Raw genomic sequence first — 55330 nt, forward strand, 5'->3', positions numbered from 1 at the left:
GGGCCGCTGGGTGATTCTGGATGTAGTTCGCCAGATTGCGAAATGGCGCGATAAGGGGATTAACTTGCGCGTAGCCGTTAACTTTTCGGCGCGACAACTGGCCGACCAGACGCTTTTTACTGCGCTTAAACAGGCTTTGTACGATCTGAATTTTGAGTATTGCCCAATCGATGTCGAGCTAACGGAAAGCTGCCTGATCGAAAACGACACGCTGGCGCTATCGGTTATCCAGCAATTTAGTCAGCTCGGCGCCCAGATTCATCTGGATGATTTTGGCACAGGGTATTCTTCGCTTTCTCAACTCGCCCGGTTCCCTATTGATGCCGTTAAACTGGATCAGGCTTTCGTCAGAGATATCCATAAGCAACCGCTGTCGCAATCTCTGGTTAGGGCGATTGTCGCGGTGGCTCAGGCGCTAAATTTACAAGTGATTGCCGAAGGTGTAGAAAATGCTAAAGAAGATGCCTTCCTGACAAAAAACGGCGTCAATGAACGACAGGGCTTTTTATTCGCCAAACCTATGCCCGCCGTTTCTTTTGAACGCTGGTACAAACGTTATCAGACGAAAAAAATGCGTTAATGGCGACGATAATAGGGAGAACAGCCTGTGCAGACAGGCATAGCCCTATTTTTCCCTTCTCTTTTCAGATTAATTTCTGCATCATGAATTGAAACCTTTTCTGACATTAAGGATGACAAACATGTCTGATATCGAAGCACAACGAATTGCCGCACGCATTGATACCGTGCTGGATATCCTTGTTGCTGGCGATTACCACTCGGCCATCAATAACCTTGAAATATTGAGAGCAGAGCTGTTAGATCAGGTTAAAGACGGTATCTCGCCATCCCAGGCTCCCGGGTCGCCCTGGGAAATCTGATAGCGATTATTTGTCCGGGATGGCCGTTAGCCCTTCCCGGCTCTCTGACTGTCTGTTGACTCCTCTTAACGTATAAAATTAATACTATGAACTCCCGACAACAATCAATTTTGCAAATGGTGGTTGATAAAGGCCAGATGAGCGTTGCTGAACTGGCGAAAATTACCGGCGTATCTGAAGTCACGATTCGTCAGGATCTGAATACCCTGGAAAAACAGAGCTATTTACGCCGTGCGCACGGTTTCGCCGTTTCGCTTGAGAGCGATGACGTAGAGACTCGCATGATGACGAACTACACGCTAAAACGCCGACTGGCGGAGTTCGCCGCCTCGCTGGTCAGTCCAGGGGAATCCGTTTTTATTGAAAATGGCAGCAGCAATGCGCTATTGGCCCGGACGCTGGCGGAACAAAAAGATGTCACGATCATCACCGTGAGCAGTTATATCGCGCATCTGCTCAAAGAAACCCCTTGCGAAGTCATTCTCCTCGGTGGAATCTATCAGAAAAAAAGTGAAAGCATGGTAGGGCCGTTGACGCGACAGTTTATCCATCAAGTGCATTTCAGCAAAGCATTTATCGGTATTGATGGCTGGCAGGCTGATACCGGCTTTACCGGACGCGATATGATGCGATCGGATGTGGTTAACGCTGTTCTGGAAAAAGGCTCAGAAGCGATTGTCCTCACCGACAGCTCCAAATTTGGCTATGTGCACCCCTATCCCCTGGGCCCGCTCTCTCGCTTCCATCGTGTCATTACGGATTCCAGAATTTCCGCCAGCGATCAAATGCAGTTAGAGCATGCAGGGCTGCTAGTCAATGTTATTGGCTCATCCGTTTAAAATATTTCCCGATGGTTTGCCCTATGGCAAATCATCCTCTCTCTAAGACTTTTCTGACATCCCAATTAAGACTATTTACCTGTTGTAACGAGCGTAACGTCGTAAAATTAATATTAGCGAAATAACAGGAAGTGACTATCACCTGCGTGATATACCCCTGCGCAATCAGGTTTTACGGAAAATCTCTTAACAGGTTTTATTTTAACTATAGTTATAGTGAGCTTAATTCCGTGAATCGTTAATTCAGGAGAGAGTATTATGTTTATGACGAGCAAAAAAATGGCCGCTGCAGTGCTGGCAATCACCGTAGCAATGTCTCTGAGCGCCTGCTCAAACTGGTCCAAGCGCGATCGCAACACGGCTATTGGCGCAGGTGCGGGGGCGTTAGGCGGCGCAGTGTTAACGGACGGCAGTACATTAGGCACCCTGGGCGGCGCGGCGGTCGGCGGCGTGATTGGTCACCAGGTTGGAAAATAATCCAGACGTTTAAATATTGAACGGCTCAAAATAATACGTTTATTCTTTTCAGGTCTGGATTACAAAAATAGACAAAGTTGACTTTTACGCCACGGTAATTTACAACCGTGGCGTTTTCATTAGCCGCCAGCTAATTTTACTTTCATTCCTTTAGCTTCCAGCAATGATTTTATCAAGTCGCGTTTATCACCCTGAATTTCAATAATCCCTTCTTTTACTGCCCCGCCACAGCCGCATTTTTTCTTCAGTTCAGCCGCCAGTTTGGTTAATTCCGCATCATTCATCTCGATACCGGTAATCAAACATACGCCTTTACCCTTACGGCCACTGGTTTGACGCTGAATGCGAACGATACCATCCCCTTTGGGACGAACCGGCGCCGTTTTAGGTTCTTCAATGCGCCCCGTCTGTGTTGAATAAACCAGACGACTATTGGAATCGCTCATTATGCCTCCCGTTTCAGTGACGCGTTAATATCCTTCAGCGTTTGCGCCGGATCTACCGATTGCGTAACCGGGCGGCCAATCACCATATAGTCGACGCCGGCGGATAATGCCTGTTCGGGCGTCATAATGCGTCGCTGGTCGCCTGCCTCGCTGCCTGCGGGCCGAATGCCCGGCGTCACCAGCTTAAATGCAGCGCCAAAGGCCTGTTTAAATCTGACAGCTTCCTGAGCGGAACAGACCACGCCATCCAGCCCGCATTGCTGCGTCAGGCGCGCCAGCCGCTCCGCATGTTCCGCCGGTGACAACGTCACGCCCAGATCGCGCAGATCGCTGGTTTCCATACTGGTCAACACGGTCACGGCAATGAGCAACGGCGCATCTTTACCGAATGGCGCCAGCGCGTCGCGCGCTGCGGCCATCATTCTCGCCCCGCCAGACGCGTGAACGTTTACCATCCAGACGCCCAGGTCTGCCGCTGCGGCGACTGCCCGGGCCGTGGTGTTGGGAATATCATGAAATTTTAGATCAAGAAAGACATCAAACCCACGTTGCTGGAGATCCCGAACGAGCTGTGGACCAAACAGCGTGAACATCTCTTTGCCCACTTTTAAGCGACAATCGCGAGGATCGATTTTATCGACAAACGCCAGGGCTTTATCGCGTTCATGGTAATCCAACGCCACAACGACAGGCGATTCAGTAATAGCGCAGGAAGAAGATGAAGCAGTAAACGTCATGACCAGACCTTCTTGATGATGGGCACCGGAAGTGGCGCAAATTGGATAAACGGCGTGCATTCTACCTGCGGCGCAGGGAAATTAACAGGTTCGATTGACAACCTGATAAGCCCTGGCCGCCGATGCCAGCGTCGTTTCTAGCTTTACGTCATCAAGTATGTTGTAACTAAATTGAAGCTTTTTTTATATACTACTGCCCATCAAGTCCGCGAATAGGTTTAATGGTCGACCATGCCCGGCAGGACGGACAGTGCCAGTACAAGGTATAGGCGGTAAAACCGCATTTCTGACAACGATACCGCGGTTTACTGCGCACCTGCTCGCCAACCATATCACGCAGTACCATCAGGCTTTCTTTCGCTCGCCCTTCTTCCGCCTCGTTGAGATGGTAATCCATCAGCTTATGGAACACCCGCATGGTAGGATGTCGCTGTAGCTGACGCGTGATATAGACTTGAGCTGCGTCACTACCTTCACGTGCTTCCAGAATATCGGCAAGCATTAACTCAGCGCCAGCACCGGTATTCTCCTCAACGGCGCGACGTAAAAACTCCGCCCACTCGGCATTTTTACCGAGCTGTTGATAACAGGTTTGCAGCATCTCCAGCGTTTCGCTGACCAGCTCTTTATCCTGAACGATCACACGTTGCAGGCTTTCGACCGCTTTGGCGTAATCCCCTCTCGCCATATAAACGCGCCCCATCATGATAGACACCCGGGCGCTATTTTTATCTGCGGCGGCACCTTTTTTCAGCAACGCCATCGCGCGATCCATGTCGTCGTTGCCCATCTGCTGTAACGCTAACTCACAGTAAAAATGGGCGATTTCGATACGCTGTTTATCTTTGCCCAGTTTCACCAGCCGTTCTGCTACTTCGATCGCCTTTTGCCAGTCGCTGGTTAGCTGATAGATTTGCAAGAGCTGCTGTAACGCGCCTACGCGAAATTCCGTTTCGTCGGTAAGTTGGTTAAACATATCTTCCGCGCGGTCATATAAACCGGCGGCCATATAGTCGCGCCCCAGTTGCTGAACAGCCAGTAAACGCTGTTCATAGGTCAATGAAGCGCTTTCCATGAGCGTTTGATGAATACGAATGGCGCGATCGACTTCGCCGCGAGAGCGAAACAAATTACCGAGAGTGAGATGAGCCTCAACGGTGCCGGTATCCTCTTTAAGCATATCGAGGAACAGATCCACCGCTTTATCTTGTTGGTTACTCAGCAGGAAGTTAACCCCTGCGACATAATCGCGCGACAGGCGGTTAGCTTCATCCTGTTTTGTTTGTTGCGCACTTCTGCGACCCATATACCACCCATAGGCAGCGGCTACAGGCAACAGCAGAAATAACAACTCCAACATAAATGATTATTCCTTTACAACCGACGAATCGGCAGGGACCGCAACGTCGGTTGCTGGCGAGAGCTTGTTTTCCAGTCGTTTAATTTTACGTTCAGCGCGGGCAAGGGAAACGCGGACCCGCAGCCAGAACAGGCCGCAAATCAGCCAGCCAATCGCAAAACCGACGGCGAACAGCACAGCAAGCAACGTGGAGATACGATACTCCCCTTGCGCCAGCAGGTAGTTAAACGTCACCTGTTGATCATTCTGCGCGCCCAGCGTCACCGAAATAACAAAAATCGCCAATACCAGTAAGAAAATGAGTAAATATTTCACATTACTTCCCGTTATGTGGTTTGCGCGAATAAATCGTGTCCAACTTACCGCATCCAGCTTTCTAAATTACCATTTTCCCGCCTCGCGCGAAATGGAAATGCGCCCACCATCAGATGATTTAAGGGCAATAGTCAGAAAATCAACCGTTGTCAGCTTTCCTGCTCGCGTTCAGCAATTTCTTGCGCTTCTTCGCGAGGCGGCATAAGCGGCCCGCAAATTCGCTGCGCCAGCCAGGTCGCCAGGGTAACTAATAGCCAGGAGATGAGCGTGGCGACCACTAAATCTCGCGGCCAGTGCATTCCCAGAAGCAAACGGCTGCCCATTACACCGGTTGCCCAGACTAACAAAAACGCGATGGTGAAAGTCCGTCTGCGCGGCCATAACAGACCCACGGCCAAAAGCGCCCAGCTCGCTGCAAACATGGTGTGTCCGGAGGGAAACGCAAAGCCCGTCTCTTTTTGCCAGTGCTGACGCAGGAAAACGGGGATGTTCTGTTGCCCGGCCAACTGCTCTTTCACTAAATGTCCGCGTTCTGTACGCTTTAAAGTGTAGAACTCATCGACGGGAATATGGTGCGTTTTTTCAAGCCAGACCACAAATGGCCGCGGCTCCTGTACGCGCTCCTTTACCCATGACTTCACACCCTGCCCGACGATAATCGCCCCGCCGAGGATCGCAAACAGCATAATGGCGGCGCGCAGGCGAAATCGCAGGCACCATAAGAACCATCCACAAAGAATCACATGCGTGATAACGCCCCAGGGTTTGGTCACGGTTTCCGTTATCCAGAATAGCGTTTTTAGCCACCAGACCTGATGTCCTGGCTGCCACTGCCAGCCTGATACCCATACGGCAAGCGGCATGATAAGCAACAGGGCGGCGCCTGCCGCGGTGCGCCTCGCAATTGAAAGCATGGATGCTCCTTTTATAAGTAAGTATCACAATCATAACTGAAAATTCTCGCCGGACTGGAAAATTGACAAATTTGTGCCATTCCTGAGCAATTACGTGGTAGTGATTAGGTGATGACCGCTGCCTTATGGCAAAATAGCGGGATACAGGCCAACAGGCGACGACACCGCAGGCGTCAGCATAATCTGGAGAAATACATGCAGCTTAAACGTGTGGCAGAAGCCAAACTGCCAACCCCATTGGGTGACTTTCTGATGGTGGGATTTGAAGAACTGGCAACCGGACACGACCATGCCGCGCTGGTTTTTGGCGATATTTCAGGTAAAACGCCAGTACTGGCTCGCGTTCATTCCGAATGTCTTACCGGGGACGCGCTTTTTAGTCTGCGCTGTGACTGTGGTTTTCAACTGGAAGCCGCGCTGACGCATATTGCGGAAGAAGGACGCGGTATTCTGATTTACCACCGTCAGGAAGGCCGCAATATCGGCCTGCTTAATAAAATTCGCGCTTATGCGTTACAGGATCAAGGCTATGACACGGTGGAGGCCAATCATCAGCTCGGCTTTGCCGCCGATGAGCGTGATTTCACCCTGTGCGCGGATATGTTCAAATTACTCGGCGTGGATGAAGTTCGCCTGCTGACCAATAATCCGAAGAAAGTCGAAATACTGACCGAGGCGGGAATTAATATCGTGGAACGCGTTCCGCTCATTGTGGGTCGTAATCCAAATAATGAGCATTATCTCGATACTAAAGCGGCCAAAATGGGCCACCTGCTAAGCAAGTAAGCCACCGGTATTAAAGCGCGGGCCTGCCTGTTTACGGCAGGCCCGATAAACGGCTTTAGTTCAGCATATTTCTAATGACATAGTGCAAGATGCCGTCATTCTGGTAGTAAGTCAGCTCGGTGGCGGTATCAATGCGACAGCGGCAAGGCACCGTTTCTTTGCTGCCGTCCGATCTCGTTAACGTCACCGGAATGGTCGCGCCAGGGCGCAGGTTTTGCAGATCCGCGATATCAATCACCTCTTCCCCGGTCAGTCCCAGCGTTTTACGCGTTACGCCCTGTGGAAACTCCAGCGGCAGGATCCCCATCCCAATCAGGTTTGAGCGGTGGATACGTTCGAACGACTCGGCGATCACCACGCGAATACCTAACAGCCGCGGACCTTTTGCTGCCCAGTCACGGCTCGATCCCGACCCATACTCTTTCCCGGCAATTACCGCCAGCGGCGTTTTTTCCTGCTGGTAGAGCATCGCAGCATCATAAATCGACATCGCTTCCGTACCCGGTAAATGCCGCGTCATGCCACCTTCGACGCCGGGCAGCATTTCGTTGCGAATACGAATATTGGCGAACGTACCGCGCATCATCACTTCATGGTTGCCGCGCCGTGATCCATAGGAGTTAAAATCCTTCCGCTCAACGCCGTGGTTTTGCAGATAGCGTCCGGCGGGACTGTCCGGCTTGATACTGCCGGCCGGAGAAATATGGTCGGTCGTTACCGAATCCCCCAGCATCGCCAGGATACGCGCGCCGTGGATATCTTTGACGGGAGCAGGCTGGGCCTGCATTTCATCAAAGAAAGGCGACAGGCGGATATAGGTTGAATCCGACTGCCAGCCGTAGGTATCGGACGATTCAACCTGAATCGATTTCCATTCTTCCGTGCCCTCAAACACTTCCGCATACTCTTTACGGAACATATCTGATGATACCAGTTCAACGGCGCGAGCAATTTCCTGCGCCGAAGGCCAGATATCCTTCAGGTATACCGGATCGCCTTTACGATCGTACCCCAGAGGGTCTGTCGCGAGGTTAACATTCATGTTTCCGGCCAGCGCATACGCGACCACCAGCGGCGGCGACGCCAGCCAGTTCGTTTTCACCAGCGGATGGATACGCCCTTCAAAATTTCGGTTACCGGAAAGCACGGCCCCTACCGTCAGATCGCCTTTTTTAATCGCGGTCTCAATAGGCTCCGGCAACGGACCGGAGTTCCCGATACAGGTCGTACAGCCATAACCGACCAGGTTAAAACCGAGTTCATCCAGATAAGGCGTAAGTTTGGCCTGCGCCAGATAGTCAGATACCACTTTTGACCCCGGCGCCAGAGAAGCCTTGACCCACGGTTGACGCTTCAACCCCAGAGTTACTGCTTTTTTCGCCAGTAATCCCGCCGCCATCAGCACGCTGGGGTTCGAGGTATTCGTACAGGAGGTGATGGCGGCAATGACGACAGCGCCATCAGGAAGCTGATATGGCTGTCCGTTCATCGTATAGTCAACCGGCTGGCGATCTCTTTGCGCGGTATTCAGCTCCAGCTCGGCGCTGGCGGCAAAGGCTTTCGGCACATCGCCTAACGCCACGCGATCCTGCGGGCGTTTCGGCCCGGCCAGACTGGCTTCGACATCGCCCATATCCAGTTCCAGCGTACTGGTAAATACCGGTTCGTCTCCGGGATTGCGCCACATTCCCTGCGCCTTCGCGTAGGCTTCAACCAGCTCGACCAGATCGTCGCTACGTCCGCTTAATCGCATATATTCCAGGGTGATGGCGTCAATAGGGAAGAAACCACAGGTGGCGCCATATTCCGGCGACATATTAGCGATGGTCGCGCGATCCGCCAACGGCAGCGAATCCAGACCATCACCATAAAATTCAACAAATTTACCCACGACGCCATGCTTACGCAGCATTTGCGTGACGGTTAGCACCAGGTCAGTGGCGGTGATCCCCTCCCGAAGTTTACCGGTTAACTTAAAGCCGACGACATCCGGGATAAGCATCGACACGGGCTGACCAAGCATCGCCGCTTCCGCTTCGATACCGCCCACGCCCCACCCCAATACGCCCAGACCATTAATCATGGTCGTATGGGAGTCAGTCCCCACCAGCGAGTCCGGGTAAGCAATCCACTCCCCGTCCTGTAATTCGCTCCAGACGGCTTTACCCAGGTATTCCAGGTTAACCTGATGGCAAATGCCGGTTCCGGGCGGCACCACGCTGAAACGGCTGAATGCCTGCTTTCCCCATTTCAGGAACATATAACGCTCATGGTTACGTTCCATTTCCAGCCGCACGTTTTCTTCAAACGCATCGTCATCGCCGAAATGATCGACCGTCACAGAGTGGTCAATAACCAGATCAACCGGCGATAACGGGTTCACTTTCGACGTATCGCCGCCGAGGCGTTTAACGGCTTCACGCATCGCCGCCAGGTCGACAACGGCAGGCACGCCGGTAAAATCCTGCATCAGGACACGGGCGGGCCGCCAGGCAATTTCACGATCGGCATGGGCATTTTTAAGCCAACCGGCCAGCGCCTGAATATCTTCATCAGTCACAGATTCGCCGTCCTGCCAGCGCAACAGGTTTTCCAGTAACACTTTAAGTGATTTGGGCAAACGGGCGATATCGCCCAGGGATTTGGCAGCCAGCGGCAGACTGTAGTAATGATACGTTTTATCTTTGGCCTGCAATGTATCCTTACTGGCTTCTCGTAGGGTTGACGACATAGCTCCTCCTTAAATGACAGGGTTGCGTTACCCTGATTCTCCACAGGGTTGTATTAAAGATAACACAAACAAAATGTAACGTTTTGATAACAACCCAAATTGCTAAAAGAGGAGAAACCTAACAGGCGAGGAGCGAAGATGAAAAAGCCCGATAAATAACGCATTATCGGGCTTTGACGAGATTAGACGGCAATCCAGATTAACTCGACCCAGAACAGTAGCGATAATATAAACGCGCCAGTCCATGACCAATACTTTATATTTAACGTTAACATAGGCGACACCAACTGTGTTTAATCAATACTGAGAGGCGCTCAGCACACGGTTGCTGCGGTGTAATAAGACAGCGTTAATAAAACAATAACGCCAATAAAAAGACGGATATTATTTTTGTGACACCTCATCAGCAAAAGCATCAATAAATGCCCGCTGCTGCGGTGTGAGCGTCCAGTGTTGCGGAACAGACCGAAAAACGGTCGTATCCGGGGTGTTATCATCGTCACCAGATTGAATCGGGGGCGCGACCACGCGCTCGCGTTCCGACGTAATGCTCACTTAGCCCCACCAATGCCAGATAACAAGCGCTACCACTACCCAGAACAACGCAGAACCCACAAAAACCGCCAGCCATGCTTTACGTTTGAGCTCAGGGTCGCGGCGCGGTTCCTGGTTTTCAGAAGGCATTACTAACCTCATGCTATCGGTATCACTTATCATTTCAGCACCAAACAATCGGTACAATTAATCATCAGATGAGACAAATCCTAAATAAACTTTAGTCAAAAATCCAGTCAATTTACGAATCGTTGCCAGTGAATAAATCAATCTTTTGACTCAAGATAACTATTTGGAAAAAGAAACTGGCGGGACGGGTAATTCAACACTATTTTGCTGATCATTACCCGTAATACTTCGAGGGATATTGCAAAAGGCGGCTTTGTCTGCCATGCCACTACGACACAAACCCACGGTGATATTACTTTTCAGGCAGCTTTATATCCTGAAACATCGCTTCAATTTCTTCATTAGAACGCAACGCCACCGCCGTATCCACCACATCACGCGTCAGATGTGGCGCAAAACGCTGGATAAAATCATACATATAGCTGCGTAAAAAAGTACTACGGCGAAAACCAATTTTTGTGGTGCTGTGGCTAAAAATATCGTGCGCGTCAATCCGCACTAAATCAGGATCGGTAAGCGGATCGACCGCCATGCTGGCAATGACGCCAACGCCCAGCCCCAACCTGACATACGTTTTAATCACATCCGCATCGGTTGCAGTAAAGACGATCCGCGGCGTTAACCCTGCGCGATTAAAAGCGGTATCCAGTTCGGAACGCCCGGTAAAGCCGAAGGTATACGTCACCAGCGGATACTGCGCCAGCGCTTCGATCGTTATGGAAGACGTTGCCGCCAATGGATGATCCGGCGTCACCACTATCGAACGGTTCCAGTGATAGCATGGCAACATCACCAGATCGTCATATAAATGCAGCGCTTCCGTGGCAATCGCGAAATCGGCGTTCCCTTTCGATACCGCTTCCGCAATCTGCGTTGGCGACCCCTGGTGCATATGCAGCGAAACGCGCGGGTAACGCTCGATGAAGCCTTTAATCACGCCTGGCAATGCGTAACGCGCCTGAGTATGGGTAGTGGCAATATAGAGCGAGCCTTTATCCGGCCAGGTGTGCTCGCCGGCGACCGACTTAATGGCATCGACTTTGGAAAGCACCTCACGCGCAATACGAATAATCTCCTGACCTGCGGGCGTCACCTGAGTCAGATGCTTACCACTGCGGGCGAAAATCTGGATGCCAAGCTCATCTTCCAGCATCCTAACCTGCTTGCTGATCCCCGGCTGGGAAGTATACAACCCCTCAGCGGTAGAGGAGACGTTAAGGTTATGATTAACCACTTCAACAATGTAACGAAGCTGCTGCAATTTCATAATACATCATCCAGATTAGCGCCATCAGGCCATCGTTTATCTGCAGACATCATTGGGCTGCTAATACGATTTAATAATAAAAAAGATGTTAACTATAACCACTATATCATTTATATCTGAACTGTATAGCCAGCGCGATAAAATAATAAGCCCGCTATACCCAAAATAATTCGAGTTGCTTAAAGGCGGCAAGGGAGTGAGTTCCCAGGAGCATAGATAACGATGTGACTGGGGTGAGCGACAAATCAGCCGGGAGCAGATTTGAACGTCGCGTGCGACGGCCCGTCAGGGCGAGGCCCATAGATGGGCCGAGTAATCCGTAGCCAACACATAAGCCACTTGAAATATGAAGGGGATATAAAAAAGGGCCGCTTACGCGGCCCGCTTGACTACAGTGGCGACAGGCCGGGGTTATTTCTTGCCTTCAACCCACTTGCCGTCGACGAAGAACGCTGACCATCCCGTCGCCTTCCCGTCTTTTTCCGCCGCAACGTACTGCTGTTTTGTTTTGCGGCTAAAGCGAACAACGGTTTTATTACCTTCCGGGTCCTGCTGCGGCGCATCCGCCAGATAACGCAGTTTTTCCGGCAGGCGATCACGGAACCGGTATAGCTCCTCGACTAATGGCGCGCGCGTTTCGCGTGATTTCGGGAACGTATTGGCCGCCAGGAATATCCCTGCGGCGCCATCGCGCAGCACAAAGTACGCGTCCGATTTTTCACACGGCAGTTCCGGTAATGGAACAGGATCTTCCTTCGGCGGCGCAACTTCGCCGTTACGCAAGATCTTACGGGTATTTTTACATTCGTCGTTAGTACAGGCCATGTACTTACCAAAACGCCCCATTTTCAGGTGCATTTCGGAACCACATTTCTCACACTCAACGATCGGGCCGTCATACCCTTTGATGCGGAACTCGCCTTCTTCAATCTCGTAGCCGTCACAGGTCGGGTTATTACCACACACATGCAATTTACGCTTCGGATCGATCAGATAGCTGTCCATCGCCGTACCGCACTTCTGACAGCGACGCTTGGCGCGCAGGGCGTTGGTTTCGGCGTCGTCGCCCTCCAGCACGTTCAGAACTTCATTTTCCGGCACCAGGTTAATGGTCGTTTTACAACGCTCTTTCGGCGAAAGCGCATAACCTGAACACCCAAGGAAAACTCCCGTACTGGCAGTACGAATTCCCATTTTACGGCCACAGGTTGGACAGTCGATGCTGGTCAGCACCATCTGGTTAGGACGCATCCCCCCTTCTTCCGGATCTTTCTCGGCTTTATCGAGCTGCTGAGTAAAATCGCTGAAGAAGTTATCCAGTACCGCTTTCCACTCGGCCTGGTGATTCGCAACCTGATCCAGACTATCTTCCATCTGCGCGGTAAAATCGTAGTTCATCAATTCGCGGAAGTTTTCTTCCAGCCGGTCGGTGACGATTTCACCCATTTTTTCCGCATAGAAGCGACGGTTTTCAACGCGAACATAGCCGCGCTCCTGAATGGTCGAGATAATCGACGCATAGGTAGACGGACGACCAATACCGCGCTTCTCAAGCTCTTTAACCAGAGAAGCCTCGCTAAACCGGGCTGGCGGTTTAGTAAAGTGCTGAGCAGGCGTCAATTCAAGTAGCGTCAGAGCATCGCCCTTATTCACGGCAGGTAATGTACGATCTTCATCGCCTTTACGCAGCGCCGGCATCACTTTTGTCCAGCCGTCAAAGCGCAAAATACGCCCACGCGCTTTCAGACGGAATTCGCCTGCGCCAACGGTAAGCGTAGTAGAGTCATATTGTGCTGGCGTCATCTGACAGGCGACAAACTGACGCCAAATTAGTTGATACAACTTCTGCGCGTCAGCCTCCATGTCTTTCAGCGATTCCGCCATGACTGCAACGTCGGAAGGACGGATCGCTTCGTGCGCTTCCTGAGAGTTTTCTTTACTGGCGTACTGGTTCGGGTTATCCGGCAGGTATTTCTTGCCGAAATTATCGCCAATATAACCGCGCACCATGTTGACCGCATCCTGACTCAGGTTGGTGGAGTCTGTACGCATATAGGTGATGTAGCCCGCCTCATACAGACGCTGCGCCATCATCATGGTTTTCTTCACGCCAAAGCCCAGCCGGGTGCTGGCCGCCTGTTGTAGCGTGGAAGTGATAAACGGCGCGCCAGGTTTGCTGCTGGTCGGTTTATCTTCACGCTCCAGTACGCTATAGCGCGCTTTTTCCAACAAGCTGACGGCGGCAAGCGTCTGCTCGCGATTTACCGGACGGAATGGCTTGTCGTTCTGATGCGTGACCTGTAGCGGTAGCGCCTCGCCAGACGGCGTCGTCGTATTGGCGTCAATTTCCCAGAACTCTTCCGGAACAAACGCTTTAATCTCGCGCTCGCGTTCAACGACCAGACGGACCGCGACAGACTGAACGCGACCTGCCGACAAACCACGGGCGATCTTTTTCCACAGCAGCGGCGAGACCATATAGCCTACCACGCGGTCCATAAAGCGGCGCGCTTGCTGGGCGTTGACCCTGTTAATGTTCAGCTCGCCCGGCTGTTCAAACGCCTGGCGAATGGCATTTTTGGTTATTTCGTTAAAGACTACGCGGCTGTAGCGCGCGTCATCGCCGCCGATCACTTCCCGCAGGTGCCATGCAATGGCTTCCCCTTCGCGGTCAAGGTCGGTTGCGAGATAGATGTGGTCGGCTTTTTCCGCCAACTGTTTCAGTTCAGAGACGACCTTCTCTTTACCGGGCAGCACTTCATAGTGCGCATCCCAGTTGTGCCACGGGTCAACCCCCATACGGTTGACGAGAGCGCCACGTTCATCCTTTTTGGGCTTTTTAGCCGTTTTGGTGGAGGTAGAGTCGGCGCTCTTTTTAGCTGCTGAGCCACTGGTCGGCAAATCACGGATATGACCCACGCTGGATTTCACCACGTAGTCATTACCCAGATACTTGTTGATCGTTTTGGCTTTTGCCGGGGACTCAACGATGACAAGAGCTTTACCCATATTCACCTTTACCTAAGTTGATTCTTCCAGGAATGCGTCGCACGTTGATTCACCTTCCACTGGCGACGAGACAACGATATATGGTCTCTGCGTCTGCGGATATCAACCCCTTGTACTGGCTTTGTGTACGAAATGTAACCCTCAGGTGACTGAGTTAACAGGCTTTTTTGCACACACGCGCTATAGCACGACGGAATTTTGGTCGAATGTCAAGCAATTCTGTTGCCAGATTGACGAAAGCGTCACACTGTACCTGATAAAATTCGATACGCAACTTTATTAGCATGCAAAAACAAATCTTGCCAGTGAACGCAACATGACAAATCCATCAATTTCCTGTGAGAATATTTGCCCATCAGAAGTGCTCAGCGTAGACTAATCTCCTTGTTTAAGGAGTAAAAAATGCATAAAGAGACGCAACCTATCGATCGCGAAACACTGTTGCTTGAAGCCAACAAAATTATTCGGGAACATGAAGACACGATGGCAGGTATTGTCGCCACCGGCGTAACGCAGAGAAATGGCGTGCTGGTTTTCAGCGGCGATTACTTTTTAGACGAGCAAGGGTTACCGACCCCTAAAAGCACCGCGGTGTTTAACATGTTTAAACACCTGGCGCATGTGCTGTCTGAGAAGTATCACCTGGTTGATTAATCCATGCCGGATGGCGCTGAATGCCATCCGGCAATAGCGGTTTACATCAACGGCTTTTGTCCACGCTGCCACCAGCGCAGCAGCAGCCGATCCGCGCTTTCCGCCGCGCTGCCGGTAACACGATCGATCAGTTTTTTACGCTGCATATAGCGCACATTCAGCACCTCGCGCCCTTCCATCAGGCCGAGGATAACCTCATCGCTGGTGTTAATCTCATCAACCAGTCCCTTCTCCAGCGCCTGCTGACCGTACCAGTGTTCGCCCGTGGCGACCTGTTCAATGTCCAGAGCCGGACGCATCCGCTGCACAAACTCTTTGAACAGATGGTGCGTTTCGTTGAGATCTTCACGAAACTTCTGCCGCCCTTCTTCCGTATTCTCGCCTAACAAAGTCAGGGTACGTTTGTACTGCCCTGCGGTATGCAGTTCAATATCAATGTCTTTACTTTTGAGAAAGCGGTTAAAGTTCGGGATTTGCGCGACAACACCAATTGACCCCACAATAGCAAACGGCGCCGCGATAATTTTTTCCGCCACGCAGGCCATCATGTAGCCTCCGCTTGCCGCGACTTTATCCACCGTCACGGTCAGCGGAATATTTTTATCGCGCAGGCGCTGCAATTGCGATGCCGCCAGGCCATAGCCGTGCACAACGCCACCGGGGCTTTCCAGACGCACAACCGCCCGATCGCCGGGTTTCGCCACTGCCAGCACCGCCGTGACCTCTTCGCGTAACGCATTAACTTCGTGAGCGTCCATACTGCCTTTGAAATCTATCACCCATACGCGCGGTTTGTCCGATGTCGCAATGTCCCCCAGCTTCGCTTTTGCTTTGGCGGCTTTCGCCTCCTGCTTATGCTTTTTTTTCTGCGCTTTATGCCACAGTTTTTGCTGATGGCCATCCATCAACGCCGCAGCAAGGTCATCCTTCATCTCCTGATACTGCTCGCTCAAATTGGTCACGCGCAGCTCGCCGCGCTGACGTTTGCGTTGCGTAGCATTCACGATCAGCAGCACAATGACGGCAATGGCCACCACAACGGTGACGATTTTTGCCAAAAATAAGCCATATTCAGACAACAATTCCACGACTCCCACCTTGATTAAATAACGCGACTTGCGCTCAGTGTACAACAGGCATCGAAGTCAGTCTCTCTTCATCCGTATGCCTGTTGAGGAAGAAAAAGTATGACAAGACGTTCATTTTACGGCGTTATCGCCCCTGTCTGATTGAAAAAAAAGGCGCTTTCAGGCATAAACCCGAAAAGTTAACGCGAAGATAAGACAACCTGGCAGGACGGTGCACCACACCGTTGAGGAGTAGCCATGCATTACCAACCGAAACAAGATCTATTGCAAAACCGCATTATTCTGGTCACTGGCGCCAGCGATGGCATTGGGCGGGAAGCCGCGCTTACGTATGCGCGTTACGGCGCAACGGTGATTCTGCTGGGACGCAACGAAGAGAAACTGCGTCGGGTCGCGCAGCACATTGCTGACGAGCAACATGTTCAACCACAGTGGTTTACGCTCGATCTGCTGACCTGCACCGCTGAAGAGTGCCGGCAAGTGGCCGACCGCATCGCCGCGCAATATCCCCGCCTGGATGGCGTCCTGCACAATGCCGGGTTACTGGGGGAAATCGGCCCAATGAGCGAACAAGATCCGCAGATCTGGCAGGATGTCATGCAGGTAAACGTTAACGCCACCTTTATGCTCACCCAGGCGCTGTTACCGTTATTATTGAAGTCCGATGCCGGCTCGCTGGTCTTTACGTCATCAAGCGTTGGCCGCCAGGGACGCGCCAACTGGGGCGCCTATGCCACCTCGAAGTTTGCTACTGAAGGAATGATGCAGGTGCTGGCGGACGAATACCAGAACCGTTCTCTGCGTGTTAACTGCATTAACCCGGGCGGCACGCGCACCAGTATGCGCGCCAGCGCCTTTCCGACGGAAGATCCACAGAAATTAAAAACGCCTGCCGATATTATGCCGCTTTACCTGTGGCTTATGGGCGACGACAGTCGCCGTAAAACCGGTATGACCTTTGACGCCCAACCGGGCCGTAAACCAGGAATCGCCCAATGAGTGATGAACGTTATCAGCAGCGCCAGCAGAAGGTAAAAGATCGGGTTGACGCCCGTGTCGCCCAGGCACAGGAAGAGCGCGGTATTATTATCGTGTTTACTGGCAATGGTAAGGGCAAAACCACGGCGGCTTTCGGGACTGCCGCCCGCGCCGTAGGACACGGTAAAAACGTAGGCGTGGTGCAATTTATTAAGGGCACCTGGCCCAACGGCGAGCGTAATCTGCTGGAACCGCATGGCGTCGAATTTCAGGTGATGGCAACGGGATTTACCTGGGAGACGCAAAATCGCGAGGCAGACACTGCAGCATGTATGGCCGTTTGGCAGCATGGGAAACGGATGCTGGCCGATCCGCTGCTTGATATGGTGGTACTGGATGAGCTGACCTATATGGTGGCGTATGACTATTTGCCGCTGGAAGAGGTCATAAGCGCGCTAAACGCGCGCCCTGGTCACCAGACGGTGATTATTACAGGTCGCGGCTGTCACCGGGATATTCTTGATCTTGCGGATACCGTCAGCGAACTGCGTCCGGTTAAACATGCTTTCGACGCGGGCGTAAAAGCCCAGATGGGAATTGATTATTAACCGTAGGCCGGATTAAGGCGTTTGCGCCGCCATCCGGCACAAACCCTCTTGTCTGATGATTCTCGGCCTATAGACCGCGGTAGAGATTACCCGTTGTTATTACGCCCACCGGAGCGGCGTCCGCCAGCTATCTGGCTGTGGCGTTTTACCGCCCGACGGATCTGGTTCGCTTTCATACGACGACGGTCTTTTTCGACGGCAACCTTCGACGAGGTTTCCGGCGGGAGCTCTACCAGACCACGCAGATAGTTCGTTTGCGCGAGGTCGAGCTCAGTCCAGCCGCCGCGCGGCAGGCCTTTCGGCAGCGGGATATCGCCGTAACGAACGCGGATCAGACGGCTGACCTGAACGCCTACCGCTTCCCACAGTCGGCGAACTTCGCGGTTGCGCCCTTCCGTCAGCGTCACGTTGTACCACTGGTTAATGCCTTCGCCGCCGCTGAATTTAATGGTCTTAAATGCCGCCGGGCCATCTTCCAACTGTACGCCACGGCTTAAATCACGCAGTTTCGATTCATCCACCTGACCGAACACGCGCACGGCATATTCACGTTCAACTTCACGACTAGGGTGCATCAGGCGGTTCGCCAGTTCACCGTCGGTGGTAAATAACAATAGCCCGCAGGTGTTGACATCCAGACGTCCTACCGCAATCCACCGCGCGCCGCGCAGTTTCGGTAAGCGATCAAAAACGGTTGGTCGCCCTTCAGGGTCATTGCGGGTACACAGTTCACCTTCTGGTTTGTAATAGGCCAGAACGCGGCAAATTTGTTCCGCCGACTCTTTCACCGAAATCAGGTGACCGTCAATACGGATTTTCAAACCGGGAGTGACTTCAACACGATCGCCAAGCGTGGCGATTTTACCGTCAACGCTGACACGTCCCGCTTCAATAATGGATTCGATTTCACGGCGAGAGCCGTGGCCAGCGCGCGCCAGCACTTTTTGTAACTTTTCGCTCATAGAGCTTCCTTCAGGTGTCGCCTTCACAGGCGTCGAACAGGAGAATGAACGGCGCGTTGCCGCGCCATTTTAAGGCCGCGTAGTATACAGGCTAACGCCCTTATAAGAAAGGTGTAACGTCGCCGACGCCTTCGCGCAGCACCACCGGGGAGTCATTGGTCAAATCAATTACCGTGGTAGGCTGTTGACCGAGGTAACCGCCGTGGATGATCAGATCCACCTGCTTCTCCAGCCGATCTTTAATCTCTTCCGGGTCCGACTCGGTAAAGTCGCTGCCAGGCAGCATCAACGACGTCGAGAGCATCGGTTCGCCCAGCGTATCCAATAACGCCAGCGCAATCGGGTTTGACGGTACGCGCAGGCCGATAGTTTTACGCTTTTCCTGCAACAGACGGCGCGGCACCTCTTTTGTCCCCTTCAGGATAAAGGTGTAATTACCCGGCGTATTGTTTTTCATCAGACGAAATGCCACGTTGTCGACGTAGGAGTAGGTCGACAACTCGGACAAATCGCGGCACATCAGCGTGAAGTTGTGGCCGTCCGGCAGATGACGGATGCGGCAAATGCGCTCCATTGCGCCTTTGTCTTCAATTTTACAACCAAGGGCATAGCCGGAATCGGTTGGATAAACAATAACACCGCCTTTACGCACAATGTCGACGGCCTGATTAATCAGCCGTTGCTGTGGGTTATCCGGATGGATATAAAAAAACTGGCTCATACTTCCCTCACTGTGATATTTGCGGCTGTTCCCATGCCTGCCATACGCCTTCAACGCCAGCGGGCAGCCAGAGTTTACGCCCCAACTCAATCCACGGGCAGGGCTGATGGAAATCAGATCCAAGCGATGCCCATAAATGATGCTGACGCGCAAGCGTCGCCAGTTGGGTGCGTTCATTGGGTGATTGTTGGCACTGCGCCACTTCCATCGCGTCGCCGTGATGGTCGGCAAAATGCGCCACTAATCTTTTCAGCCACTTAGCGCTAAGGTCGTAGCGTCCCGGGTGGGCCAACACCGCCTTACCGCCAGAATGATGAATGACATCAATAGCTTGTTCTATTGTACACCACTGCGGCGGAACGTAACCGGTTTTCCCACGCGCGAGATATTTTTTAAAAACATCCGCCATGGTCGCGGCTTTGCCGCACTCCACCAGAAAGCGGGCGAAGTGGCCGCGCGTCACCGCGCCGCCATTGGCCAGTCTCAATGCCCCTTCCCACGCGCCGGGAATGTGGGCTTTTTCCAGACGCTCCGCAATGAGCTGACCGCGCGCCTGACGCCGCTGTGTCTGCTGCGCCAGAAAATCGCGCATTGCCGGGTGCGCAATATCAATATTCAGACCCACAATGTGAATCTCATGATTCTCCCAGACCGTTGAAATCTCCACGCCGGGAATAAGATTCAGGGCCAGCCCGCAACGTGAAATTTCTTCTCTTGCCGCAGGAATCGCGGCTGTGGTGTCATGATCGGTAATCGCCAGCGTGCCGACTCGCATCTCTACCGCACGGTGTACTAATGTTTCTGGCGTCAACAGTCCATCGGACGCCGTGGTATGACTGTGCAGATCGTAAATCACTGCGTAATTCGTGTCGCTCAAGGCGGCTCCCATAGAGATAAAGGTATGTCATGTACATCATAACGGTTCCGGCAAATATACTGAAATAGGTGTTGACATTATTCCATCGAACTAGTTAACTAGTACGAAAGTTCACATGAAGAGGGTATCTAAAATGGCAGCGACATTTGCATTACACGGTTGGTGGCGCACTTCCTGATAGCGGGCGGTGTATGAACAGCTGTAATCAGCCAAACGATACCCGGCCCGCCTGTCAAGCGGGCTTTTTTTTGAACAAAATAATGAGAATAACCATGCAAACACCAAAACCCACGCTCGAACTGTTGACCTGCGATGCCGCCTACCGGGAAAACCCAACGGCGCTTTTTCATCAGGTCTGCGGCGATCGCCCGGCAACGCTGCTGCTGGAATCCGCGGATATCGACAGTAAAGACGATTTAAAAAGCCTGCTGCTGGTAGATAGCGCGCTGCGCATTACCGCTTTAGGTGACACTGTCACTATTCAGGCGTTATCTGATAATGGCGCCTCGTTATTGCCGCTACTGGATACCGCCCTGCCCGCTGGCGTGGAGAACGAGGTCCTGCCTGCCGGTCGCATTCTACGCTTTCCGCCCGTCAGCCCATTATTAGATGAAGACGCCCGTTTATGCTCTCTGTCGGTATTTGATGCGTTCCGCCTGTTACAGGGAGTGGTGAACATACCGACGCAAGAGCGGGAGGCTATGTTTTTCGGCGGTCTGTTTGCCTACGACCTGGTCGCTGGCTTTGAAGCACTGCCACACCTTGAGGCTGGCAATAACTGCCCGGACTACTGCTTTTATTTAGCGGAAACGCTGATGGTGATAGATCATCAGAAAAAAAGCACCCGTATTCAGGCCAGTCTGTTCACCGCCAGCGACCGGGAAAAACAGCGCCTCAACGCCCGCCTGGCGTACCTTAGCCAACAGTTAACCCAGCCTGCGCCGCCGTTGCCGGTGACGCCGGTGCCGGACATGCGCTGTGAATGCAATCAGAGCGATGACGCGTTCGGCGCGGTGGTACGCCAGTTGCAAAAAGCCATCCGCGCGGGCGAGATATTTCAGGTGGTGCCGTCGCGCCGCTTTTCACTGCCCTGCCCGTCGCCGTTGGCTGCCTACTACGTGCTGAAAAAGAGCAACCCCAGCCCGTATATGTTCTTTATGCAGGATAATGATTTCACGCTTTTCGGCGCGTCGCCGGAAAGCTCGCTGAAATATGACGCCGCCAGCCGTCAGATTGAGATTTACCCCATCGCGGGTACCCGTCCACGCGGTCGCCGCGCCGATGGTACGCTGGACAGAGATCTCGACAGCCGTATTGAGCTGGACATGCGTACCGACCATAAAGAGCTTTCCGAACATCTGATGCTGGTCGATCTGGCGCGCAATGACCTGGCGCGCATCTGTACGCCGGGCAGTCGCTACGTTGCCGATCTGACCAAAGTTGACCGCTATTCGTACGTGATGCATCTGGTTTCCCGGGTAGTGGGCGAACTGCGTCACGATCTCGACGCGCTGCACGCCTATCGCGCCTGCATGAACATGGGCACCCTGAGCGGCGCGCCGAAAGTACGCGCCATGCAGTTGATTGCCGATGCGGAAGGACAGCGCCGCGGCAGCTATGGCGGCGCGGTCGGTTACTTCACCGCCCACGGCGATCTGGACACCTGTATTGTTATCCGCTCCGCGCTGGTGGAGAACGGTATCGCCACCGTACAGGCGGGCGCCGGAATTGTGCTGGACTCGGTTCCGCAGTCTGAAGCCGATGAAACCCGTAATAAAGCGCGCGCCGTATTGCGTGCTATCGCCACCGCGCATCATGCACAGGAGACCTTCTGATGGCTGATATTCTGCTGCTCGATAACATCGACTCGTTTACCTGGAACCTGGCAGATCAGCTACGGACCAACGGTCATAACGTGGTGATTTACCGTAACCATATTCCGGCGCAGACGCTTATCGATCGCCTGGCGACAATGAAAAACCCGGTGCTAATGCTCTCCCCCGGTCCGGGCGTTCCCAGCGAGGCAGGCTGTATGCCGGAGCTGCTGACCCGACTACGCGGCAAGTTACCGATCATCGGCATTTGTTTGGGGCATCAGGCGATTGTCGAAGCTTACGGCGGTTATGTCGGTCAGGCGGGAGAAATCCTGCATGGCAAAGCCTCCAGCATTGAGCATGACGGTCAGGCGATGTTCGCCGGGCTGGCGAATCCGCTACCGGTCGCGCGTTATCATTCGCTGGTCGGCAGTAATGTTCCTGCCGGGCTAACCATTAACGCCCATTTCAACGGCATGGTGATGGCGGTACGTCATGATGCGGATCGCGTTTGCGGTTTTCAATTTCATCCTGAGTCCATCCTGACGACACAGGGTGCGCGTCTACTGGAGCAAACATTAGCCTGGGCTCAGCAAAAGCTGGAACCGACCAACACCCTACAGCCAATTCTGGAGAAACTCTATCAGGCGCAAACTCTGACGCAACAAGAGAGCCATCAGTTGTTTTCGGCGGTCGTCCGCGGCGAACTTAAACCTGAACAGCTCGCCGCCGCGCTGGTGAGCATGAAAATTCGCGGCGAGCATCCCAATGAAATTGCCGGCGCCGCCACTGCGTTGCTGGAAAATGCCGCCCCGTTCCCGCGCCCGGAGTATCTGTTTGCGGATATCGTTGGTACCGGCGGCGATGGCAGCAACAGTATCAATATCTCTACCGCCAGCGCCTTTGTCGCGGCGGCCTGTGGACTGAAAGTGGCGAAACACGGCAACCGTAGCGTGTCCAGCAAATCGGGGTCATCCGATCTGCTGGCGGCGTTCGGTATTAATCTGGATATGAACGCCGATAAATCACGTCAGGCGTTAGATGAACTGGGCGTCTGTTTCCTGTTCGCGCCGAAATATCACACCGGATTCCGTCACGCGATGCCGGTTCGCCAACAGTTAAAAACGCGAACCCTGTTCAACGTACTCGGCCCGCTGATCAACCCGGCGCATCCGCCGCTGGCGTTGATTGGCGTCTATAGCCCGGAACTGGTGCTGCCGATTGCGGAAACCTTACGGGTACTGGGCTATCAGCGCGCGGCGGTGGTACATAGCGGCGGCATGGATGAGGTTTCGCTCCATGCGCCGACGATTGTCGCGGAGCTGCATGACGGCGAAATTAAAAGCTATCAACTTACGGCGGAGGATTTTGGCCTGACGCCTTACCATCAGGATCAGTTGGCTGGCGGCACGCCGGAAGAAAACCGTGACATTCTGACGCGGTTATTACAAGGTAAAGGCGATGCCGCGCATGAGGCCGCCGTCGCCGCCAACGTGGCGATGCTGATGCGTCTGCATGGTCAGGAAGATCTCAAGGCCAACGCGCAAACCGTGCTTGATGTTCTGCGCAACGGCACCGCATATGACAGAGTCACCGCACTGGCGGCAAGAGGGTAAATAATGCAAACCGTTTTAGCGAAAATCGTCGCAGACAAGGCGATTTGGGTAGAAGCCCGCAAACAGCAACAGCCGCTGGCCAGTTTTCAAAATGAGATCCAGCCAAGTACACGCCATTTTTATGATGCGCTCCAGGGCGCGCGTACCGCCTTTATTCTGGAGTGTAAGAAAGCATCGCCATCAAAAGGCGTGATTCGCGATGATTTCGATCCGGCGCGTATTGCCAGTATTTATCAACATTACGCCTCGGCAATCTCGGTGCTCACCGACGAAAAATATTTTCAGGGGAGCTTCGATTTTCTGCCGGTCGTTAGCCAAAGCGCGCCGCAGCCGATTCTGTGTAAGGATTTTATTATCGATCCCTATCAGATCTACCTTGCCCGTTACTATCAGGCCGATGCCTGTTTACTGATGCTCTCGGTTCTGGATGACGAACAGTATCGCCAACTCTCCGCCGTCGCGCACAGTCTGAAAATGGGCGTGCTCACGGAGATCAGTAATGACGAAGAACGGGAGCGCGCGATAGCGTTAGGCGCAAAAGTGGTAGGTATCAACAATCGCGATCTGCGCGATCTGTCGATTGATTTGAATCGCACCCGCCAGCTGGCGCCAAAACTGGGCCACGGCGTGACTGTCATCAGCGAGTCCGGGATTAACACCTATGGTCAGGTACGCGAACTGAGCCACTTCGCCAACGGTTTTTTAATTGGCTCGGCGTTAATGGCGCATGACGATCTTAACGCCGCCGTCCGTCGCGTGCTGCTTGGCGAAAATAAAGTCTGCGGCCTGACCCGCGCCCAGGACGCTAAAGCGGCCTGTGACGCTGGCGCAATATATGGCGGGTTGATTTTTGTGCCCTCATCTCCACGCGCGGTGAGCGTTGAGCAGGCGCGAGAAGTGATAAGCGGCGCGCCATTGCAGTATGTCGGCGTTTTCCAGAACGCTGATATCGCCGATGTTTGCCAGAAAGCCGCCGTCCTGTCGCTTTCTGCCGTACAGCTACATGGCAGCGAAGACCAGGCGTATGTCAACGCGCTGCGCGAGGCGTTGCCGCGCAATGTGCAAATCTGGAAGGCGCTGAGCGTTAGCAATGCCCTTCCCGCACGCGATTATCACCATGTCGATAAATACATTTTCGACAATGGGCAAGGCGGCAGCGGGCAGCGCTTCGACTGGTCACTGTTACAGGGGCAACCGCTGGATGATGTGTTACTGGCGGGCGGGCTGGCGGCCGATAACTGCGTCCAGGCGGCGCAAGTCGGCTGTGCCGGTCTCGATTTTAATTCAGGTGTGGAGTCACAGCCGGGCATCAAAGATGCTCGTCTTCTGGCCTCGGTTTTTCAGACACTGCGCGCATATTAAGGAAAAAACATGACAACACTTCTCAACCCCTACTTTGGTGAATTCGGCGGCATGTATGTGCCGCAGATCCTGATGCCTGCGCTGAACCAGCTTGAAGAGGCCTTCGTCAGCGCGCAAAAAGATCCTGAATTTCAGGCGCAATTCGCCGATCTGCTAAAAAACTACGCGGGACGCCCCACCGCGCTGACGAAATGCCAGAACATTACCGCCGGTACGCGTACCACGTTGTATTTAAAGCGCGAAGATTTACTGCACGGCGGCGCGCACAAAACCAATCAGGTACTGGGTCAGGCGCTGCTGGCCAAACGGATGGGTAAAAGCGAGATTATCGCTGAAACCGGCGCCGGTCAGCACGGCGTCGCCTCTGCGCTCGCCAGCGCCCTGCTGGGTCTGAAATGCCGTATCTATATGGGCGCCAAAGACGTTGAGCGCCAGTCGCCGAACGTCTTCCGTATGCGTCTGATGGGCGCTGAGGTCATCCCGGTTCATAGCGGCTCCGCTACGCTAAAAGATGCCTGTAACGAGGCGCTGCGCGACTGGTCCGGTAGTTACGAAACCGCGCACTATATGCTCGGCACGGCGGCAGGACCGCATCCCTATCCCACCATCGTTCGCGAGTTCCAGCGCATGATTGGCGAAGAGACGAAAGCGCAAATCCTCGACAAAGAGGGCCGTCTGCCAGATGCCGTTATCGCTTGCGTCGGTGGCGGCTCAAACGCTATCGGGATGTTTGCCGATTTTATTAATGATACCAGCGTCGGGCTAATAGGCGTTGAACCTGGCGGTCACGGTATTGAAACCGGCGAGCATGGCGCGCCGCTTAAACATGGTCGCGTTGGCATCTATTTCGGGATGAAAGCGCCGATGATGCAAACAGCGGACGGGCAAATTGAAGAGTCATATTCCATTTCCGCCGGGCTCGATTTCCCGTCCGTTGGGCCGCAACATGCGTACCTGAACAGCATCGGACGCGCGGATTATGTCTCCATTACCGATGATGAGGCGCTGGAAGCCTTCAAAACGTTGTGCCGCCATGAGGGAATTATCCCGGCGCTGGAATCCTCCCACGCGTTGGCGCACGCTCTGAAAATGATGCGCGAGCAGCCGGAAAAAGAGCAACTGCTGGTGGTCAATCTCTCTGGCCGCGGAGATAAAGACATCTTTACCGTACACGATATCCTGAAAGCGCGAGGGGAAATCTGATGGAACGCTACGAAAATTTATTTGCACAGCTCAACGATCGCCGGGAAGGCGCTTTTGTCCCCTTCGTGACTCTGGGCGACCCTGGCATTGAACAGTCACTGAAAATTATCGACACACTGATTGACGCTGGCGCCGACGCTCTGGAGCTGGGGGTTCCCTTCTCCGATCCGCTGGCCGATGGCCCTACCATCCAGAATGCGAACTTACGCGCCTTCGCCGCTGGCGTCACGCCGGCTCAGTGTTTTGAAATGCTGGCGCTGATTCGTGAAAAACACCCGACCATTCCGATTGGCCTGCTAATGTACGCGAATCTGGTATTCAATAACGGCATAGATGCGTTCTATGCCCGTTGTGAACAGGTTGGCGTAGATTCCGTGCTGGTCGCAGATGTCCCGGTTGAAGAGTCGGCCCCCTTCCGCCAGGCGGCGTTACGGCATAATATCGCGCCGATCTTCATCTGCCCGCCAAATGCGGATGACGATCTTCTGCGCCAGGTCGCATCTTACGGCCGCGGTTACACCTACCTGCTTTCGCGTTCGGGCGTCACCGGCGCAGAAAACCGTGGCGCATTGCCGTTGCATCATCTCATTGAGAAGCTTAAAGAGTACCATGCCGCGCCTGCGTTACAGGGCTTCGGTATCTCCTCGCCGGAACAGGTGTCTGCGGCCGTGCGTGCCGGGGCGGCTGGCGCTATCTCCGGCTCAGCCATTGTCAAGATTATCGAGAAAAACCTCGCGTCTCCCGAACAGATGTTGGCGGAGCTCAGGTCCTTTGTCTCAGCCATGAAAGCCGCCAGCCGAGCATAACGGGTTAAGCCGTCAGCATAACGCTGGCGGCTTAATGAGTGGCTGGCGCCGAACCAGAATCACGATTCAGACGTACATCATCAATCTTTTTGGTGTTATTCCCCGTCCAGCTTTCAAAAAGTCTGAAGTCAATTTTTGCTAAGAAAACTCCTAATCACGCCGAAAAATTTAGCGTTTTCACGTCAATTTCCCCCGCCTTTATGTAAAGAAATGTCAATAAACAATGCACTAACGTTTCTATGGCCGCAGATAGTGACGCTTGTTATTAATAACAATGCAAAGCATTTTCTGTTAAATCGCTTATTCTAAAAGAAAATATAGAATATATTATCTCTAAACCATTTTTTGTGCGTTATTTACGCGGTAAATCACAACTATTTCCGTCAATTTGACTAATCGGTTTAACCAACTAATTTTAATAGGGTGTCGACACGGTTAAAACCGATTTTTTCAGCAAGCAACGAGACAGGAGAAATAATATGGCCGAACATCGTGGTGGTTCAGGAAATTTCGCCGAGAATCGTGAAAAAGCATCTGAAGCGGGCCGCAAAGGCGGTCAGCATAGCGGTGGGAATTTCAAAAACGATCCGCAACGAGCTTCTGAAGCCGGTAAAAAAGGTGGTCAGAATAGTCACGGCGGACGTAAATCCGATAATTCCTGATTTACTGTAATGTAAATACAACACATGCTTTTATCAAGCAATCTGCGAGTCTTCTGGCTCGCAGTATTTTGCCCAGGAGAATTAGATTTATGAATATCAAAACCGTTGAAGACCTTTTTATCCATCTACTTTCAGATACCTATAGTGCAGAAAAACAATTAACCAAGGCTCTTTCTAAACTAGCCAGATCCACGTCCAATGAAAAATTAAGCCAGGCCTTTCAATCTCATCTTGAAGAAACCCAGGGTCAGATTGAACGTATTGATCAGATCGTCGAATCTGAATCTGGCATTAAACTGAAAAGAATGAAATGCGTCGCTATGGAAGGGCTGATTGAAGAAGCCAATGAAGTCATCGAAAGTACGGAGAAAAACGAAGTACGCGATGCAGCGCTTATCGCCGCGGCGCAAAAAGTCGAGCATTACGAAATCGCCAGCTACGGCACGCTAGCCCCCCTGGCCGAGCAGCTCGGCTATAGCAAGGCATTAAAACTGCTCAAAGAAACCCTCGACGAGGAAAAACAAACTGATTTAAAACTTACCGATTTAGCAGTCAGCAATGTTAATAAAAGTGCTGAACGCAAATCGAAATAATATTTTTAATTATCAGCTTGCATGATTCCGATTTTATTATCGGAGCAGATTATCACGCATTGAGGAATGTAAAATGAATTATACTGAACATTATCATGACTGGCTTCGTGACGCCCATGCCATGGAAAAACAGGCAGAATCGATGCTTGAATCTATGGCCAGCCGTATTGAAAATTATCCTGATATAAAAGCCAGAATTGGACAACATATTAGTGAAACAAAACATCAAATTACCATGCTCGAAGAAGTGTTGGACCGTAATGGCATTTCCCGTTCGGTGTTGAAAGACTCCATGAGTAAAATGGCAGCAATGGGGCAATCTATCGGTGGCATGTTCCCTTCCGATGAAATTGTCAAAGGTTCAATTAGCGGTTATGTTTTCGAGCAGTTCGAAATTGCTTGTTATACCTCTCTGCTGGCAGCGGCAAAAAAAGCTGGCGACACTGCCTCAATTCCGACGATTGAAGCCATTCTGAAAGAAGAAATGCAAATGGCTGACTGGCTTATCAAACATATTCCGCAGACAACGGAACAATTTTTACTGCGATCTGAAGCAGATGGCGTTGAAGCCAAAAAATAAATAATAAGCAGGAGGCAATATGTTTCGACACGTAAAACAACTTCAATATACTGTGCGAGTGAGCGAACCTAATCCTGGATTAGCGAACCTGCTGCTGGAACAGTTTGGCGGCCCGCAGGGCGAACTGGCGGCCGCCTGCCGCTACTTCACGCAAGGTTTAAGCGATGATGATGCCGGTCGTAGAGAGATGTTAATGGACATCGCCACCGAGGAGCTGAGTCATCTGGAAATTATCGGCTCACTGGTAGGAATGCTTAATAAAGGCGCTAAAGGCGAGCTGGCGGAAGGCACCGAAAACGAAGCGGAACTTTATCGCTCGCTGACGCAGAATGGTAATGACAGCCATATCACCTCTCTGCTGTATGGCGGCGGCCCGGCGTTGACAAACTCCGGCGGCGTACCGTGGACCGCGGCTTATATTGATACTATCGGCGAAGTCACAGCCGATCTACGCTCAAACATCGCGGCAGAGGCGCGAGCGAAGATCATTTATGAACGCCTGATTAATCTGACCGACGATCCCGGCGTAAAAGACACGCTCAGTTTCTTAATGACCCGTGAAGTCGCGCACCAGCTCTCTTTTGAAAAGGCGCTGTATTCGATTCGTAACAACTTCCCGCCGGGTAAATTACCGCCGGTAGAACAGTATACCGACGTGTACTACAACATGTCGCAAGGCGACGATCCGCGAGGTAGCTGGAATAGCGATGAGAACTTCAACTATGTCGCAGAACCGATGCCTGCTGTTGATGGCGGCGATGGCCTGGCGACAGTGAAATTGCCGCGCGAGCAGATGGCGCTGCTCAAAGCGATGGCAGAAAGAACGAAATCGGACCCCACCGTTGATCCTCTCACTGGCGCAGAACTAGGCTGCGGCGAACCGAAAGAAGACAAGTGAGTTCCGACAAGTAAAATCCGTGTGTCATGTCCTTTTTTGACCCCGCCTGGCGGGGTCTTTTTTCGTCACAACATCACGCGATTAGAAACGATAGCCTGCCGAGAACATAAATACCCATGGGTCCAGACGCACGCTGTCATGATGCTGAACGCCGCCCATTTTATAATTGGCGGTAGTATCAATATCCATGTACCAGACAGAGGCGCCAATTAACCAGTCGCGGTTAATCAGGTAATCTACCCCAACTTGCCCTGCCGCGCCCCAGGAATCCTTAAAGCTCAGATCGGACAGCCCGGCATTTTTACCATTATCGTTAAAGTCGTTATCGAAGAAGGTGGTGTAGTTCACCCCCACGCCGACATAAGGACGCACTTTGCTGCTGGAATCGCCGAAATACCACTGCGCCATTAACGTTGGCGGTAACAGGTGGACCGTGGCGATATCGCCCGTCGCGCCCGTACCCACCTTATGGCGGAACGGCGTGGCCGCCAGCAATTCAACCCCGATATTGTCCGTCGCCATGTAAGTGAATGTCAGGCCGAGTTGCGTGTTATTACTCACATCAAACCCGTTTAAATGCCCCAGCGTACCACCCGCCCCTTCTGTAGGTCTGACGGTTGCCGGACCTGCACGCATAAAGAATTCTCCGGCTTCGTGCGCGAAAGCGCTGCCTGAGAGAAGAGTTGTTAACGCCAGTGCCGCCACTGTAAATTTTTTCATACCCGCTCCATCGTTATGGTTATAAAAGCGTGATGAATATACCCACAATGAAGTAATAAGTGATCTAACACAGATCACATTTGTTCTTATAATTTAACATTTATTGATCCAGATTAATTTATAACTTGTATTGAAAATCCTGGTTATAGGAATTCAGATCAATTTTGACATATTCACGCTATGCAAATATTTGTCTGCTCCTGTTGCCCTGGCGATAAAGGCTGGCTAAGGTAATCAATGTCCCGCAATGGCGCGTGGCGTTAAGATTCGCGAACACTGCGGGACAGATTAATTTCCGTTGTAATCTATTGATACGTGAGTTTTTTGCAGGTGAATCATGAGCGTTCTTAACCCATGCATGACATGCGGTGCCTGTTGTGCCTATTTTCGTGTCTCCTTTTATTGGGCTGAAGGCGACGATGCCAGCGGACGCGTTCCGGCATCATTAACCGAGCCTGTTACTCCTTTTTTACGTTGTATGGCCGGTACCAACCAAAAACAGCCGCACTGTAAAGCGCTAATTGGCACGCCGGGTGAAAACGTCAGTTGCGCTATTTATGAAAACCGCCCTTCAACCTGTCGCGAATTTTCGATATCGGGCGAAGGAGGCGAAGTGAATGAGGCGTGCAATCGCGCCCGCGCGCGATACGGATTACCGCCGCTTTACAAAGATATGCTTTTCCATACAACTGCTGATGCTGCCACTGTAGAGTTATCCAGGGTACAATTGCCCGCAAATTAACACCTGCAAAACTCAAGGAGAGTGCATGTCTATCACGGCGAAGTCCGTTTACCGTGACGCCGGAAATTTTTTCCGAAATCAATTTATTACTATCTTGCTGGTTTCGTTGCTGTGCGCATTTATCACGGTGGTCTTAGGTCATGCCTTTTCACCCAGCGATGCGCAAATCGCGCAACTCAGTGAAGGAGAACATCTGGCAGGCAGCGCTGGCCTGTTTGAGCTGGTACAAAATATGACGCCGGAGCAGCAGCAGATCCTGTTGCGCGCCTCTGCCGCCTCGACGTTTTCCGGGCTTATCGGCAACGCTATTCTGGCCGGCGGTATCATCCTGATGATTCAGTTAGTTTCAGCGGGACATCGGGTTAGCGCGCTGCGCGCTATCGGCGCCAGCGCCCCTGCATTGCCTAAACTGTTTATTCTTATTTTTCTGACTACCCTGTTAGTGCAAATCGGTATAATGCTGATTGTCGTTCCGGGGATTATTATGGCCATTGTGCTGGCGCTTGCGCCAGTGATGTTGGTTGAAGAGAAAATGGGCGTGTTTGCCGCAATGCGCAGCAGTATGCGTTTAGCCTGGGCTAACATGAGACTGGTCGCGCCCGCGGTGATAGGCTGGTTACTGGCTAAAACATTGCTATTGCTGTTCGCGCCCAGCTTCGCTGTACTGACCCCAAATGTAGGCGCTGTACTGGCGAATACGTTGAGCAATCTGATTTCCGCAGTATTGCTTATCTACTTATTCCGCCTGTATATGTTGATTCGCCAATAATCCGCAATGCGCCGTTACGCGGCGCATTCGACGCTCGTTGATGATGGAATCGAAGAATGAAGCAGTTTCTGGATTTTTTACCGCTGGTTGTCTTTTTTGCGTTTTATAAACTTTATGACATCTATGCGGCGACCTCCGCACTGATTGTCGCGACGGCAATCGTGCTGATTTATAGCTGGGTGCGCTATCGGAAAATAGAGAAGATGGCGCTGATTACCTTTGTTCTGGTTGCCGTCTTCGGCGGTCTGACGCTCTTCTTCCATAACGATGAATTTATTAAATGGAAGGTGACGGTTATTTATGCGCTGTTCGCCGGCGCGCTGTTAATAAGCCAGTGGGTGATGAAAAAACCGTTAATCCAACGTATGTTAGGTAAAGAACTGGCGTTGCCGCAGCAGGTCTGGTCAAAGCTGAACCTGGCGTGGGCGCTGTTTTTTATTGCGTGCGGTCTGGCTAACATTTATATCGCCTTCTGGTTGCCGCAAAATATCTGGGTCAACTTTAAGGTCTTTGGACTCACGGCGCTGACGCTCATTTTTACCCTGCTGAGCGGCGTCTATATCTACCGGCATCTGCCACAGGAAGATAAATCATAACCCTCCCGTGACTTATCATCGCCAGACTGCGAACGCCTGGCGATATTTTCTTCGCCTTTACGCCCTGCGCTTTCCCGTCAGTACCTTTATTCCCACTATTCTCCACACAAAATTCATAGTAGCATCGCGGCTGTAATTTTTTCTGATAGTCGGTTTTACAATGACAACAATGGATAATACTCCTCAGGGCGAGCTGGTTTTACGTACATTGGCCATGCCTGCCGATACCAATGCGAACGGCGATATTTTTGGCGGCTGGCTGATGTCGCAAATGGATATTGGCGGCGCGATACTGGCCAAAGAGATCGCGCACGGTCGGGTTGTAACCGTACGCGTGGAAGGAATGACATTTCTGCGCCCCGTCGCGGTTGGCGATGTCGTATGTTGCTACGCGCGCTGCGTTAAACGCGGTACGACGTCTATTAGCATCAATATTGAAGTCTGGGTGAAAAAAGTCGCGTCAGAACCGATTGGACAGCGCTACAAGGCCACCGAGGCGCTGTTTATTTATGTTGCCGTCGATCCGGACGGTAAACCTCGCCCGCTCCCGGTTCAGGGTTAAGTATGCCCGCTTACGCCGCCAGCAGGTGATGGTATATTCCTGGCTGGCGGCGCCAGAGATTACTCAATCTGCGCCGTACCGTTCAGACGGAAGATAATATTGACCACCAGCCCGGAACCCGGCTTGCCTGCTTCATAGCGCCATTTTCGCATCGCATTCTTAACTTCACGCTCAAACATATTGGCTGGCTGCGCGGATAGAATCTGTACATTTTCCACTCGCCCAGCAGAGGTCACGTCAAACTTCACCTTTACGCGGCCTTCAATACGTAACGCCTGTGCTCGCGCCGGATACTGCGGCTGGTTACGGCTCAGAGCGCGAGGTCCAGTGGGCACGCTCACCGCGGGCTTGCTGGTCGCCGATGCGGTGCTGCTTGTTGGCCGCGCCGGGGCGCTATTTTCAAACGGTGAGGCAGGACGCGGCGCGGCTGGTTTGACTTCGCGCTTCGGCTGCTCTTCAACCTTTTTCACCGGTTTCGGTTTTGGCTTGGGTTTTGGCTTAGGTTTGGGTTTCTCAATCACCACGGGCGCTTCTTTAGGCGGTTCAGGGATCGGCTCTGGCTCCGGTTCGGGTTCAACCACCGGCTCCGGCGGCGGCTGAACCGCCTGGGGCGGCTCCAGGTCGGCGGGTGAAACCATTGTCACCGTGATAGGCTGCGCTGGCGCAGGCAATTCAATAACCTGATGTACCGAGGTATAGAGCAAACCTGCCACTACAGCACCATGAATGCCTACGGAAAGGAGTGTCGGCCAGGGAAAGCGACGAGGTAAATCAAGGGTCATTGAAGTCATAATCGTTTCAGTTGAAAAACCAGAGCTGAATTTTAAATGCAAATAGCAATCATATTCAATAAGGCATTGCCGATAGCGGCATTTAAAAGATGATATCGCGCAAAAACACCACACAAAATGTGCATGTTTAACAAAGTCGGTATCTTTACATTGCAGTTAAATGCCCTTTCCAATAACGTAATCAGCAACTTTTACCGATTAAGGAGCTCTACCCGTGCTGTATGTTATTTACGCTCAGGACAATGCCAACTCGCTTGAAAAACGCCTCTCGGTACGGCCCGCGCATCTGGCGCGCCTGCAACTTCTGCATGATGAAGGGCGATTATTAACTGCCGGGCCGATGCCCGCAGTGGACAGTAACGATCCTGGGGTAGCCGGATTTACCGGGTCAACGGTGATTGCTGAATTTGAATCTTTAGAAGCGGCGCAATCCTGGGCTGATGCGGACCCCTACGTCGCAGCGGGCGTCTATGCGCAGGTTTCGGTCAAACCGTATAAGAAGATCTTTTGAAAAGGATGGCCTGTTGGGCACCGCATACGGTGCCCTTTCTGGCTCACACACCGTGAATCGCAAAGAGTAATGAATTACGCTGACGATTAAAGATGCATTTCCTGATAGTATGGATACGCATATTACGGCGTGATTGCCCTTCAAGCCAACGCGCTTTACGGCGGCTCGCCTGACGTAGCATTCGCCAGCGCCCCACTTCCGTTCTACTACGCTTCATGTTTACGACTCTCACTGTAACAGAAGCACCATTATACCCCCTCGCCGGATGCAGACCAGCGCTTTTCCCGTGTTTTTATTTGCCATGTGAATCCTGACGCGTAAACTCTTAACAACACGCTTTCTAAAGGATTTTTAAAGTTATGACAACCTTCTACACCGTGGTGAGTTGGCTGGTCATTTTGGGATACTGGGTTCTCATTGCCGGCGTCACATTACGTATTCTAATGAAACGGCGCGCAGTTCCCTCCGCAATGGCCTGGTTGTTAATCATCTATATCCTTCCGCTGGTCGGGATCATCGCCTATTTGTCCGTGGGCGAATTGCATTTAGGCAAACGTCGCGCCGAGCGTGCCCGCGCCATGTGGCCGTCTACCGCCAAATGGTTGAATGATCTCAAAGCCTGCAAACACATTTTCGCGCAAGAAAACAGTAGCGTCGCATCGTCCTTGTTTAAGCTGTGCGAACGACGTCAGGGGATTGCGGGCGTCAAAGGCAACCAGTTGCAATTGCTTACCGACTCCGATGATGTCATGCAGGCGCTTATTCGCGATATCCAACTGGCGCGGCATAATATCGAAATGGTGTTTTACATCTGGCAGCCAGGCGGCATGGCGGATCAGGTCGCTGAATCGCTAATGGCCGCTGCCCGCCGCGGCATCCACTGCCGGCTTATGCTGGACTCCGCGGGTAGCGTCGCTTTCTTCCGCAGCCCCTGGGCGGCCATGATGCGTAACGCTGGCATTGAAGTCGTAGAGGCGCTGAAGGTGAATCTGATGCGCGTCTTTTTACGCCGTATGGATCTTCGCCAGCACCGTAAAATGGTGATGATTGACAATTACATCGCCTATACCGGCAGTATGAATATGGTGGATCCGCGTTTTTTCAAACAGGATGCCGGCGTTGGGCAATGGGTCGATTTGATGGCGCGGATGGAGGGCCCCGTGGCGACAGCAATGGGGATTGTTTACTCCTGCGATTGGGAAATCGAGACGGGTAAACGCATTCTGCCTCCCCCGCCGGATGTGAATATTATGCCGTTTGAGCAGGCCAGCGGGCATACCATTCATACCATTGCTTCCGGCCCTGGTTTTCCGGAAGATCTCATTCACCAGGCACTATTAACCGCCACCTATGCTGCGCGCGAATATTTAATTATGACCACGCCATATTTCGTCCCCAGCGACGATCTGCTGCACGCTATTTGTACCGCTGCGCAGCGCGGCGTGGATGTCAGTATTATCCTGCCCCGTAAAAATGATTCACTGCTCGTCGGCTGGGCCAGTCGCGCCTTTTTTAGCGAGTTACTGGCGGCGGGCGTGAAAATCTATCAGTTCGAAGGCGGGCTGTTGCATACCAAAAGCGTGCTGGTCGATGGCGAACTGAGCCTGGTCGGTACCGTGAATCTCGATATGCGTAGCCTGTGGCTTAATTTCGAGATTACGCTGGTCATTGATGATACGGGTTTCGGCGCCGATCTGGCTGCGGTACAGGACGATTATATTTCGCGCTCCCGCCTGTTAGATGCGCGTTTGTGGGTAAAACGTCCGTTATGGCAGCGTATTACCGAGCGATTGTTTTACTTCTTTAGTCCATTGCTGTAAAACGTGACCAACATGAGTAAACAGGTAGTCACTATGGAAATGGATCTGAACAATCGCCTGACTGAAGACGAAACGCTTGAGCAGGCTTACGATATTTTTCTTGAGCTGGCGGCGGATAATCTTGATCCGGCTGATATCATTCTGTTCAATTTGCAATTCGAGGAGCGCGGCGGCGCGGAGTTGTTTGATCCCGCTGAAGACTGGCAAGAGCACGTCGATTTTGACCTGAATCCAGACTTTTTTGCCGAGGTAGTGATTGGCCTGGCGGATACCGAAGACGGCGAAATTAACGACATTTTCGCCCGCGTTCTGCTGTGCCGGGAAAAGGACCACAAGCTGTGCCATATTCTCTGGCGCGAATAAGCGGTTCAGGCCGGATGGCGTCTGATAGCGCCCTCCGGCAAGCCTGTTTAATCCGGTAGCTTACTGCCGCATCGGTTACAATATTGCGCGCTATGTTCATGCTGGCTTTGCTGGCACTGCGGACATTTTCGCTGCCAGTGACGTTTTTGAAACGCGCTGCTCATGTGCGTGGTAATCAGTCCTGTAGGAATCGCAATCACCGAATAGCCAATCAAAATAAGCACCGACGCGACAATACGTCCCAGCGGCGTATGCGGCGTAATATCACCGTACCCCACGGTTGTGACTGTCACTATCGCCCAATACACCGAGGCATTAAGCGTCGTAAAGCCATATTTCGGTCCTTCAATAAGATACATCAGGGCACCGAAAATAATCATCACGATCGCAATAAATGAATAGAACAGAATAAGCTGATGACGCGCGCTAATAATGGCGCTCCAGAATACGCGCAGGGATGGCATAAAGCGTAGCAGTTTAAGAATACGCAGCACGCGAATCGCTCGCATAGCACGCCAGGCAAACATATAGTTCAGGCTAATTTCCGGCCACAGCCACATGACGTACAGCGGCAAAATCGTCACCAGATCAATAAATCCCCAGAAACTAAAAACGTATTTTGCCGGTTCGGGCCAGCTAAACAGTCTGAGCAAGTATTCACCGGTAAATATCAGGGTAACGCAGAGCTCCAGCCAGACAAAAATATGCCATTCATCAAATGTCAGGTGATATTCCGTTCCTACGCCTGATTCAACAAAAATAACCAGTACGCTGAGCAGCGCAAACAGCGCGCATAACACTTCAAAACGGCGACCTGAGCGCGTAGTCAAATCGAACAGATTATGATAAAGACGACGGCGAACCGACGACAAAGAAAGTGACACGGTAACCTCACCTAAAAGAAGGGCTGACGAATTGTCAGCCCTTGCGATTATAACGGGTCTACTTTAAGGCAGGAAACGGCATGGCGAAAACTCCCTTCCAGCACCGGTCGCGTTTGCGCGCATTCTGGCCCGGCTAGCGGACAGCGTGTACGGAACACGCAGCCGGAAGGCGGGTTAATGGGCGAAGGTAATTCGCCCTCCAGCAATTGTATCTTCTTATTTCGCTCCAGATCGGGATCGGGAATCGGTACCGCCGACATCAGCGCTTTGGTATAAGGATGCAGTGGATTATGGTACACCTCATCATAGGTGCCCAATTCTACCGCATGACCGAGATACATCACCAGGACACGATCGGATATGTGCTTTACGACCGCCAGATCGTGCGCAATAAAAATCAACGACAGCCCCATCTCTCGCTGTAACTGCTGGAGCAAATTCACCACCTGCGCCTGAATAGAAACGTCCAGCGCCGACACCGGCTCATCGCAAATAATGAGCTTAGGTTCCAGGATCAATGCCCGGGCGATACCGATGCGCTGGCACTGCCCCCCGGAAAATTCATGGGGATAACGGTTGATGAGGTTCGGCAACAGCCCCACTTTCAGCATCATGGCTTTCACGCGGTCACGCACGTCCTGGCGCGAAAGTTTAGGATGATAAGTGCGCAGCGGTTCCGCGATAATTTCGCCAATCGTCATTCGCGGGTTGAGTGACGCCAGCGGGTCCTGGAAAATCATCTGGATATCGCTGCGCACTTCGCGCCACTCATCCGCTTTCATGCCCAACAGATCTTTTCCCAGCCAGGCGACTTTACCGTCTGTCGCCTTCACCAGACCAATAATGGCGCGCGCAAACGTCGACTTGCCGCAGCCGGATTCGCCCACCACGCCCAGCGTTTCGCCTTCATACAGGCGTAGCGTAACGCCGTCCACCGCTTTCAGAGTTTTCGGCGGTTGCCAGAACCACTGCTTCCCTTCTTTGATATCAAAATGTACTTTCAGATCGGCGATTTCGAGGAGAACTTTACGTTGTTCAATCACAGCATTCATAGCAGTTCCTCCACCGGTTTAAAACAGGCGCGCAAGCGACCAGGACTAAACGCTTCAAGTGGCGGCGCATTATTGCAGATCTCCATCGCATGAGGACAACGCGGCTGGAACGGACAACCTTTAGGCAAACGCAATAAATTGGGAGGATTGCCCGGAATCGTCAACATTTCCGCCCCCTCGCTATCCAGACGCGGCACCGCATTAAGCAAGCCTATCGAATACGGATGAACGGGCTGATAAAAGACATCGCGCGCCTTACCGTATTCCATGGTACGCCCGGCATACATTACCAGGACCTTATCGCAAATACCCGCGACCACGCCCAGATCGTGGGTAATCATGATAATGGCGGTATTAAATTCGCGCTTTAGCTCATTAAGCAAGGTCATAATCTGCGCCTGCACGGTAACATCAAGCGCGGTGGTAGGCTCATCGGCAATAAGCAGTTTCGGCCTGCACAACAGCGCCATCGCAATCATCACACGTTGACGCATTCCGCCGGAAAATTCGTGCGGATACATTTTCATCCGTTTGCGCGCTTCCGGCATTTTTACGGCATCCAGCATTCTGACGGACTCTTCAAAAGCTTCCGCTTTGCTCATCCCTTTATGCAGCATCAGGACTTCCATTAACTGCTCCCCAACGCGCATATAAGGATTTAGCGAGGTCATCGGGTCCTGAAAAATCATCGAAATCTGTTCTGCGCGCAGCGTATTCAGTTCGCGCTCAGGTAGATTAAGAATTTCACGTCCGTTGAAGGTCGCAGAACCGCCGATTCGACCATTCGTCGCCAGCAGTCCCATTAATGCGAACGCCGTTTGCGATTTCCCCGATCCAGACTCGCCAACAATACCTAACGTTTCTCCAGCGCGAAGCGTAAAGTTCAGATCGTTGACCGCCGTCACATCGCCATCAGGCGTAGCGAACGTAACACGAAGATCGTTTACCTCCAGCAGTACATTCGCCGGTTGCGGCGCCTGAGTTGCGGTTTCTGATAAGCTCATGGCTGTACTCCTTAACGATCTTTCGGGTCGAGGGCATCACGCAGGCCATCGCCAATAAAGTTAAAACAGAATAACGTCACCACGAGAAAGCCAGCCGGAAACAGCAGCAGCCACGGTGAGACTTCCATTGAATTTGCGCCATCGCTCAATAACGCTCCCCAACTGCTTAACGGTTCCTGCGTCCCAAGCCCCAGGAAACTGAGGAAAGACTCAAACAGAATCATGCTGGGCACCAGCAACGATGCATACACTACCACTACGCCCAGGACGTTAGGCACAATATGGCGGATCACAATGCTGGCAGTCGACACACCACCCACCTGCGCGGCTTCGATGAATTCTTTACGTTTAAGACTTAGGGTTTGGCCACGCACGATACGCGCCATATCAAGCCAGGAGACCATGCCGATGGCGACGAAAATCAACAGAATGTTCTGCCCAAAAAACGTCACCAGCAAAATCACAAAGAACATAAACGGGAACGAGTTGAGGATCTCCAACAAACGCATCATCACAGAATCAATTTTGCCGCCCAGATAGCCGGACAGCGAGCCATACAGCGTTCCGACAATGACCGCCACCAGCGCGGCGGCAATCCCGACCATTAATGAGATACGCCCGCCGATGGCAACGCGCACCAACAGATCGCGCCCGGAAGAGTCAGTGCCGAAATAGTGACCGGACGCCATATCCGGCGCACTGGACATCATGCCCCAGTCGGTATCGAAATAGGTAAATTGCGACAGCATAGGCGCCACTGTCACGAACAGGGCTATCAGAAACAGGACAATAAGACTGGCCACCGCCGCACGGTTATGCATAAAGCGCCGACGGGCATCTTGCCAAAGGCTGCGACCTTCCACCTCCAGCTTTTCACTGAAATTTTCCAGCGTCTCGCTGTTTTTCTTACTTAACATCATCGCGAGCTCCAGTATCAATAGCGAATTTTCGGGTCGATAACGGCATAGAGCACATCGACAATGGCGTTAAATAATATGGTCAGCGCCCCGACTAGAATGGTCAAACTTAACACCAGCGAGTAATCGCGGTTGAGCGCGCCATTAACGAAAAGCTGCCCAATGCCCGGTAAGCCATAAATAGTTTCAATCACCATTGAGCCGGTAATAATGCCGACAAAGGCTGGCCCCATATAGGATAAAACCGGCAGCAGCGCAGGTTTTAACGCATGGCGGAAGATGATTCTGCGCATCGGTAATCCTTTTGCCCGCGCGGTACGAATAAAGTTCGAATGCAGAACTTCAATCATTGAGCCGCGCGTAATACGAGCGATGCTGGCAATATAGGCCAGTGAAAGCGCGACCATCGGCAGGATCATAAATTTTAACGCCCCGCCGTTCCAGCCGCCGCCAGGCAGCCATTGCAAGGTTATTGCAAAGACCATCACCAGTAGCGGCGCTACCACAAAACTGGGGATAACGACGCCGGTCATGGCAAATCCCATCACCGTATAATCCCATCGCGTATTTTGCTTTAGCGCGGCAATCACGCCAGCACTGACACCAATAATGACCGCCAGCAAAAAAGCGGCAGCGCCAAGTTTCGCCGAAACGGGGAAGCTGGCGGCAACCAGATCGTTGACCGTGTAATCTTTGTATTTAAACGATGGTCCAAAATCGCCATGCGCCAGCTGCTTCAGGTAGCTGAAGTACTGCGTCATGATGGGATCGTTCAGATGATATTTTGCTTCAATATTGGCCAGCACTTCCGGCGGCAATGCGCGCTCGCCAGTAAAAGGGCTACCCGGCGCGAGGCGCATCATAAAGAAAGAGATGGTAATAAGAATAAACAGCGTCGGAATCGCTTCCAGACAGCGGCGTAAAATAAATTTCAACATTGCCCGTACCTTCTGGCCTGTGCCTTTACTTCCCGGACGTGACAAAAGATCCGCCAGGGAAAGTTATAGTGCGATGAAAAAAGACACCATGGGACAACCGCAGTTGTCCCATGTCTTGCCATTAATGTTTGATAATATATAAGTTTTTCACATAAATATTATCCAGCGGGTCTTTACCGGTATACCCGCCCACCCAGGGTTTCACCAGGCGCGCGTTAACGTAGTAATACACCGGCACAATAGCCGAGTCTTTATCTAACTGCTGCTCCGCTTTAGCGTAGAGTTCGCTGCGCTGCGTATCGTCCGCCACTTTCAGCGTGTCGGCAATCAGCTTATCAAACGCCGGGCTCTTATAATGCGCGGTGTTATTTGAACTGTCGGACAACATGGTATTCAGGAACGAGGTCGGTTCATTATAATCTGCGCACCACCCGGCTCTGGCGACATCAAAGGTGCCCTGATGACGGGTATCCAGGAAGGTTTTCCATTCCTGATTCTCCAGATTCACATTGACGCCCAGATTTTTCTTCCAGATAGACGCCACGGCAATGGCCAGTTTTTTATGCAGATCGGAGGTGTTATACAGCAGGTCGAATGTTAAGGGCTTATCCGCCGTAAAGCCGGCTTCAGCCAACAATTTCTTCGCTTCTTCATTACGCTTTTGCTGGGACCATTTGAACCACTCAGGCTCTACCAGTTTTGCGCCATCGGTATACGGCGGCGTGTAGCTATAAGCGGGTAAATCGCCCTGATTTTTAACCTTATTAACAATAATGTCGCGATCTAACGCCAGTTTCAGCGCGGTACGCACGCGGACATCGTTAAACGGCGCTTTTTGATTATTAATTTCGTAATAATAGGTACACAAATAAGGGTCTACGCGGACTTCATTCGGGATCTCTTTTTTCAACTTCTGGAATAATTCGATCGGCATATTGTTATAAGTCATATCGATCTCGCCGCTGCGGTAGCGGTTCACATCCGTCACCTCCGAAGAGATAGGCAAATAAGTTACCTGATTGATGACGGTTTTGTCGTTATCCCAGTATTGCGGGTTACGCTCCAGCACGATACGTTCGTTCACCACCCAGTTTTTTAACTTATAAGCGCCGTTAGTGACAATATTGGCCGGTTGCGTCCATTTATCGCCAAATTTTTCGACCGCTGATTTCGGTACAGGAGACACTGAAGGGTGGACCAACAATTTGTAGAAATAAGGCACCGGCTCACTTAAGGTCACTTCAAAGGTGTGATCATCAAGCGCTTTTACCCCCAGATCGGTGGCGGGTTTTTTACCGGCGATAATGTCATCGATATTAGCGATATGACCGTATTGCAGATAGCTGGCGTACGGCGATGCCGTATTAGGATCGGCCAGGCGTTGCCAGCTATAAACGAAATCATGGGCGGTGACGGGCGTACCATCTGACCATTTCGCATTTTCACGTAGATGGAATGTCCAGACTTTAAAATCTTTATTTTCCCATTTTTCCGCGACGCCCGGAGAAGGATGCCCCTCAACATCACTAATTAATAAGCCTTCGAAGAGGTCACGGCTGACGTTCGATTCCGGCACGCCTTCAATTTTATGCGGGTCGAGAGACTGCACTTCTGATCCATTGTTACGTACCAACGTTTGCTTGTCGGCTAACTGAACGCCGGCGGGCACGTCTGCCGCAGTCGCGGCGCTGGCGGCGATGAGCGCAGTGAGTATTCCCGCTGCAATCAAACTTTTTTTCGTGATGTTAGACATTGTGTTTGTACTCCACTCATTATAATTACTGGTTTTTACCAGCCTGTTTAATCCCGTCAGGGTTCCTGTACAGCACTGGTGGTGTACTGCCAGGTCTGTCACTGCTTTTGCTATCACCGACTTTATTTATTCTGACGATTCGTTCGATCGCCTTTCGTCGATTCGGTATACGACGTACCTGCCCACGTCGCACGTTATTTCTGACAACCATGTAAATGAAAATAGTTATCAACAATGTGAAATCTTCTGCAAAATGTTTGGCCGAAAAGTATCAAATGCGTTTCTGAACCGCCAATTCATTTTACAATTTTGTTAACCAATTCTCTTTTATGGAAAAATCCCTGCCCAAAAAAACAGTTAAACAATGTTAAAAATCTTTGATTTATTCTTTATAATCAATAAGTTGAAAGAAAAATATCTCTCTGTCGCATCGTAGGTTATGCCTGCGCCAGAAAACACACACAAATTTAACAAATGCTCATTATTTAGCACATTCATCTACGATGGAGCTGAAACAACTAATAACATTTCAATAATCTTTCATCAAGCCCCAGAGTATGGTGTGAATAAAATAACAGACCTACCGCTTCTCACGGTCTCAGTAATGTTGATAATAGTTTGATTAATAAAAATAAATAGCGTTAGATTATATTAGTATTTTTTATCATTTAAACGCTGAATGCTTATCAAAGTAAGAAGTGTTACGTGGGAATGTCACAAGGCGGCCCCCTTAGGGCGCCGCCTGTAAATCAACAGGTGGGAGTTTAGTTGAGCAAGCCGGGGAAAATGCCTTTTATTCCTGTGACAATAAATTCGATGCCGAGCGCCATTAACAACAACCCCATGATTCGGGTAATAACGTTGATGCCGGTTTGCCCCAGCAAACGAACCAGCCACGGCGCCATACGGAACACGCCCCAGCAGCAAAGCGCAAAAAGCGCAATGGCAACTGAAAAGCCAAGCAAATGCGCGATGCTGTGATAACGCGTCCCCCAGACGATAGTGGAGCTAATCGCCCCTGGCCCTGCCATTAACGGCAGCGCTAACGGCACAACGCCAATGCTCTCGCGTATGGCCGTCTCTGACTTTTCTTGCTTGTTTTGTTTATCTTCCCCCAGCTTCCCGCTGATCATCGACATTGCAATGGTGACAACCAGGATACCGCCCGCAATTCTGAACGAATCAATAGAAATACCAAACAGCTGCAGGATGCCATCGCCGAGGAATAAGGAACTCCACAAGATAATCGCGACCGACAGATTCGCGGTGAGGTTAGTTTTATTACGCGCCGTGGCCGTCTGGTAGCTGGTCATGCTGATGAAAACGGGAATAATCCCCACCGGGTTAACCAGCGCAAAGAGCCCGATAAAGAACTTAAAGTAAACAGGAAAATCAAAAAGCGGTTGAATCACGGTTAGCTCCGAAGCGTTAGCCGGATGAAGTCAATTTTCGTTAATGATCAAAACGCGCAGAAGATACGCCTTTTATTCGCATAGTTCACCTCTTATCTACACCTAATTTCATCCATTCATCGCTGTTATTTATATGTACTCGTTATGCTAAACCACTCACTCTTCATGACAACGATTTCTTAACAATTTACATAAAAGGCTAAAATGGCCTGCTGAAAGGTGTCAGCTTTGCGTAATCTTGATTTAGATCACACAATCGCTACTCAGAAGTGAGTAATCTTGCTTACGCCACCTGGACGTAACGCGTTAGAGTTAAATGATACTAACGCAGAAGCTCTTTTAGTAAATCAGAGCGAAACGGACGTTAAGTAACCACCTGAATTTCAGGCATTTATACAAAGTATCGTCGATCTGTCTATACTCACGTATCGCGCAGATGATTTACTAAAAAAGTTTAACATTATCAGGAGAGCATTATGGCTGTTACTAATGTCGCTGAACTTAACGCACTCGTAGAGCGTGTAAAAAAAGCCCAGCGTGAATATGCCAGTTTCACTCAAGAACAGGTCGACAAAATCTTCCGCGCCGCCGCTCTGGCAGCCGCTGATGCCCGCATTCCGCTGGCCAAAATGGCCGTCGCCGAATCCGGTATGGGTATCGTGGAAGACAAAGTGATTAAAAACCACTTCGCTTCTGAATATATTTACAATGCCTATAAAGATGAAAAAACCTGCGGCGTGCTGTCTGAAGACGACACCTTCGGGACCATCACCATTGCTGAACCTATCGGCATTATTTGCGGTATCGTTCCAACCACTAACCCAACCTCTACCGCGATCTTCAAATCGCTGATTAGCCTGAAGACCCGTAACGCCATCATCTTTTCTCCGCATCCGCGCGCTAAAGAAGCAACCAACAAAGCGGCAGACATCGTTCTGCAAGCGGCTATCGCTGCCGGCGCGCCGAAAGATCTGATTGGCTGGATCGATCAACCTTCCGTAGAACTGTCTAATGCGCTGATGCACCACCCGGATATCAACCTGATCCTCGCCACTGGCGGTCCAGGCATGGTTAAAGCAGCATACAGCTCCGGTAAACCTGCTATCGGCGTAGGCGCAGGCAACACCCCGGTTGTCATTGATGAAACCGCGGATATCAAACGCGCTGTGGCGTCTGTTCTGATGTCTAAAACCTTCGATAACGGCGTAATCTGTGCTTCTGAACAGTCTGTTGTCGTTGTTGATTCCGTCTATGATGCCGTTCGCGAACGTTTCGCCAGCCATGGCGGCTACATGCTGCAGGGCCAGGAGCTGAAAGCGGTTCAAAACGTTATCCTGAAAAATGGCGCTCTGAACGCCGCTATCGTCGGCCAGCCAGCCTACAAAATCGCTGAACTGGCAGGCTTCTCCGTACCAGAAACCACCAAGATTCTGATCGGTGAAGTTACGGTCGTTGACGAAAGCGAACCGTTCGCACACGAAAAACTGTCTCCGACTCTGGCGATGTATCGTGCGAAAGATTTCGAAGAAGCGGTAGAAAAAGCAGAAAAACTGGTCGCTATGGGCGGTATCGGTCACACCTCCTGCCTGTACACTGACCAGGATAACCAGCCAGAACGCGTTGCTTACTTCGGTCAGATGATGAAAACCGCGCGTATCCTGATCAACACCCCGGCCTCTCAGGGTGGTATCGGTGACCTGTACAACTTCAAACTCGCACCTTCCCTGACGTTGGGTTGTGGTTCCTGGGGTGGTAACTCCATCTCTGAAAACGTTGGTCCGAAACACCTGATCAACAAGAAAACCGTTGCTAAGCGAGCTGAAAACATGTTGTGGCACAAACTTCCGAAATCTATCTACTTCCGCCGTGGCTCTCTGCCCATCGCGCTGGATGAAGTGATTACTGATGGCCACAAACGTGCGCTCATCGTGACTGACCGCTTCCTGTTCAACAACGGCTACGCAGACCAGATCACCTCTGTGCTGAAAGCGGCTGGCGTTGAAACCGAAGTCTTCTTCGAAGTTGAAGCCGACCCGACGCTTTCCGTTGTTCGCAAAGGCGCTGAGCTGGCTAACTCCTTCAAACCAGACGTGATCATCGCGCTGGGCGGTGGTTCCCCGATGGACGCCGCGAAAATCATGTGGGTCATGTACGAACATCCGGAAACTCACTTCGAAGAGCTGGCGCTGCGCTTTATGGACATCCGTAAACGTATCTACAAGTTCCCGAAAATGGGCGTGAAAGCGAAAATGATCGCCGTCACCACCACTTCCGGTACCGGTTCTGAAGTCACACCGTTTGCGGTTGTGACCGACGATGCAACCGGTCAGAAATATCCGCTGGCTGACTACGCCCTGACCCCGGATATGGCGATTGTCGATGCCAACCTGGTGATGGATATGCCGAAGTCCCTGTGTGCGTTCGGTGGTCTGGATGCGGTAACTCACGCCCTGGAAGCTTACGTTTCCGTACTGGCTTCTGAGTTCTCTGACGGTCAGGCTCTGCAGGCTCTGAAACTGCTGAAAGAAAACCTGCCGGCGTCTTACCACGAAGGGTCTAAAAACCCGGTTGCGCGTGAACGTGTTCACAGTGCAGCGACTATCGCCGGTATCGCGTTTGCCAACGCCTTCCTCGGTGTATGTCACTCCATGGCGCACAAACTGGGCTCTCAGTTCCACATTCCGCACGGTCTGGCGAACGCCCTGCTGATTTGTAACGTTATCCGCTACAACGCGAATGACAACCCGACCAAGCAGACCGCTTTCAGCCAGTACGATCGTCCGCAGGCACGCCGTCGTTACGCTGAAATTGCTGACCACCTGGGCCTGAGCGCGCCGGGCGACCGTACCGCCGCTAAGATTGAAAAACTGCTGGCATGGCTGGAAAGCATTAAAGCTGAGCTGGGTATCCCTAAGTCTATCCGTGAAGCAGGCGTACAGGAAGCTGACTTCCTGGCACACGTTGACAAACTGTCTGAAGATGCCTTCGATGACCAGTGCACCGGCGCTAACCCGCGTTATCCACTGATCTCCGAACTGAAACAGATTCTGCTGGATACCTACTACGGTCGTGATTTCACCGAAGGTGAAGTTGCAGCGAAGAAAGACGTCGTTGCCGCACCGAAAGCAGAGAAAAAAGCGAAAAAATCCGCTTAATTCGTTATCTGTTTTAGCATGACAATAACGGCCTCAATTGAGGCCGTTTTTTTGTTTTACCTGTTTATCTGATGCCTGAAGGCGCTATGCTGATCATCTGGCCTACGTGCTCACGGCACGCCCTTCGTCAGGAGGCCTGAATAATGACCTCCAAAGCGCTACAGGGCGTTTTATAAGCCGATCTTTACTCAGGTATCATATGTGCCGATGACGCTCCTGAATCGCCGTCAGTGAGCCCTCCTCCAGCGCGTCCTTATAATGCTTACGGCAAACTGAAACGTAGCGTTCATTCCCGCCAATAACCACCTGTTCGCCTTCGTTATAAGGCCTGCCGTCCTGATCAAGGCGCAGAACCATACTGGCTTTACGACCGCAGAAACAGATAGTTTTTAATTCCACCAGCTTATCTGACCATGCCAGCAAGTATTGGCTGCCGACAAAGAGCTCCCCACGAAAGTCTGTTCGTAGCCCATAGCAAAGTACTGGAATATCTAATTTGTCGACAACCTCGGATAATTGATAAACCTGCTGGCGAGTCAAAAACTGGCTTTCGTCGACTAACACGCAATGTATTGTCTGCCGCGCGCTCTCGGCACGAATCTCTTCAAACAAGGATGTATTTTGGTTAAACAATTTTGCCGGCGACGACAAACCGATACGAGAGCTGACTTTGCCTGCGCCGAAACGATCGTCGATTTCCGCCGTATATACGACGGTACGCATCCCGCGTTCCTGATAATTGTATGAAGATTGCAGCAGTGCAGTCGACTTACCCGCATTCATTGCCGAATAGTAGAAATATAGCTGTGCCATTGGTCGCAGGACCTCACCTGAGTGAAATAAAGATTGGCGGGATTGTACCATAATTTACCGACGCGACGGCGCGGCTCGCGCTCCGGTGAGTATTAAGAATTGTACAAACATCGCTCACTATACCCAAAATAATTCGCGTTGCTTAAAGGCGGCAAGGGAGTGAGTCCCCAGGAGCATAGATAACTATGTGACTGGAGTGAGCGAGCGTAGCCAACGCATAAGCAACTTGAAGTATGAAGGGTATATACACATTCCTTCACAAATTATGCCGTTAAAATTCATCAACAATGCTTATCATCACCCGCCAATATGAAAACCTTGTACTTATTGTTACCGTTACTCATACCCGGTGCAAAGTAATAGGGTTTTCTTGTAAGGAAATCTAATACAAGAGATTGATATCTCAGCAATGAGATCGTATTTCATCATGATAAAATGTGACCTGACTCCTAAATTTTTAGCGACAGACGGTGAGTATCCCCCCTGCCAATAAGCTCTTTTTTGTGCGGCGCCTCAAGGAAAATTTAAGTTGAGATAATTAAAACGTGTGCTTAATAAAGCGTAATTTTGAATTCCTTACATTCCTGGCTATTGCACAACTGAATTTATCGCTCTATTATTAGCTCAACAAACCACCCCAATATAAGTTTGAGATTACTACAATGAGCGAAGCACTTAAAATTCTGAACAACATCCGTACTCTTCGTGCGCAGGCAAGAGAATGTACTCTGGAAACGCTTGAAGAAATGCTGGAAAAATTAGAAGTTGTCGTTAATGAGCGTCGTGAAGAAGAAAGCGCTGCTGCTGCTGAAGTGGAAGAACGCACTCGTAAACTGCAACAGTATCGTGAAATGTTAATTGCCGACGGCATTGACCCGAATGAACTGCTGAATAGCATGGCTGCCGCTAAATCCGGCACCAAAGCTAAACGCGCAGCTCGTCCGGCTAAATATAGCTACGTTGACGAAAACGGTGAAACTAAAACCTGGACTGGCCAGGGTCGTACACCGGCTGTAATCAAAAAAGCAATGGAAGAACAAGGTAAGCAACTGGAAGATTTCCTGATCAAGGAATAATTTACTTCCTGGATGCTTAAAATCCCGCCGCTGGCGGGATTTTTTTTGCCTGAGTTCTCCGCTGACGACCCCAGGCATAAAAAAAGCGCCGGATTTACCAGCGCTTCTGTTAAAAAATTTATAACGTATCGTTACTTCTTAATACCCATTTCTTCTTCAAGCCAGGCTTTAAATTCAGCACCCAGCGAATTATGACGGATGCCATATTCAACGAATGCCTGCATATATCCTAACTTATTACCACAGTCATGGCTTTTACCCTTCATGTGGTAGGCTTCAACCGTTTCTTTTTCGATCAGCATATCGATAGCATCGGTCAACTGAATTTCATCCCCGGCGCCCGGAGGGGTTTTCGCCAGCAACGCCCAGATATCCGAGCTCAACACATAACGCCCGACAATCGCAAGGTTAGACGGCGCGACATCCGCTTTTGGTTTTTCAACCACGCCAACCATCGGCACACTTTCGCCCGGCGCCAGCTCAACGCCTTTACAATCGACCACGCCGTATGCAGTCACATCTTCTACCGGCTCAACCATAATCTGGCTATTGCCGGTTTCATCGAAACGGCGGATCATTTCAGCCAGGTTATCCTGAGACAGGTCGGACTCATATTCGTCAAGAATAACGTCTGGCAGAATAACAGCAACAGGTTCGTTTCCGACAACGGGATGCGCGCACAATACGGCATGGCCCAGGCCTTTTGCCAGCCCTTGACGTACCTGCATAATAGTGACATGCGGAGGGCAAATAGACTGAACCTCCTCCAGAAGCTGACGCTTAACGCGTTTTTCCAGCATCGCTTCCAGCTCAAAACTGGTATCAAAGTGGTTTTCAATAGAGTTTTTAGACGAGTGCGTAACCAGCACGATTTCAGTAATGCCAGCAGCGATACATTCGTTCACGACGTACTGAATTAATGGCTTATCAACCAGCGGCAGCATCTCTTTCGGGATAGCTTTGGTCGCTGGCAGCATCCTGGTTCCCAATCCCGCGACCGGGATAACGGCTTTTTTGACTTTCGAATTAAGGGCAGCCATTTAAAATTCTCCTGGACTGTTCATGTATTGAACGTGTTCATTAATCTGTATCGTGTTCCAGTATATCAGTACCAGAACAAGCCTCAGGTCCAAAAAGGACTTATATTGGTATAATTAAGACAAATACTTATAAATCTGCCGCAGATAGTAACACTCGTCGGGAAAGGCCGGTAAAGCAATTTCCGCTCACTCTTCCGTTTGGTCATTCCGCAGACAACATCAATCGCAGACGCCCTCCTGCGCCCCATATTTGACACTGCCACGAGTCGCAACGCTGGCTTAATTGGTTAAGGTAGGCGTTACCCAATGTTCCTAGCGGCACGCCGCTGCTAATTTGAACCTGATGAGCGCCCGTATTTAAGGTGGCGTTCAATCCGGCGGAGACGAGAATCAAATTTTTGAGCTCACTGTGATAGTAGCCGACAAATAGTGGGAATTGCCCAGGTAAATTGGCTTGTCTGAGCAGATGATTTACCTGTTTTAATAGCGCGCCTAACTCCGGTAAACGGTGCTTTTGTTGGCCTAGCTGATCCTGCAATAAGCCGTTAAATAGCGCCCGCAGCAACAATGCGGCTAACACGCCGTTATCGCCCGCCCGGGTGACATCCAGGCAATAAAATGCCAGTTCGTTATCAGATAGCGGCGCAATATCCAGCACCAGTCCAGGCTGATCGGCGGAGACGAGCTGCCGGTAATTAATGCGGCAATGAGAAATCACCTGCTGTACCGGGGGCTGCAATTCCTGCAACAATTGCGCTGCGGCGGTCGGATTACTCACCATTGCATCCCAGTCACGAAACAGGCGTTCTTCTTCTTCAACCCGCGAGTTAAACATATTAGGGTATAAGCAAGCGAATACGGTTTCCCGCAAGCGGTTGAGATCTTTTACCGGCTTCAGCAAGACATCTTCAACCCCAAGGCGTAACGCTTTGGCGATATCCGCCATATTTTCTGTTGCGGAAATAACCAGAATAGGCGTCTGGTCTCCGCGATTACGTAAGTTTTCTACCAGTTTGAGACCGTTCATTCTCGGCATCGCGATATCACATATCATGAGATCAGGGGTAAAACGCCCCATCAACTCCAGGGCATCCACCCCGTCGCCTGCCAATGCCGTTGTCGCTCCCAAAGAGGAAAACCACGAATCCAGAAGCGAGCGAAATACAGGCTCGTCTTCAACAATAAGAATCTGTTTTCCGACCAATGGCTGCGTCATGTTCTCTCCCCTGACTGGCTTTAATCAATAGTGGCATGGTATTGCCGCTTGCGCCTGTCAGAATTTGCTTAAGTGATCGTAAAAGGTACATTAAACGTCGGTACGCACCAAGGGTATAAGTTCGTCCATCTTTTTCTCTACGGCTAACTGACCCGCCGCAATAGCGGCATGGGCGCGATGAAAATCCAGCGTAGAGATTTGCGGACAGAATGGTTGAATGAGAATATCAGGCGGATCGCCAGCCATACGGTTACGTTTAAGACGATTTTCCAACACCTGGATGGAGGTTGTCATGATTTCCATTGCCCCAGGCGAACTCACGCCACGGCGTGAAGTCAGGCTACTGAAACGTTCTTTTAAACGCTTATGCCAGGGCAGCGCATCATCGCTCTCTTCATTGATATTCCCGACATTTACAGAGAGCAAATCTTGCTGCATGAGGTGGGCATCATGTTGCAGGTCTACCGCAATAACGATATCAGCCCCCAGCGCCCTGGTTAACGAAACAGGTACCGGATTAACGACTGCGCCATCTACCAGCCAGTAACCGTTATGTTCAACCGGAGACATCAGCCCTGGCATACTGCACGACGCGCGTACGGCAAGGTGTAGATCGCCTTCAGTAAACCATAGCTCTCGTCCCGTGCTAAGATTCGTCGCGACCGCGCCAAAACGTCTTGAACAGTGGTCAAAATCCGTGACGGGCATAATATCCCGATAGTGATTAAATACGCGTTCGCCGCGAAGCAACCCTCCTCTGCCCCAGGATACATCCATCAGGCGTAAAACATCCCAGTAGCGGAATGAACATACCCACTGTTCAAGCGCCGATAATTTATTACAGGCATACGCGGCGCCGACCAGCGAACCTATTGAGCATCCTGCAACGATATCAATATCAATGCCTGTTTGCTTGAGGGCTTTGATGACCCCAATATGAGACCATCCTCTCGCTGCGCCAGATCCCAGCGCCAGCCCTATTTTCATTTTTCTCATCGTACTTAACGACTTCCCCTGGCTTCAAGACGTAGCAACATCGCCACTGCTCAGTTAACATAATGCCACCCTGGCGTTCAACGCCGTTTTTTATATTCAGGGAGATTATTGTGTCTCAGCCTTGTCCCTGTGGTAGCGCTGACGAGTATAGCCTATGTTGTGGTCGTATTGTGTCCGGAGAACGAGTAGCACCCGATCCGTCACATCTCATGCGCTCTCGTTACTGCGCTTTTGTGATGAAAGACGCAGATTACTTAATTAAGAGCTGGCATCCAACCTGCAATGCGGCCGCGTTTCGTGATGATATCATCGCCGGATTTGCCAATACCAGGTGGCTCGGCCTGACTATTTTTGAACATACCTGGTCAGAAGCAGAAAATACAGGGTATGTTAGTTTTATCGCGCGTTTTTCCGAACAAGGGAAAACCGGGGCGATTATCGAACGTTCTCGTTTTATCAAAGAAAACGGTCAGTGGTATTATATTGACGGTACCCGCCCGCAGTTGGGTCGAAATGATCCCTGCCCGTGCGGTTCAGGCAAAAAATTTAAAAAGTGCTGCGGCCAGTGACGCCTGACAGTATCGATACAGCAAACACTCTCAACAGGATTTTTCCGGCAATGCAATCACTACAACGTAAAGTTCTGCGTACTATTTGTCCCGATCAAAAAGGCCTTATCGCGCGGATTACCAACATTTGCTATAAGCATGAGCTTAATATTGTGCAAAACAATGAATTTGTTGACCATCGCACCGGACGCTTTTTTATGCGGACCGAGCTGGAAGGCATCTTCAATGATTCCACTCTTCTGGCCGATCTGGACAGCGCCTTACCGGAAGGCTCTGTTCGTGAACTCAATCCCGCCGGACGCCGTCGGGTAGTGATTCTGGTTACTAAAGAGGCACATTGTCTGGGCGACCTGCTGATGAAAGCCAACTATGGCGGGCTGGATGTTGAAATCGCCGCGGTCATTGGCAACCATGAAACATTACGCTCGCTGGTTGAACGTTTTGAGATCCCTTTCGAACTGGTCAGCCATGAGGGATTAACGCGTGAAGAGCATGACACGAAGATGGCGGACGCCATTGATGCCCATCAACCGGACTATGTGGTGCTGGCCAAGTATATGCGTGTTTTGACGCCAGGTTTTGTGGCGCGCTTCCCGAACAAAATTATCAATATCCACCACTCATTCCTGCCGGCGTTTATCGGCGCGCGTCCTTATCATCAGGCCTATGAGCGCGGCGTGAAAATCATCGGCGCTACCGCGCACTATGTGAATGATAATCTGGATGAAGGTCCAATCATCATGCAGGACGTGATTCACGTCGATCACACCTACACCGCAGAAGATATGATGCGTGCCGGGCGCGACGTCGAGAAAAACGTATTAAGCCGCGCGCTGTATCAGGTTCTGGCGCAGCGGGTCTTTGTTTACGGCAATCGGACGATTATTCTTTAATCGTCAGTAATATGAATTGATTAGCTTTAATCCGTTACGGATGAAAAGTACGCAAACAGTTCATTTCAGGCAAAGGAATGCTTTACAGCGGCGTGTCATTTGATATGATGCGCCCCGCTTCCAGAAAGGAAGCGGGCCAGTATTAAGCATTACCCCGTGGTGGGGTTCCCGAGCGGCCAAAGGGAGCAGACTGTAAATCTGCCGTCATCGACTTCGAAGGTTCGAATCCTTCCCCCACCACCATTATTCACTACAGCGATGTAGTTAACTCGATGAGCAATGCAGAAGTTTGCACTTATCGGGGAAGGGTGAGAACCTTCGATTAAGGTTCGACTCGAGCGAAAGCGAGAGAACGTTGCCAACGGCAACGGCCCGTAGGGTGAGGAGCGAAGTGACAAATAATCCTTCCCCCACCACCATCTTCAAGCTTTACCTACAATTTGAATTACCCCTGGTGGGGTTCCCGAGCGGCCAAAGGGAGCAGACTGTAAATCTGCCGTCATCGACTTCGAAGGTTCGAATCCTTCCCCCACCACCATCACTTCCGTCGCGTATCTTATCCCCGCTAAGCACAGTGTCTCATATCTCTCCGTACGGGAAGGATGAGAAGCTTCGACTAAGGTTCGATTCGAGCGCAGCGAGAAAGCGTTGCCGCAGGCAACGACCCGAAGGGCGAAGCGCGCAGCGCTGAGTCATCCTTCCCCCACCACCATCACTTCCGTCGCGTATCTTATCCCCGTTAAGCACAGTGTCTCATATCTCTCTGTACGGGAAGGATGAGAAGCTTCGACTAAGGTTCGATTCGAGCGCAGCGAGAAAGCGTTGCCGCAGGCAACGACCCGAAGGGCGAAGCGCGCAGCGCTGAGTCAT

58 protein-coding genes, 2 tRNA genes, 3 other RNA genes and 1 other annotated feature (1 of these 64 only partly in view) are annotated in these 55330 nt (G+C 51.4%); of the genes, 34 read left to right on the top strand and 29 right to left on the bottom strand.

The genetic code is table 11. The annotated features are described in order from the left end of the window. From pdeR to osmB, 4 genes are all read left to right on the top strand, one after another. Window positions 1–580, top strand: partial view of a cyclic di-GMP phosphodiesterase gene (gene pdeR, locus ACLJTG_RS02905; RefSeq protein WP_023245456.1) — the 3' end only. Its footprint begins 1403 nt before the window's first position; only the last 580 of its 1983 coding nucleotides appear in the window; its start codon lies beyond the left edge, outside the window; it ends in the stop codon at window positions 578–580. Between the two features lie 121 nt (window positions 581–701). After that, window positions 702–881 carry a hypothetical protein gene (locus tag ACLJTG_RS02910; RefSeq protein ID WP_001279854.1) on the top strand — a complete coding sequence of 60 codons (180 nt, stop codon included), beginning with the start codon at window positions 702–704 and terminating at the stop codon, window positions 879–881. An 86-nt stretch (window positions 882–967) separates the two neighbouring features. Beyond that, window positions 968–1720, top strand: a complete 753-nt coding sequence (locus ACLJTG_RS02915) for a DNA-binding transcriptional regulator YciT (protein ID WP_079951548.1) — start codon at window positions 968–970, stop codon at window positions 1718–1720. Window positions 1721–1978: 258 nt separating this feature from the next. After that, the gene (gene osmB / locus ACLJTG_RS02920) at window positions 1979–2197 is read left to right on the top strand and encodes an osmotically-inducible lipoprotein OsmB (protein ID WP_000481166.1); all 219 of its coding nucleotides are present in this window, start codon (window positions 1979–1981) and stop codon (window positions 2195–2197) included. Window positions 2198–2316: 119 nt separating this feature from the next. Here osmB and yciH read toward each other — a convergent pair whose 3' ends face one another. The 5 genes from yciH to pgpB all read right to left on the bottom strand — a co-directional run bounded on the left by yciH (window position 2317) and on the right by pgpB (window position 5969). Then, window positions 2317–2643 (bottom strand): stress response translation initiation inhibitor YciH, encoded by a 327-nt coding sequence (gene yciH, locus ACLJTG_RS02925; protein ID WP_001285199.1) that lies wholly within the window; start codon window positions 2641–2643, stop codon window positions 2317–2319. Next, the gene (gene pyrF / locus ACLJTG_RS02930) at window positions 2643–3380 is read right to left on the bottom strand and encodes an orotidine-5'-phosphate decarboxylase (RefSeq protein WP_001537903.1); all 738 of its coding nucleotides are present in this window, start codon (window positions 3378–3380) and stop codon (window positions 2643–2645) included. The genes yciH and pyrF overlap by 1 nt, the downstream gene beginning before the upstream one ends. 190 nt (window positions 3381–3570) lie before the next feature. Next, complete coding sequence (gene lapB, locus ACLJTG_RS02935) at window positions 3571–4740, bottom strand: lipopolysaccharide assembly protein LapB (protein WP_000891378.1); 1170 nt, start codon at window positions 4738–4740, stop codon at window positions 3571–3573. Window positions 4741–4746: 6 nt separating this feature from the next. Then, window positions 4747–5055 carry a LapA family protein gene (locus tag ACLJTG_RS02940; RefSeq protein WP_000876301.1) on the bottom strand — a complete coding sequence of 103 codons (309 nt, stop codon included), beginning with the start codon at window positions 5053–5055 and terminating at the stop codon, window positions 4747–4749. Between the two features lie 149 nt (window positions 5056–5204). Beyond that, a complete protein-coding gene (gene pgpB, locus ACLJTG_RS02945; protein WP_000948651.1) occupies window positions 5205–5969 on the bottom strand; it encodes a phosphatidylglycerophosphatase B in 765 nt (254 codons plus the stop codon). Between the two features lie 195 nt (window positions 5970–6164). Between pgpB and ribA the strand changes: the two genes are divergently transcribed. Next, window positions 6165–6755 (top strand): GTP cyclohydrolase II, encoded by a 591-nt coding sequence (gene ribA, locus ACLJTG_RS02950; protein ID WP_001176284.1) that lies wholly within the window; start codon window positions 6165–6167, stop codon window positions 6753–6755. Window positions 6756–6810: 55 nt separating this feature from the next. Here the strand turns inward: ribA and acnA are convergent, their stop codons facing one another. From acnA to topA, 6 genes are all read right to left on the bottom strand, one after another. After that, the gene (gene acnA / locus ACLJTG_RS02955; protein WP_001540154.1) at window positions 6811–9486 is read right to left on the bottom strand and encodes an aconitate hydratase AcnA; all 2676 of its coding nucleotides are present in this window, start codon (window positions 9484–9486) and stop codon (window positions 6811–6813) included. A gap of 182 nt (window positions 9487–9668) precedes the next feature. Further along, window positions 9669–9761: a small membrane protein YmiC gene (gene ymiC / locus ACLJTG_RS02960; RefSeq protein WP_223195386.1), complete on the bottom strand. Its 93-nt coding sequence runs from the start codon at window positions 9759–9761 to the stop codon at window positions 9669–9671. Between the two features lie 109 nt (window positions 9762–9870). Next, window positions 9871–10041 (bottom strand): hypothetical protein, encoded by a 171-nt coding sequence (locus ACLJTG_RS02965; protein ID WP_000029027.1) that lies wholly within the window; start codon window positions 10039–10041, stop codon window positions 9871–9873. After that, window positions 10042–10182, bottom strand: coding sequence for a YmiA family putative membrane protein (locus ACLJTG_RS02970; RefSeq protein ID WP_213083417.1), 141 nt, complete (start codon window positions 10180–10182; stop codon window positions 10042–10044). Window positions 10183–10462: 280 nt separating this feature from the next. Then, a complete protein-coding gene (cysB, locus tag ACLJTG_RS02975; RefSeq protein WP_000776231.1) occupies window positions 10463–11437 on the bottom strand; it encodes an HTH-type transcriptional regulator CysB in 975 nt (324 codons plus the stop codon). Window positions 11438–11848: 411 nt separating this feature from the next. Next, window positions 11849–14446 (bottom strand): type I DNA topoisomerase, encoded by a 2598-nt coding sequence (topA, locus tag ACLJTG_RS02980; RefSeq protein WP_079951547.1) that lies wholly within the window; start codon window positions 14444–14446, stop codon window positions 11849–11851. A 402-nt stretch (window positions 14447–14848) separates the two neighbouring features. Here topA and ACLJTG_RS02985 point away from each other — a divergent pair, with 402 nt between their 5' ends. Beyond that, on the top strand, window positions 14849–15100 hold the full coding sequence (locus ACLJTG_RS02985) for a YciN family protein (RefSeq protein ID WP_000548616.1): 252 nt from the start codon (window positions 14849–14851) through the stop codon (window positions 15098–15100). A 41-nt stretch (window positions 15101–15141) separates the two neighbouring features. On the opposite strand, the gene sohB is transcribed toward ACLJTG_RS02985, so the two are convergent. Further along, on the bottom strand, window positions 15142–16188 hold the full coding sequence (gene sohB / locus ACLJTG_RS02990) for a protease SohB (protein WP_000422082.1): 1047 nt from the start codon (window positions 16186–16188) through the stop codon (window positions 15142–15144). 237 nt (window positions 16189–16425) lie between these two features. Between sohB and ACLJTG_RS02995 the strand changes: the two genes are divergently transcribed. Further along, entirely contained in the window at window positions 16426–17187 is a 762-nt protein-coding gene (locus ACLJTG_RS02995) for a YciK family oxidoreductase (protein ID WP_079951546.1), read from the top strand. Beyond that, window positions 17184–17774: a cob(I)yrinic acid a,c-diamide adenosyltransferase gene (cobO, locus tag ACLJTG_RS03000; RefSeq protein ID WP_001278856.1), complete on the top strand. Its 591-nt coding sequence runs from the start codon at window positions 17184–17186 to the stop codon at window positions 17772–17774. Before ACLJTG_RS02995 ends, cobO begins: the two co-directional genes overlap by 4 nt. 86 nt (window positions 17775–17860) lie before the next feature. Here cobO and rluB read toward each other — a convergent pair whose 3' ends face one another. From rluB to rnm, 3 genes are all read right to left on the bottom strand, one after another. Beyond that, complete coding sequence (rluB, locus tag ACLJTG_RS03005) at window positions 17861–18736, bottom strand: 23S rRNA pseudouridine(2605) synthase RluB (RefSeq protein WP_001291233.1); 876 nt, start codon at window positions 18734–18736, stop codon at window positions 17861–17863. A 100-nt stretch (window positions 18737–18836) separates the two neighbouring features. Next, window positions 18837–19457, bottom strand: a complete 621-nt coding sequence (locus ACLJTG_RS03010) for an L-threonylcarbamoyladenylate synthase (protein ID WP_000077250.1) — start codon at window positions 19455–19457, stop codon at window positions 18837–18839. 7 nt (window positions 19458–19464) lie between these two features. Then, window positions 19465–20346, bottom strand: a complete 882-nt coding sequence (gene rnm / locus ACLJTG_RS03015; protein WP_052932110.1) for an RNase RNM — start codon at window positions 20344–20346, stop codon at window positions 19465–19467. Between the two features lie 121 nt (window positions 20347–20467). On the opposite strand from rnm, the gene trpL reads away from it, so the two are divergent. The 10 genes from trpL (at window position 20468) to ACLJTG_RS03065 (ending at window position 29868) form a co-directional block, all read left to right on the top strand. Beyond that, window positions 20468–20512: a trp operon leader peptide gene (trpL, locus tag ACLJTG_RS03020; protein WP_010989026.1), complete on the top strand. Its 45-nt coding sequence runs from the start codon at window positions 20468–20470 to the stop codon at window positions 20510–20512. Next, window positions 20489–20584: a sequence feature (Trp leader region), on the top strand. It overlaps the preceding gene by 24 nt. Before the next feature lie 22 nt (window positions 20585–20606). After that, window positions 20607–22169, top strand: coding sequence for an anthranilate synthase component I (trpE, locus tag ACLJTG_RS03025; RefSeq protein ID WP_001194376.1), 1563 nt, complete (start codon window positions 20607–20609; stop codon window positions 22167–22169). Beyond that, on the top strand, window positions 22169–23764 hold the full coding sequence (gene trpD, locus ACLJTG_RS03030; protein ID WP_000763492.1) for a bifunctional anthranilate synthase glutamate amidotransferase component TrpG/anthranilate phosphoribosyltransferase TrpD: 1596 nt from the start codon (window positions 22169–22171) through the stop codon (window positions 23762–23764). Before trpE ends, trpD begins: the two co-directional genes overlap by 1 nt. 3 nt (window positions 23765–23767) lie before the next feature. Next, entirely contained in the window at window positions 23768–25126 is a 1359-nt protein-coding gene (gene trpCF, locus ACLJTG_RS03035; protein WP_023204357.1) for a bifunctional indole-3-glycerol-phosphate synthase TrpC/phosphoribosylanthranilate isomerase TrpF, read from the top strand. Window positions 25127–25135: 9 nt separating this feature from the next. Continuing rightward, window positions 25136–26329, top strand: coding sequence for a tryptophan synthase subunit beta (trpB, locus tag ACLJTG_RS03040; RefSeq protein WP_000209485.1), 1194 nt, complete (start codon window positions 25136–25138; stop codon window positions 26327–26329). Further along, a complete protein-coding gene (gene trpA / locus ACLJTG_RS03045) occupies window positions 26329–27135 on the top strand; it encodes a tryptophan synthase subunit alpha (protein ID WP_000443029.1) in 807 nt (268 codons plus the stop codon). The genes trpB and trpA overlap by 1 nt, the downstream gene beginning before the upstream one ends. Window positions 27136–27614: 479 nt before the next feature. Continuing rightward, entirely contained in the window at window positions 27615–27797 is a 183-nt protein-coding gene (locus tag ACLJTG_RS03050) for a general stress protein (protein ID WP_000807657.1), read from the top strand. Between the two features lie 89 nt (window positions 27798–27886). Then, on the top strand, window positions 27887–28390 hold the full coding sequence (locus ACLJTG_RS03055; protein ID WP_198898143.1) for a DUF892 family protein: 504 nt from the start codon (window positions 27887–27889) through the stop codon (window positions 28388–28390). A 73-nt stretch (window positions 28391–28463) separates the two neighbouring features. Next, window positions 28464–28970, top strand: a complete 507-nt coding sequence (locus ACLJTG_RS03060; protein ID WP_198898144.1) for a DUF892 family protein — start codon at window positions 28464–28466, stop codon at window positions 28968–28970. Window positions 28971–28989: 19 nt separating this feature from the next. After that, the gene (locus tag ACLJTG_RS03065) at window positions 28990–29868 is read left to right on the top strand and encodes a manganese catalase family protein (protein WP_000488349.1); all 879 of its coding nucleotides are present in this window, start codon (window positions 28990–28992) and stop codon (window positions 29866–29868) included. An 81-nt stretch (window positions 29869–29949) separates the two neighbouring features. Here ACLJTG_RS03065 and ompW read toward each other — a convergent pair whose 3' ends face one another. Then, window positions 29950–30588 carry an outer membrane protein OmpW gene (gene ompW / locus ACLJTG_RS03070; protein ID WP_000714799.1) on the bottom strand — a complete coding sequence of 213 codons (639 nt, stop codon included), beginning with the start codon at window positions 30586–30588 and terminating at the stop codon, window positions 29950–29952. Window positions 30589–30925: 337 nt separating this feature from the next. On the opposite strand from ompW, the gene ACLJTG_RS03075 reads away from it, so the two are divergent. The 4 genes from ACLJTG_RS03075 to yciA all read left to right on the top strand — a co-directional run bounded on the left by ACLJTG_RS03075 (window position 30926) and on the right by yciA (window position 33257). Beyond that, window positions 30926–31330, top strand: a complete 405-nt coding sequence (locus ACLJTG_RS03075) for a YkgJ family cysteine cluster protein (protein WP_000114955.1) — start codon at window positions 30926–30928, stop codon at window positions 31328–31330. 25 nt (window positions 31331–31355) lie between these two features. After that, complete coding sequence (locus ACLJTG_RS03080) at window positions 31356–32099, top strand: YciC family protein (protein WP_000028507.1); 744 nt, start codon at window positions 31356–31358, stop codon at window positions 32097–32099. Between the two features lie 56 nt (window positions 32100–32155). After that, a complete protein-coding gene (locus tag ACLJTG_RS03085) occupies window positions 32156–32695 on the top strand; it encodes a septation protein A (RefSeq protein ID WP_000808682.1) in 540 nt (179 codons plus the stop codon). A 160-nt stretch (window positions 32696–32855) separates the two neighbouring features. Further along, a complete protein-coding gene (yciA, locus tag ACLJTG_RS03090) occupies window positions 32856–33257 on the top strand; it encodes an acyl-CoA thioester hydrolase YciA (protein ID WP_000210317.1) in 402 nt (133 codons plus the stop codon). A gap of 59 nt (window positions 33258–33316) precedes the next feature. On the opposite strand, the gene tonB is transcribed toward yciA, so the two are convergent. Further along, window positions 33317–34039: a TonB system transport protein TonB gene (gene tonB, locus ACLJTG_RS03095; protein WP_001517937.1), complete on the bottom strand. Its 723-nt coding sequence runs from the start codon at window positions 34037–34039 to the stop codon at window positions 33317–33319. A gap of 223 nt (window positions 34040–34262) precedes the next feature. On the opposite strand from tonB, the gene ACLJTG_RS03100 reads away from it, so the two are divergent. Beyond that, window positions 34263–34559, top strand: coding sequence for a YciI family protein (locus ACLJTG_RS03100; protein ID WP_000967605.1), 297 nt, complete (start codon window positions 34263–34265; stop codon window positions 34557–34559). A gap of 43 nt (window positions 34560–34602) precedes the next feature. Here the strand turns inward: ACLJTG_RS03100 and ACLJTG_RS03105 are convergent, their stop codons facing one another. Continuing rightward, a complete protein-coding gene (locus ACLJTG_RS03105) occupies window positions 34603–34776 on the bottom strand; it encodes a YciY family protein (RefSeq protein ID WP_001531561.1) in 174 nt (57 codons plus the stop codon). A 142-nt stretch (window positions 34777–34918) separates the two neighbouring features. Here ACLJTG_RS03105 and cls point away from each other — a divergent pair, with 142 nt between their 5' ends. Both cls and ACLJTG_RS03115 read left to right on the top strand, forming a co-directional pair. Further along, complete coding sequence (cls, locus tag ACLJTG_RS03110; RefSeq protein WP_000206886.1) at window positions 34919–36379, top strand: cardiolipin synthase; 1461 nt, start codon at window positions 34919–34921, stop codon at window positions 36377–36379. A 33-nt stretch (window positions 36380–36412) separates the two neighbouring features. Continuing rightward, complete coding sequence (locus ACLJTG_RS03115) at window positions 36413–36742, top strand: HI1450 family dsDNA-mimic protein (protein WP_000425070.1); 330 nt, start codon at window positions 36413–36415, stop codon at window positions 36740–36742. A 47-nt stretch (window positions 36743–36789) separates the two neighbouring features. On the opposite strand, the gene ACLJTG_RS03120 is transcribed toward ACLJTG_RS03115, so the two are convergent. The 7 genes from ACLJTG_RS03120 to ACLJTG_RS03150 all read right to left on the bottom strand — a co-directional run bounded on the left by ACLJTG_RS03120 (window position 36790) and on the right by ACLJTG_RS03150 (window position 44702). After that, window positions 36790–37626 carry an ion transporter gene (locus ACLJTG_RS03120; protein WP_410958889.1) on the bottom strand — a complete coding sequence of 279 codons (837 nt, stop codon included), beginning with the start codon at window positions 37624–37626 and terminating at the stop codon, window positions 36790–36792. A 47-nt stretch (window positions 37627–37673) separates the two neighbouring features. After that, entirely contained in the window at window positions 37674–38678 is a 1005-nt protein-coding gene (oppF, locus tag ACLJTG_RS03125) for a murein tripeptide/oligopeptide ABC transporter ATP-binding protein OppF (RefSeq protein WP_000994698.1), read from the bottom strand. After that, complete coding sequence (locus tag ACLJTG_RS03130) at window positions 38675–39682, bottom strand: ABC transporter ATP-binding protein (protein WP_000058857.1); 1008 nt, start codon at window positions 39680–39682, stop codon at window positions 38675–38677. Before ACLJTG_RS03130 ends, oppF begins: the two co-directional genes overlap by 4 nt. Window positions 39683–39693: 11 nt before the next feature. Continuing rightward, complete coding sequence (gene oppC / locus ACLJTG_RS03135) at window positions 39694–40602, bottom strand: oligopeptide ABC transporter permease OppC (protein WP_000979653.1); 909 nt, start codon at window positions 40600–40602, stop codon at window positions 39694–39696. A 14-nt stretch (window positions 40603–40616) separates the two neighbouring features. Beyond that, entirely contained in the window at window positions 40617–41537 is a 921-nt protein-coding gene (gene oppB / locus ACLJTG_RS03140; RefSeq protein ID WP_000911097.1) for an oligopeptide ABC transporter permease OppB, read from the bottom strand. A 121-nt stretch (window positions 41538–41658) separates the two neighbouring features. Further along, the gene (oppA, locus tag ACLJTG_RS03145) at window positions 41659–43290 is read right to left on the bottom strand and encodes an oligopeptide ABC transporter substrate-binding protein OppA (protein ID WP_001527794.1); all 1632 of its coding nucleotides are present in this window, start codon (window positions 43288–43290) and stop codon (window positions 41659–41661) included. A gap of 764 nt (window positions 43291–44054) precedes the next feature. Continuing rightward, entirely contained in the window at window positions 44055–44702 is a 648-nt protein-coding gene (locus ACLJTG_RS03150; RefSeq protein WP_000615840.1) for a YchE family NAAT transporter, read from the bottom strand. A 476-nt stretch (window positions 44703–45178) separates the two neighbouring features. Here ACLJTG_RS03150 and adhE point away from each other — a divergent pair, with 476 nt between their 5' ends. Next, window positions 45179–47857, top strand: coding sequence for a bifunctional acetaldehyde-CoA/alcohol dehydrogenase (adhE, locus tag ACLJTG_RS03155; protein WP_000301678.1), 2679 nt, complete (start codon window positions 45179–45181; stop codon window positions 47855–47857). Between the two features lie 195 nt (window positions 47858–48052). Here the strand turns inward: adhE and tdk are convergent, their stop codons facing one another. Continuing rightward, on the bottom strand, window positions 48053–48670 hold the full coding sequence (gene tdk / locus ACLJTG_RS03160; RefSeq protein ID WP_000068097.1) for a thymidine kinase: 618 nt from the start codon (window positions 48668–48670) through the stop codon (window positions 48053–48055). A 662-nt stretch (window positions 48671–49332) separates the two neighbouring features. Between tdk and hns the strand changes: the two genes are divergently transcribed. Then, entirely contained in the window at window positions 49333–49746 is a 414-nt protein-coding gene (gene hns / locus ACLJTG_RS03165) for a histone-like nucleoid-structuring protein H-NS (protein WP_001287383.1), read from the top strand. Window positions 49747–49877: 131 nt separating this feature from the next. On the opposite strand, the gene galU is transcribed toward hns, so the two are convergent. The 3 genes from galU to rssA form a co-directional block, all read right to left on the bottom strand. After that, window positions 49878–50786: a UTP--glucose-1-phosphate uridylyltransferase GalU gene (gene galU / locus ACLJTG_RS03170; protein ID WP_000729451.1), complete on the bottom strand. Its 909-nt coding sequence runs from the start codon at window positions 50784–50786 to the stop codon at window positions 49878–49880. A gap of 202 nt (window positions 50787–50988) precedes the next feature. Then, the gene (gene rssB / locus ACLJTG_RS03175) at window positions 50989–52002 is read right to left on the bottom strand and encodes a two-component system response regulator RssB (RefSeq protein ID WP_000193432.1); all 1014 of its coding nucleotides are present in this window, start codon (window positions 52000–52002) and stop codon (window positions 50989–50991) included. 90 nt (window positions 52003–52092) lie between these two features. Beyond that, complete coding sequence (gene rssA / locus ACLJTG_RS03180) at window positions 52093–52998, bottom strand: patatin-like phospholipase RssA (protein WP_001230575.1); 906 nt, start codon at window positions 52996–52998, stop codon at window positions 52093–52095. Window positions 52999–53108: 110 nt separating this feature from the next. On the opposite strand from rssA, the gene ACLJTG_RS03185 reads away from it, so the two are divergent. From ACLJTG_RS03185 to ACLJTG_RS03215, 7 genes are all read left to right on the top strand, one after another. Next, a complete protein-coding gene (locus ACLJTG_RS03185) occupies window positions 53109–53567 on the top strand; it encodes a YchJ family protein (protein WP_001540172.1) in 459 nt (152 codons plus the stop codon). A gap of 50 nt (window positions 53568–53617) precedes the next feature. After that, window positions 53618–54460 carry a formyltetrahydrofolate deformylase gene (gene purU / locus ACLJTG_RS03190; protein WP_001191156.1) on the top strand — a complete coding sequence of 281 codons (843 nt, stop codon included), beginning with the start codon at window positions 53618–53620 and terminating at the stop codon, window positions 54458–54460. 158 nt (window positions 54461–54618) lie between these two features. Further along, window positions 54619–54703: transfer RNA gene (locus ACLJTG_RS03195), tRNA-Tyr, on the top strand. A gap of 44 nt (window positions 54704–54747) precedes the next feature. Then, a non-coding RNA gene (locus ACLJTG_RS03200) (RtT sRNA) lies at window positions 54748–54879 on the top strand. Between the two features lie 34 nt (window positions 54880–54913). Beyond that, window positions 54914–54998, top strand: a tRNA-Tyr gene (locus ACLJTG_RS03205). 43 nt (window positions 54999–55041) lie between these two features. Continuing rightward, window positions 55042–55172: non-coding RNA, RtT sRNA (locus tag ACLJTG_RS03210), on the top strand. A gap of 43 nt (window positions 55173–55215) precedes the next feature. Next, window positions 55216–55330, top strand: a non-coding RNA gene (locus ACLJTG_RS03215) — RtT sRNA.

The organism is Salmonella sp. SAL00672, from assembly GCF_046552175.1.
GTDB classification, from domain to species: Bacteria; Pseudomonadota; Gammaproteobacteria; order Enterobacterales; family Enterobacteriaceae; genus Salmonella; species Salmonella enterica.

Bases quoted from the DNA above. Each gene is read 5' to 3' on its own strand.
- oppC (WP_000979653.1), bottom strand. From the start codon at position 40,602: ATGATGTTAAGTAAGAAAAACAGCGAGACGCTGGAAAATTTCAGTGAA.
- ACLJTG_RS03055 (WP_198898143.1), top strand. From the start codon at position 27,887: ATGAATATCAAAACCGTTGAAGACCTTTTTATCCATCTACTTTCAGAT.
- trpCF (WP_023204357.1), top strand. From the start codon at position 23,768: ATGCAAACCGTTTTAGCGAAAATCGTCGCAGACAAGGCGATTTGGGTA.
- ACLJTG_RS03050 (WP_000807657.1), top strand. From the start codon at position 27,615: ATGGCCGAACATCGTGGTGGTTCAGGAAATTTCGCCGAGAATCGTGAA.
- topA (WP_079951547.1), bottom strand. From the start codon at position 14,446: ATGGGTAAAGCTCTTGTCATCGTTGAGTCCCCGGCAAAAGCCAAAACG.
- ACLJTG_RS02970 (WP_213083417.1), bottom strand. From the start codon at position 10,182: ATGAGGTTAGTAATGCCTTCTGAAAACCAGGAACCGCGCCGCGACCCT.
- galU (WP_000729451.1), bottom strand. From the start codon at position 50,786: ATGGCTGCCCTTAATTCGAAAGTCAAAAAAGCCGTTATCCCGGTCGCG.
- ACLJTG_RS03010 (WP_000077250.1), bottom strand. From the start codon at position 19,457: ATGAGCCAGTTTTTTTATATCCATCCGGATAACCCACAGCAACGGCTG.
- ribA (WP_001176284.1), top strand. From the start codon at position 6,165: ATGCAGCTTAAACGTGTGGCAGAAGCCAAACTGCCAACCCCATTGGGT.
- pgpB (WP_000948651.1), bottom strand. From the start codon at position 5,969: ATGCTTTCAATTGCGAGGCGCACCGCGGCAGGCGCCGCCCTGTTGCTT.
- acnA (WP_001540154.1), bottom strand. From the start codon at position 9,486: ATGTCGTCAACCCTACGAGAAGCCAGTAAGGATACATTGCAGGCCAAA.
- ACLJTG_RS03130 (WP_000058857.1), bottom strand. From the start codon at position 39,682: ATGAGCTTATCAGAAACCGCAACTCAGGCGCCGCAACCGGCGAATGTA.
- ACLJTG_RS02910 (WP_001279854.1), top strand. From the start codon at position 702: ATGTCTGATATCGAAGCACAACGAATTGCCGCACGCATTGATACCGTG.
- oppB (WP_000911097.1), bottom strand. From the start codon at position 41,537: ATGTTGAAATTTATTTTACGCCGCTGTCTGGAAGCGATTCCGACGCTG.
- tdk (WP_000068097.1), bottom strand. From the start codon at position 48,670: ATGGCACAGCTATATTTCTACTATTCGGCAATGAATGCGGGTAAGTCG.
- trpA (WP_000443029.1), top strand. From the start codon at position 26,329: ATGGAACGCTACGAAAATTTATTTGCACAGCTCAACGATCGCCGGGAA.
- rssA (WP_001230575.1), bottom strand. From the start codon at position 52,998: ATGAGAAAAATGAAAATAGGGCTGGCGCTGGGATCTGGCGCAGCGAGA.
- ACLJTG_RS03075 (WP_000114955.1), top strand. From the start codon at position 30,926: ATGAGCGTTCTTAACCCATGCATGACATGCGGTGCCTGTTGTGCCTAT.
- cysB (WP_000776231.1), bottom strand. From the start codon at position 11,437: ATGAAATTGCAGCAGCTTCGTTACATTGTTGAAGTGGTTAATCATAAC.
- cobO (WP_001278856.1), top strand. From the start codon at position 17,184: ATGAGTGATGAACGTTATCAGCAGCGCCAGCAGAAGGTAAAAGATCGG.
- cls (WP_000206886.1), top strand. From the start codon at position 34,919: ATGACAACCTTCTACACCGTGGTGAGTTGGCTGGTCATTTTGGGATAC.
- ACLJTG_RS02985 (WP_000548616.1), top strand. From the start codon at position 14,849: ATGCATAAAGAGACGCAACCTATCGATCGCGAAACACTGTTGCTTGAA.
- ACLJTG_RS03080 (WP_000028507.1), top strand. From the start codon at position 31,356: ATGTCTATCACGGCGAAGTCCGTTTACCGTGACGCCGGAAATTTTTTC.
- ymiC (WP_223195386.1), bottom strand. From the start codon at position 9,761: ATGTTAACGTTAAATATAAAGTATTGGTCATGGACTGGCGCGTTTATA.
- trpB (WP_000209485.1), top strand. From the start codon at position 25,136: ATGACAACACTTCTCAACCCCTACTTTGGTGAATTCGGCGGCATGTAT.
- rssB (WP_000193432.1), bottom strand. From the start codon at position 52,002: ATGACGCAGCCATTGGTCGGAAAACAGATTCTTATTGTTGAAGACGAG.
- yciH (WP_001285199.1), bottom strand. From the start codon at position 2,643: ATGAGCGATTCCAATAGTCGTCTGGTTTATTCAACACAGACGGGGCGC.
- ACLJTG_RS02915 (WP_079951548.1), top strand. From the start codon at position 968: ATGAACTCCCGACAACAATCAATTTTGCAAATGGTGGTTGATAAAGGC.
- ompW (WP_000714799.1), bottom strand. From the start codon at position 30,588: ATGAAAAAATTTACAGTGGCGGCACTGGCGTTAACAACTCTTCTCTCA.
- ACLJTG_RS03085 (WP_000808682.1), top strand. From the start codon at position 32,156: ATGAAGCAGTTTCTGGATTTTTTACCGCTGGTTGTCTTTTTTGCGTTT.
- oppF (WP_000994698.1), bottom strand. From the start codon at position 38,678: ATGAATGCTGTGATTGAACAACGTAAAGTTCTCCTCGAAATCGCCGAT.
- hns (WP_001287383.1), top strand. From the start codon at position 49,333: ATGAGCGAAGCACTTAAAATTCTGAACAACATCCGTACTCTTCGTGCG.
- tonB (WP_001517937.1), bottom strand. From the start codon at position 34,039: ATGACCCTTGATTTACCTCGTCGCTTTCCCTGGCCGACACTCCTTTCC.
- adhE (WP_000301678.1), top strand. From the start codon at position 45,179: ATGGCTGTTACTAATGTCGCTGAACTTAACGCACTCGTAGAGCGTGTA.
- ACLJTG_RS03105 (WP_001531561.1), bottom strand. From the start codon at position 34,776: ATGAAGCGTAGTAGAACGGAAGTGGGGCGCTGGCGAATGCTACGTCAG.
- purU (WP_001191156.1), top strand. From the start codon at position 53,618: ATGCAATCACTACAACGTAAAGTTCTGCGTACTATTTGTCCCGATCAA.
- osmB (WP_000481166.1), top strand. From the start codon at position 1,979: ATGTTTATGACGAGCAAAAAAATGGCCGCTGCAGTGCTGGCAATCACC.
- pyrF (WP_001537903.1), bottom strand. From the start codon at position 3,380: ATGACGTTTACTGCTTCATCTTCTTCCTGCGCTATTACTGAATCGCCT.
- trpE (WP_001194376.1), top strand. From the start codon at position 20,607: ATGCAAACACCAAAACCCACGCTCGAACTGTTGACCTGCGATGCCGCC.
- trpD (WP_000763492.1), top strand. From the start codon at position 22,169: ATGGCTGATATTCTGCTGCTCGATAACATCGACTCGTTTACCTGGAAC.
- ACLJTG_RS03065 (WP_000488349.1), top strand. From the start codon at position 28,990: ATGTTTCGACACGTAAAACAACTTCAATATACTGTGCGAGTGAGCGAA.
- yciA (WP_000210317.1), top strand. From the start codon at position 32,856: ATGACAACAATGGATAATACTCCTCAGGGCGAGCTGGTTTTACGTACA.
- rluB (WP_001291233.1), bottom strand. From the start codon at position 18,736: ATGAGCGAAAAGTTACAAAAAGTGCTGGCGCGCGCTGGCCACGGCTCT.
- lapB (WP_000891378.1), bottom strand. From the start codon at position 4,740: ATGTTGGAGTTGTTATTTCTGCTGTTGCCTGTAGCCGCTGCCTATGGG.
- ACLJTG_RS03060 (WP_198898144.1), top strand. From the start codon at position 28,464: ATGAATTATACTGAACATTATCATGACTGGCTTCGTGACGCCCATGCC.
- ACLJTG_RS03115 (WP_000425070.1), top strand. From the start codon at position 36,413: ATGGAAATGGATCTGAACAATCGCCTGACTGAAGACGAAACGCTTGAG.
- oppA (WP_001527794.1), bottom strand. From the start codon at position 43,290: ATGTCTAACATCACGAAAAAAAGTTTGATTGCAGCGGGAATACTCACT.
- rnm (WP_052932110.1), bottom strand. From the start codon at position 20,346: ATGGGAGCCGCCTTGAGCGACACGAATTACGCAGTGATTTACGATCTG.
- ACLJTG_RS02995 (WP_079951546.1), top strand. From the start codon at position 16,426: ATGCATTACCAACCGAAACAAGATCTATTGCAAAACCGCATTATTCTG.